A 57,427-nucleotide genomic window follows, 5' to 3' on the forward strand; every position below is an offset into this window, starting at 1 on the left:
TCATTTAAGTAATTTTTAATGTTCCTAACATTTGGGTCAAAGCTTGGTCTTGTCGACATCGCTAAGATCTCACCCGTTTTTGGATTTGCTACAACACCAATGATTTTTTCAGGCTCATATTCCTTAATAGTCATGTTCATGGCGTCTTCTAAAAACGTTTGAATCGTTTGATCAATTGTTAAATACACATTACTTCCATTGTCAGGAGCGACAATCTGTTCCTTTGCATCTGGTAATTTATAGCCTTTCGTATCACTTTGGAACTTCATGTAGCCATCTTTTTCTCGAAGGTACTTATCAAGACTTTGTTCAATTCCCATCTTCCCGACCGTTTCCGTCTCTTTCGTTTCCTTATCGGTTTCCTTCTGAGCATACCCAACAACATGCGAAGCGAAGGTCCCATTCGGATAGTAGCGTTTTAATTCTCTCCTAAATGCAATGCCGGGCAATTCTAAGCTTTCAATTTCCTGTTTGAGTGAAGTACTAATATCTCGGCCATAATTTCCAAACTCAACTTGTTTCTTATCCCTCGTTAAAACTTTATACATCTCGTCCTCGTTCATCTCTAAAAGTGGCGAAAGCTTGCGAGCCGTTTCTTCAGGATCAATGACATGTTGTGGGTTATCTTCGTCTACGGTCAAATCTTCATCGAGGATCGCGACAACTGTGTAAGTAGAAGTGTCCTCAGCAATCGGTTTTCCATTGCGATCGTAAATCGTTCCTCGATGTGCCTCAATTGCTCTTTGTTTCGTATATTTTTCTTCAGCTAAAGCAGCTAATACGACACCATCAACCTTACCTGTACCTTGGATATACACAAATCTTGCCATTAATGTAAAAAAGAGCAAAGCAAATATTATACTAATAAATGCTGCTCCTCTATTTATATTGTTATTTTTAACCTTCATTTTCATAATTTAGTTCCCTTGAACAACTTTCACATTGTTTTGATTTAAATTAAGACCAAGTTCTCTCGCTTTTTCCCAAAGACGTTCGTATTCACTTAATTCCTGAACTTGTACATAAAGGTCACTATTAGTTTTCGTTTGTTGACTGATTGATGCCTCGACTTGTTGTATTTCGATATTTGTATGATAGATTGATACTTGGTTAGATATGATATGAATTGCACAGAGTATTACAGCTGAGGAGAATAAAATCCCTAATACCTTTTCCCCTAACGTAAATCGAAATTTCTTTCTAATAGTTGTTTGTGTCTTTGGTGTCTGATTTGGTTGGTAGTCTTCTGTTTGCCTTACTTTGTATGCTAAATTACCCATCATATCCCTCCTTAAGTATCCATTGTATATTTGGTTTAAAGTTTTTCTGCGATTCTTAGCTTAGCAGACCGCGCTCTTTTGTTTATTTCTATTTCTTCTTCTGTAGGTAATATCGGTTTTCTTGTAATAAGTTTTAATTTTGGTTTGTATTCATCAGGAATGATTGGAATCCCCGGTGGTAAGGGTGGGCCTTCACTTGCCTTTTTGAAGGAAACTTTACAAATTCTATCCTCAAGTGAGTGAAAGGTTATGACACTCACCCTTCCTCCTGTTGCAAGAAGCTCGATTGACTGATGAATCGCATCTTCAAAAACTTTTAGTTCATCGTTTACTGCAATTCGAATTGCTTGAAAAATCCTTTTTGCCGGATGTCCACCAGTTCTTCTTGCTGCAGCTGGAATTCCCACTTTTATTAATTCCACCAATTCTCCAGTTGTTTCAATTGATTTCTTTTCCCTGGCAGCTTCTATTTTTCTAGCAATTTGCTTTGAAAACTTTTCTTCACCGTATTGAAAAAAGATTCTTACCATTTGTGCATATGACCAATGATTTACAATGTCATAGGCAGATAATGATGCGCCCCTATCCATTCGCATATCAAGTGGGGCATCGTGGTGATAACTAAAGCCTCTTTCCGGGGTGTCCAATTGTGGAGATGAAACACCTAAATCAAACAAAATGCCATCGACGGCTGTTACACCTTGTTCATGTAATTTTTCAGTTATGCTTGCAAAATTACTTTTTATGATTGTGACAATATCACCATATATAGCAAGCTTGTCCTTTGCATTTTCGATTGCGATATCATCCTGGTCAAATGCATATAGCTTACCCTTGTTTGAAAGCTTTGAAGCTATGTATGAACTATGTCCTGCTCCGCCTAGCGTGCAGTCTACATAAATGCCATCTGGGTCTATCTTCAATCCATCTACAGCCTCTTCTAATAGAACGGTTTTGTGTTCGAACATGCTAGCACCTCTTATAATCATCTTTGTTGTACTCTTATTATCTTTAACACAATAGATAATTATATATCAAAACCGATCATATTTTCAGCTATATCAGAAAAAGATTCTTCAGAAGCTGCGAAATATTCTTCCCACTTATCCTTACTCCAAATTTCTATGCGGTTTGATACTCCAAGCACCACACATTCCTTTTCAAGCTCTGCATATGAGAGGAGAGGTGATGCAATATTCACTCTTCCTTGTTTATCAAGTTCACATTCTATAGCTCCAGAAAAGAAAAATCGTGTGAAAGCGCGAGCGTCTTTTTTAGTTAATGGGAGTGTTTTTAATTTTTCTTCAAGTATTTTCCATTCTGATTGTGGGTAACCGAACAAGCACTGATCAAGACCCCTTGTTAAAACAAATGTTTCACCAAGGTTATCTCTAAACTTAGCAGGTATTATCATTCGGCCTTTCGTATCAACAGTATGATGGTATTCTCCCATAAACATATCCATTGTCCCCACTTTCTGTTTTTATCTTACCACAATCCCCCACTTTCCACCACCGGTTTTTATATTTTTTTACCAAATAAAAAAAATCCCCGGAAATTCCGAGGATTTTCAAAAAGAACTATATCTTAATTACCTTATGTTTTCCGTTAAATTCAAACGGAAGGGCTAATAAATCGTTGATAAAATCGTCTCCAAATTTATTTATATAGTAAAAGACATTCCATAATCTCTCTTGTGGGGAGCCAAGTGGGAGTATTGATTTTTCAATTCGATTAAAACGATTCAATTCAATTTCATTACGCTTCAAGATACTGCGGTTTAATGTATTGTTTAGAAAATCAAATTGTGATTGAATATTTTCGGCATTCTTTAATAAAAGATCCGCTAGCCCTGGATCCACTTCAAGCCCCATATGTCGGACTTTTCTATGAATTTGCTCCACTTCTTTCTTTGCTGCTGAGATCATCCCATCCACATCAGCCGTTTGTTTTTCCAACCATGTTTCCTTTGTTTTTGTAAGTTCGCCTGATAACACAGCTTGAATCGTTAATCCGATTTCTTCTATATTCGACTCAATCGATCTATCCACAATTGTCATCATTAACCGGGGTACGACAGGTGGCATCTTAATTTCCATTACTGAAAAGACCTTTTTAAGCTCCGCCCAGTATGAAACCTCACCAGGTCCAGAAATAAAAGCAAGTGTTGGAAATAAGAACTCCTGCATAACTGGTCGAGTTACTACATTATTACTTAGTAATTCCGGTTTTTCTTTCGCAACTTCAAGCAATTCGTCACCACAAAGAATGCATTCATTATTTTTCCCGCTAAAAATATCATGCTCCACATTGTACTCAAGCAATATACGTTCACCATTTTGCGCATAAAAAAGGTTAGCACTTGATTCATTCATATCAATTGTTTTAGGGTATTGATAGGAAGATAATACTTCCTGCTGTAATAAAAGTGAATCATGAATCTCTCTATTTTTTTCAATCATTTTTTTAAAATAGGATGATTGAAGTGTTCTAATTTCTTTTGAACCAGAATCTACAAGAACAAGCCCGGCTTCTCCAAAAAGTTCATTGATAATCTGTATAAAGAAATCCACATATGTTTTTGATTTTTCCACATATCCTTTCAGAAGTTCCAGAAGACCATTCGTATAATTGGTTTCGCCGTATGTCTCAAACACTTCTTCAATCCATTCCATGAGGCCGTCCTGTTCAATTTCTATTGATGATACCATCGTTTTACGATTGTGGTATTGTGGGACAGCCCTTTTTCGGATGCCAGTTTGAAGATTCACAAAGAGATGATTGATTTCAGCAAAATCATGGTCCTCCCCAGCAATCCAAAATATCGGTATAACTGGTACCGATAATTTTTCCTCTTGCTCTTTTGCAAGCTTAATAATAGAAACGATTTTATGTATGGTATATAACGGTCCAGTCAATACGCCTGCTTGCTGTCCACCAATTACCACAACACTCCTCGGATCTATTAATTTGTTGATATTCTCAACCGTATTTTGATGAAAATTTAAACGTTTATTAAAAGAAAGCAAATGCTCTACAAGTTTTTCACGTTCAAAATGTCTTTTTTCTAGATCTTTTTTTCTCACCTCATACACAAGGGGAGATTTTATATCATAATCGAAAAATTTCTCGATATCAATTTTTTTTGAAAGATAATCGTTTACTAATCGATTTGAAGATGGCAGAGAGAGATCCAAAACCTCCATAAATTCTTGTTCTTCCTTTCATATCCAGTTTATATCTTAGTTGAGTATAGCACGGTTTTTTGAGAAACCAAAAATTACTGCTCAATGTAAATTAATTTAGTGTAGTAATAAAAATTCGTTGAACGAGTCCGATTAGTAGTAATAGAAAATAAGCAATCGTGGAAGCAAGGAAAACGAAACGCCAAGATTTTCTTAATACCTTCACAGTTTCAATTTCATTGCTTTTCCTCCAAGCTATATAGCCAATAATCAAAATGGTCATAAGGAGGATCAGGATGATTATCCAAAGCATGCTTTTACCAACAATCAGAAGTAGTAAGTAATGCACTGCAACGAGAAAAAATACGGTTGTTACATCAACCGAAAGAAAAAAAGATTTTCGGGTGTTTTTCAAAATAAATCTACTAATCAAATAGACTAGTATGAATCCTAGTAATGGAATTGTTACAAATGTCGCAGCTACTCCGGCAAAAAATTCAATCATTCCTTATCCCCCTTTAGTTTCAAGACCTTTTATGGAATCATATAGAAATTGTGTAATAACTACTTCCTTGTTCCTCTTTCTGTCTTGCGTTATTACATAACCTAAAATGGCATCAATTTCTGTTTTTCTTCCTTCTTCAATATCACGCAGCATTGATGATTTATTTTGAGCTGTATCTTTACATATGGTTGTCACAAGTTCCCACATATTTTCTCTATTAGTTGGTATGACAGAGGTGATTTCATGGAATAATGCCTTCATTTGGTTATGAAAAAAAGGATTGTCGAGCAATTCTCCATTCTTAACCCTATAAAGGGTAGTTAATGGGTTGATGATAGCATTAGCGATCAATTTCGATGTTACGATTTCATACCAATTGTCAGAGTATTCAATTACAAAATCAGAGAGTGTAATATCGAACACCTCATTTTTCCCTTTAAATACTCCTATTTTCGTCCGGCCGACTCCCGTATGGAAGACGGTGGTTTCATCTATTTTTAGTGCGCCATGCTCAACAACACCCACAAGGATAGTAGGATTTTTTAGTTTTTCAATAATCTTGATATGACTCATTCCGTTTTGTAGGAAGCAGACCGTTTGGACCTTCTCAAGGTCTAGAGTTTGTGATAAAACATCTGCTAATATGTATTGTTTTACTGCAAAGATAACGATGTCTTCTCCTTTTACAGATGCTGAACTTGTTACTGCTTGTACTCTATATGTTTTTGACGTATTTTGATTATTGATTGTTACACCTTTTTTATTTAATTCATTCGCCTGGTGTTCAGTTCTTGTATAGATGGTTACATCATGTTGTTCTGCAAGATAGCCTGCAAAAAGCAACCCAATGGAACCACCGCCAATTATTCCAATTTTCATAGCTCCAACTCCATAGTTTGTCCTACCTTTATTTTACCAAAAAGTCCGACAATATGCCTAGTGTATCGACTAAGAAAAGAGGTTGAAATATTATTCGCATGACAAAACCCCAAAGTTCTTTCCTTGGGGTCCATTTTCTCTTATCTATACCGGATAGACAGGGTGTTTCTTATTTCCGAATTCGAGTTCTTTTGTTTCGTAAACGCTCAGCCGTTTGATAAGGACATCCCTTAATTCAGCCGCCGGGACGATATCATCAATGATTAGGTCAGAAGCAAGCTTGTATATATCAATTGACTCTTTATACTCCTGCTGCTTTTGTTGTACATAAGTAATTCTTTCTTTCGGATCCTCAATTTCATTGATTTTATTTGAATAAACAGCATTTACCGCCGCCTCAGGACCCATTACTGCAATTTGAGCAGTTGGAAGTGCCACACAATAATCGGGTTCAAACGCAGGACCTGCCATTGCATAAAGACCTGCACCATAGGCTTTTCGGACGATAACTGAGATCTTCGGTACAGTTGCGGAGCTCATTGCTGCAATTAACTTTGCTCCATGTCTAATGATTCCAGCTCTTTCCACCTTTGTACCAATCATAAATCCTGGGACATCTGCCAAAAATACTAATGGAATATGGAAAGCATCACATAAAGTGATAAATTTAGCAGCTTTGTCCGCTGAATCAACAAACAAAACGCCACCCTTCACTTTAGGTTGATTCGCAATAATCCCGACTGCTCTTCCGTCAATACGGGCAAGGCCTGTAATAATTTCAGGTGCAAATAGTTTTTTAATCTCATAGAAACTTCCTTCATCGATGAGCGCATCGATACCTTCATACATATTAAAAGGGGCATTCTGATTAACAGGTATGATTTCTTGTAGACCTTTTCCTTCCTTAGGCAATACGGAATCTGTTAGCGCCGGTTTGTTCAAATAATTGGCTGGGAAAAATTTCAGGTAATCTCGTGCACTTTGTATTGCCTGCTCTTCATTTGCGGCAAGCACGTCACCACAGCCACTAACGGTACAGTGCATTCTTGCACCACCCATTTCCTCTAATGTAACCTTTTCACCAATAACCTTCTCGGCCATCCGTGGTGACCCTAGATACATGGATGCATTCTTATCGACCATGATGACAATATCGCAAAAAGCAGGAATGTATGCCCCACCCGCTGCTGATGGACCAAATAAAATACATACTTGTGGAATCATTCCTGATAACCTTACCTGATTATGAAAAATTCGCCCTGCACCGCGTCGATTTGGGAACATCTCAAGCTGATCTGTAATACGTGCTCCAGCCGAATCTACTAAATATAAAAGTGGCACTCGTAGCTTTTCTGCTGTTTCTTGAATACGAATAATTTTCTCAACGGTACGCGCCCCCCATGATCCCGCCTTTACTGTAGAATCATTCGCCATTACACATACTTTTTGTCCATTTATTTCTCCTATTGCGGTAACGACACCATCGGCCGGAAGGTTCCCTGCTGTATTGTTAGCAAATTTTCCATCCTCATGGTAAATCCCACTATCAAATAAAAGTGCAAGTCGATCACGAACAAATAATTTATGTTGCTCCTTTTGCTTTTGATGATATTTTTCATGTCCACCTGCTTCGATTTCCTTGCTTCTTTCTAAGAGCCTTTGGTCTAAATCCTTTGTAGTATGTAGCATGATTACCCTCCTTTGCTTATTCTAGAACAAGTAATACATCATCCTCATTTACAAAATCACCAATATCTACCTTAATGTTTGCAATCTTGCCATCTAGCCCACTTTCAATCGGGATTTCCATTTTCATTGATTCCAGCATGATAACAACTTGACCTTCAGTAATCTCTTCACCATCTGAAACCAATACTTGTAAAACGGTCCCTGCCATGCTTGCTGTGATCTCCTTCATCTTAATTCCCCCTAGTGATTAGATAATTGGTTGTATATTCTCCTTTAAGATAAGAATCTTCATTAATAATTTCTTGGAATAAAGGGATATTCGTTTTTATTCCTTTTATCACAATTTGATTAAAATAAGCCTTAGCTGTTTGAATAGCTTCAGGACGATTATTTGCTTTTACAATTATTTTGGCAATCATCGGGTCGTAAAATGGTGTAACAGTCGTCCCTGTTTCGTATCCATTGTCAACTCGGACACCCTTATCATTATGCGGCAATGTAAACTCCTCAATTTTACCTGGAGATGGGAAAAACTTTATTGGGTCTTCTGCATACACGCGAAATTCAATTGAATGGCCCTCATGGCTTATTTCTTTCTGGGACAAGGGTAGTTTTTCTCCGTTAGCAACAAGCAACTGCCATTTTACGAGATCAAGATTCGTAATCATCTCTGTAATGGCATGTTCAACCTGGAGCCTTGTATTCATCTCTAAAAAATAGAAATTTTCCTGTTCATCAACAATGAATTCGATTGTTCCAGCATTTGTATAGTCCACAAATTTTGCAGCCTTTATTGCTGCATTACAAATTTCTTCACGTGTCTCATCCGATAGAAAAGGAGAGGGTGTCTCCTCAATCACCTTCTGATTCCGACGCTGGATTGAACAATCTCTTTCAAAAAGATGGACCATATTTCCGTGATGATCGCCAAAAATTTGCACCTCAATATGTCTTGCGTTTGGTATGAATTTTTCAATGAACATTTCATCATTTCCAAAATACGATTTGGCTCTAGTCTTTGTTGTTTGAAATGCTTTTTGTAATTCTTGTTCAGAATGGCAGCATACCATTCCAATCCCGCCCCCGCCACCACTCGCCTTTAACATGACTGGATAGCCGTATTCTGCAGCAAGTTTCATGGCTTCTTCTATTGCTTGGATGCTCCTATCACTCCCTGGAACAACGGGTACACCAGCCTCGATCATGGTTTGCCTTGCTTTCACCTTATCCCCCATTAATGAGATAACCTGGGGGGTTGGTCCTATAAAAATAATACCCCTCTTAGCTACTGCTTTCGCAAAGATTGTATTTTCCGATAAAAATCCATACCCAGGATGGATGGCATCAACCTTCTCCTGCTCGGCAATTTCTAAGATTTTGTCCATTTGAAGATAAGATTTCATAACAGGTGGCTCACCGATTCGATGAGCTACTGTTGCATTTTTCACAAATGGTAGTTCTTGATCCGCATCAGAATAGACAGCGACTGTTTCAATCCCCATCTCATGACATGTTTTAATAATCCTAGATGCAATCTCTCCCCTGTTTGCAATTAACACTTTTTTCAAGCTCTTTTCCCCTTTCGCCAAAAGATAGAAGATGCAATATATAATTTCTACATCCATCTACATATTCCTGCACCGAACTGAAAGCGTTTTCTATATTTTTCTACAGAATTTTTTGTAATTTTGTTATATAATGAATGTAATACAAATTAATACAGTTTTTCATAGTAGAATCGCAAGGGGGATATCAAATGTATACGGCAAAGGTTGAGAAATTATTAGTAAACTATAAAACTCTTGAAGAATTTAAAGCATTTAAGGAATATGGTCTACAAGAGCTATCCATGCTTGAAGATCTTGAATCAAATATTATTGAAAATGATAGCGTTTCACCCTTTTATGGAATATTCTTTGGTGACAAATTAGTGGCACGAATGAGCCTTTATCGTGTTGATAAAAAATTCAACAAATACTTTGAACCTGCCGAGGATTACTTAGAGCTTTGGAAGCTTGAAGTACTTCCAAATTATCAGAAAAAAGGCTATGGAAAAGCATTAGTGGATTATGCCAAAGCCTATAATCTACCGATTAAAACAAATCCGCGTGTAAAATCATCAGAGTTTTGGGAGAAAATGTGCTTCACACCTGTAGCTTATAATATGGAACGTGACCTTGGTGAAAACCCGTTACTTTGGTTCCCAGAAGGTGTCCAAGAAATAAATTAAACAATACATGAAGAAAACAGCTGAACATGATGTCAGCTGTTTTCCTTTTTATTTTTCAACTCGTTCAAGGTTTCCATTTCGGTCCATTTGAAATTTCACCTTTTTACTTCGTTCATCTTCTTGAAGAACCACCATTTTGCGTGCGCGTTCCATAATTTCAATCAATGCCTTATAATCTTCCTCAATTAATTGAATATTGTTTTCTAATGTATTATTTTGTGTTTTTAAATCTTTAACTTGATCTTGGAGCTTGCTTATTTGTGTGTTCAAGCTCTTATTTTCCTTAATTACCTTTTGGAGTTCATTTTCCGTTTTTTCATATTCTTCAAGGAATTGGATTATATCCCTTAATTGTAGCTCAGATGACTGGCTATTCGTGATTTCAGTAGTTTCAGGTTCTTCTTGTTTTTGCTGAAGCTGTTCACCGTTATTTTGTTTTTTTAATTCTTTGCGCTGTTTTTTCGCAAGTTCAATTCCGGATTTATATTGTTTGCGTACATATGAATTCCATCTAAAACCACAAGCAGCTGCGGTACGCGATAGTGTACGACCTACCTCTTCAAATGCACCTAATTGCGTTCCTCCCTCACGGATGTGGCGCAATACCACTTCAGCAAGTAATAAATCCTCATCTTGAGTCCATGCATCTTGACGTGTCGAAGTCATATCTTTCCCTCCTATACTTTTTTACTTATACATATGCATGTAGTAGAAAAGATAGACTACTCACACTCTAGCAAGAAAATAATTATTCTTTTCGCATGATTTTTCGAACGGCCTCAAAATGTTCATCCGTCACCCACAAAGCCGAGCACTCCGCTATTTCTTCAATCATTCTCTCCTTCAAGCCAGTCGCAAACCATTTTCTATTCACTACCTTTTTATATGATTTTACAACTTTAGTAGTAATTAAGAATGCTTTAGCTATAAATTCTGAACAATCCTTCATTGCATTGTCCTCTGACAGGACATGTTGAATAAAACCAAGCTCCTTGCCGTCTTCGGCAGTAAAAATTTCTCCACTCAAAAGAAGGTGATATGCTTTATCAATAGATACTCTTTCTAGTAGTATTGTCGCACCACCCCAACCTGTTGTGATTCCTTGTTTTCCTTGAACAAATCCAAATCTACTACCACGAGATGCTAGTCTATAATCACAGGCGATCGCTAGCTCACATCCACCACCAATTGCTAGTCCATTCAATAGAGCGATAGTGGGCTTCGCTAAAGTGGCTAGCTTGTATAAAATCATACCCATCCTGTTAAGCATTTGATATGCTTCTTCTACCGTTTGAAGGTTTTGAAAAACAGATAAATCACCGCCAGAACAAAATGCTTTATGTCCAGCACCTGTAATTACTAAAACCTGATCACTGTCATTTTTTTCTACCTCTGTGATGGTATGTAAAAGTCCATCCATTACATCATAATCAATAGCATTCCATTTTTCAGGTCGATTAATGGTAAACCATACAATCCCACGTTCATCTCGTTTAACTATGTATTTTGACATATTTTTCTCCTTAGCCCTTTTACTCTTATTGTACTGGAAGTAGGAGAATTTTAGGCAAATTAAAAAGCGTATCGATAACAAAGTTATCAATACGCTTTTAACTTGTTAACAAAATTATTTGCTAACAACTTCTTTTCCTTTGTAAGAACCGCATTCTTTACATACGCGGTGTGCTAATTTCATTTCACCACAGTTTGGGCATGCCACCATACCTGGCACTTGTAATTTGAAATGTGTACGACGTAATCTCTTTCTTGTCTTAGACGTTCTTCTAAAAGGTACAGCCATTATTCCCACCTCCTTAAAAAAATAAATAGATAAAGATGGATTTTATTCGTCTTCAAAGAATTTTGCTAGTCCTGCCAATCGGGGGTCAATCTTGTTCTTTTTGTCATCTTCAGTGATAACTTCCCAGTCTTGTCCTGATTGTGGTGCTCCATCTTCAGAGTTCGAATCATCACAAAAAATCTGCATTGGTATTTCAAGTAAAATATTTTCCTTGATTAGCGGAAGTAAATCAATTACTTCCCCTCGAGCTTGATGAATATCCACATCCGATTCTAGATCATAATCAGATGTCTCTCTTAGTAGAAAGTTTTCCGTTGTTTTGATCTCGAATGGAAATTTCACATCAACCAAGGTTCGAGAGCAAGGCAGAATCATTGAACCAGTAATTGTTATATGAAAGCTCGCTTTTGTAGAAGAGCTGAGATCAGCACGACCGGTTACTTGCACAGGCGAGATATTCCGTATCGATTTATCGAGCTCCATTAAGTCTTTTACATCAACAGTTTCATCAATCATTAGGCCTTTTCGAGCCAACTGATTTAATTGATTAATTGTCCATTTCAATTGAAATCACCTCGAAGCGCAACAAAGGTAATTATAGCTTTGCCGATTACATTTGTCAATATTTTTTCTTTACACTATACTTGGTCTATAAATACTTATCTACTATATCAGCTTTTCCATAAAAATGATATTTAAAAATAAAGTTTAAAGAATAAAGGGTGAAGTGATGAAGGCTGTTGGAGTAATTGTTGAATATAATCCATTTCATAATGGACATAGGTACCATCTGGATGAAACGAAAAAGAAGACAAACGCCGACTGTATGATAGCAGTAATGAGCGGAAATTTTCTACAGCGGGGAGAACCTGCCTTAGTATCGAAATGGGCAAGAACGAAAATGGCATTGGAAGCAGGCGTTGATATCGTCATTGAATTACCATATGCTTTTGCGACTCAAAAAGCTCAAAACTTTGCCAACGGTGCAATTTCACTTCTTAGTGCACTACATTGTGAAAAAGTTTGCTTCGGTAGTGAAAATGGAACAATCAATGACTTTGAAGCTACTGTAGAATTTTTGAAAAACAATCAACAAACCTATGATCAAACCACCCGGCAGTATTTGAAAGAAGGATATAGCTATCCAAAAGCAGCATCACTTGCTTATTCTTCACTTTCAAATCATGATACATACGTAGATTTATCAAAACCAAATAATATTTTGGGCTATCATTATGTCAAAGCCATCTATGATCAAAATAGTTCAATGAACGCAGAAACCATCATGAGGACGTCGGCTGGTTATCATGACGAAACATTTTCGCATGAATCTATCGCTAGTGCAACAAGTATTCGAAAAACATTATTTTCTACAGAAAAAAATATCGAAGAAATTAAAGATTATCTCCCCACTTCATCTGCAAAATGGCTGACATCTTATTATGAGGAGAATCAGCTATTTCATCGATGGGAGGAATATTTTACATTATTAAAATACAAACTGCTAACTTCTACAAGTTCTGAATTAGCAAATATATATGAAGCAGAAGAAGGTATTGAAAATAGGTTACTTGCTAATATTTCGGAAGCAACATCTTTTCAAGACTTTATGGAAAAAATTAAAACAAAACGTTACACATGGACGAGATTGCAAAGATTATGCGTACATATCTTAACTAACACAACAAAGAAACAGCTAAAACCAATAAATGATAACCCTGTTGCAACCTATATCCGCTTACTAGGAATGTCCCAAAAAGGGCAGAAGTATTTAAATCATGTAAAAAAGAATGTTGAGCTTCCTATTCTCTCAAAGGCGACAGGATTTTCTGATGAACTCTTTACACTCGATTGGAAGGCTGTCCAAACCTATTTAGCTATTTTTCCTGAACCTCTTCGCACTCAACTTCTACGACAGGAATATGCCAATCCACCAATTCGTTATAATGAAGAACAACGAGTATTCCTTTAAACAAAAACAGCCGCACCTATTTGGTAGCGACTGTTTTTTCATTATTATTTCATTTCAAGATTCTCTAAATAATGGAGAGCATCTTCAAATGTATCGACAGGTACGATTGTCATATCACTCTTGATATCCTTCGCTGTTGCTAATGCTTGTTGATAATCAGAATCTGTTGCGCCATTTTGATTTGGGGCAAAGAAAATATCAACATCTGAGTTATCGGCAGCGACAATTTTCTGACCGATTCCACCGATTGGTCCAACCTGTCCATCGATATTAATCGTTCCAGTACCAGCAATCCGCAATCCATGTGTTATGTCTTTTTCTGTTAACTGATTATAGATTTCAAGTGTAAACATTAGTCCTGCAGAAGGTCCTCCGATTTTTTTTGTATCAATTTCAATTTTCGGATCGGTCACCACTTCAATATCAGTTATTAATTCAATTCCAATTCCAATTTTGTCTGGATTTTTTGGAAAAGGAGCAAGTGGAACAGAAACTGTTTTTTCTTCACCATTTCGTTCGACTGAGATATTGATGACCTCATTTTCTTTTTTATCAGCAACATACTTCATAAATTCTGTATGTTCTTGAATTTGTTTTCCATCAACTTCAAAAATCCGATCACCTGCTTTTAGCTCTTTTTCTGCAGGCATTCCTTCAACGATACCCATTATGTAAATTCCATGGTTTTTGACGGTTACAGATTTGTTCGCATGCTGATAAGCAACGCTAATGGCGGATTCCTGTGAATCCTCCATATAAAACAGTTGCCGATTGGTATATTCTTCATCACTTTCATTGTCACGTCTTACATGTTTAATCGGTAAAATTTCATGATACTTTTGGATCTTTGCCAAGAAATAGCTAAAGATATTTGCTTGCCCCATGCGAATAGTCGTTAACATGAATTCTCCTTCTTCTTCATAGCCGTTCTCGACTTTAATAATTGGAGCAAGCTCTGTCGCCATTCCAGGCTTTGTCACGTAATAAGGAAGCTGGATAAAGGTGCCTAGAATTGCAAGCACAACCCCAACTGCTAGAGCTTTTAAATAGGCCTTACTTCTCTTTTTCTTCATTCAATAAAGACTCCTTCCACTTTGCGATTGCCTCTTGAATTGCCGGAAGTTGTTTTCTTGTTTCTTCTTCCCCAATTCGGATAATGTCCTCAATATTTGTGAAAGCACGTGCACTATACTGTCCTACATGTGGTCGGATCATTATATCAGATGAAAACTCACCATACTTCACAAGTTCTTTTTGCATAATATCAATACTCTGTAAAATCACATCAAATATTGAAGTAACCTCTTCATTTATTTTAACATGTGAGACATCTACCGCAATAACTATATCAGCTCCCATTTCTTTTGCAACTGAAATGGGGACCCGATCAATAACACCACCGTCCACAAGAATTCGACCATCTATTTTTTCAGGAACAAAAATTCCGGGGATGGCAATGCTTGCTCTGACTGCATCTGCGACAGGCCCATTTCGAAACACCACTTTCTCACCTGTTAATAAATCTGTTGCTACAATACCAATGGGTATATCAAGCTGATCGATATTTTTACCATGGGTAAAGACACGGATTAATTCCTTCACTCTTTTTCCTGCAATAAAGCCCATTTTCGGAACGGTAAAATCCAAATAATATTTCCGCTTAAAAGCAAGTGCAAGCTTATACATTCGATCGATATCTAGACCCGCCCCATAAAAGCTTGCGACTAATGAACCCATGCTTGTTCCTGCAATAAGATTGATCGGTATTTTATTTTCTAAAAGTACTTTAATAACACCCAAATGTGCAAACCCTCTTGCTCCACCAGATCCAAGTGCCAATCCAATTATAGGTTCGTTGATAAGAATCATCCCCTAACTATATTTCTTCTGAGATTTATTTTACCTGTATTTTTATATACATTATATGAAAAAAGAATTGAAAACTTGTACATTCTTTTGGTCTAAACTTGCCACCCATCTACGTATATTTAAATAGATGTACAAACCATAATTTGGTTCAAAATAAATGAAGGAAGATTATGAAAATTATGGACTCTCTTATTCTATCACTTAAATAATCACACTGTATAGAAAAGAAGATTTCTGTAGGAGGAGTACCATTGATACGTTCTAGATTTAAAACAGTAACAATTGCAGCAGGAATTTCATTACTAACGATTGCACTTATTTATTTTCCAAAGGAATCACTGGATGCTTCAAGGGTTGGCTTGGAAATGTGGTGGAAGATTGTATTTCCTTCCTTACTCCCTTTCTTAATCATATCGGAGTTATTAATTGGTTTTGGTATTGTTAAATTTATCGGTGTCTTATTTGAACCATTAATGAGACCTCTGTTTCGAGTACCAGGTGTGGGTGGCTTTGCTTGGGCTATGGGTATGGCTTCGGGGTTTCCAGCAGGGGCAAAATTGGCTGCACGGCTTAGACAGGAGAAACAGATTACGAGGATTGAAGCGGAAAGGCTTGTTTCCTTCGCAAATGCTTCAAACCCCCTTTTTATATTCGCCGCCATTTCTGTCGGCTTTTTTGAAAATCCCGGGTTAGGGATCTTACTTGCAGTCAGCCATTATGTCGGAAACTTTTGTGTAGGATTAATCATGAGATTCCATGGAAAAAAAGACGATGAGCAAACTCCTAAAGATGAAGATAAGAAAAGTATCGTTGTAAAAGCCTTACAGGAACTTCACCGCACAAGACTAAGGGAACAAAGACCGTTTGGACAATTATTAGGGGATGCGGTTACTACCTCGATTCATACATTGTTAATGATTGGCGGATTTATCATTTTATTTTCTGTTTTCAATAAGCTTCTTTCATTAATTAATGTGATCGCATTAGTTGGGGCAGGATTTTCCATATTATTAAAACTATTTCAGCTTCCAGCAGAACTCAGTATCCCACTTATTTCTGGAATATTTGAAATTACGACTGGTTCTATGATGACAAGTGAATTAGAACATATTGAACTTCTTCCTAAGGTGATTACCGTAAGTTTTATTCTAGGGTTTTGTGGACTTTCAGTACAAGCGCAGGTTGCAAGCATTTTAGCAGAAACCGATGTAAGGTTTAAGCCCTTTTTTATCGCGCGAATTATGCATGGGTTTTTAGCAGGGATCATTACATTTCTCTTATGGAATCCACTTTATGTAAAAAATGCTGGGTCTGAGGAAACATTCGGTGTCTTCTCTCCAATTATTCCTGAACAGACCTCTGTTTGGGTCGAAACCTTATGGAACGGTTTATTAACATATGGACCACTCGTTACGATTTTTTCGTTATTATGTTATATTGTCGTATACTCTGGTAAAATGAAAAGCCCTCGCATTTAATTTGCGGGGCTTTTGAATTTGTCCTTAAGTGCTAATTCAACTGGCTTTGGTACAAGCTCAGAAATCTCTCCATGATATTTGGCAGCTTCCTTCACAATGCTTGAGCTTAAAAAGGAATATTGATTATTTGTCATCATAAAAAAGGTTTCGATTTCTTCATTTAAAATACGATTCATTGAAGTAATTTGCATTTCGTACTCGAAATCTGAAACAGCACGAAGACCACGTAAAATCGTATTCGCATTTTTTTGGCTTGCATAATCCATCAATAGACCTTGAAATGATTCAACTTCAATATTATCTAAATCCTGAGTGCTTTCCTGTAAAAGTGTAATACGTTCTTCTACTGTGAACAAAGGCTGTTTCGAAGAATTGTTTAAAACACACACATAAATTTTATCAAATACTTTTGCTCCTCTTTTGATAATATCTAGGTGCCCATTTGTTACTGGATCAAAGCTTCCTGGGCAGACGGCAATTCTTGTCATTTCGTTTCCCCTTTCTATCCCTCTTCATGTTTAAATATTGATACCCCTATGATTCCATACATTTCATGACGAACTAAACAAAGGTTACCGATGGATTTTTCTAACAAAACTTCCGATCCATGTTCCGCAACAATATATCCGTTGTTCGTTAACAATTGATGTTTACTTATTTCTTCAATTAACTCTGTTAATTTTTGTTGTTTATATGGCGGATCTAAAAGGATTAAATCGAATTGAATATCCCGTTTTACGATAGCCTTTAAAGCTCGGAAGGCTTCGTTACGAAAAACTTCAGCATGTTCGACAAGTCTACATGTTTCTAAATTTCCTTTAATCGTTTGAATTGCTTTTTGATCACGGTCAACAAAGATGACCTTATCAATTCCACGGCTTAACGCCTCGATCCCAAGTCCCCCACTTCCACCAAATAAATCAAGTCCACTCCCGCCATCAAAATATGGACCGATAATATTAAAGATGGCTTCCTTCACTTTGTCAGTTGTTGGTCTAGTAGACACCCCTGGCACCGCTTTCAAGTGAAGACCTTTCTTCGACCCGGATACGACTCTCACTGCTATCACCACTGTCTATAAAAATTGAATATCATTATCCTACCATAAACACTATCTTTTGTTAATGAATTACGAAAAATTCTAGGACTTCAGTTTGGAAAAAAATTTTCTAAGATAATAAAAATACAAAACATGATGTATACACAATTTTCAATTGGTCATAATTAGTAATAACAACATCATTCGAGGATGTTGTTGCCAACCGCGGAGAAGACTTACGTTTCCCCATAAGTTCTTCCTCCGGTTTCTCCTCTCCCTTTGCCTTCTTCCATGTGAACGGTAACGAAAAACATGGAATAGAAGGACCCTGCAGGTAGACTTGCAGGGTTTTTTTGTTTTCGTTTGTTAATTCAAATCTTTTCATGATAAAGTAGACATGGAAAATATGAATTTGAGGGGATTTAAGGATGATACAACGTTTTATTGAGCTAGGCGAGGGATATTCAGATATTTATGAACTTCTTGAGCTTACAAGAGGAAATAGACACAGAGTTTCAAAGCTATTTGCGTTTCACACAACAATCCAGGATAAACAGGTTACCTCCTTGGCTGTAGCATTTCAGCCGACAAAGCCTGGTGGTTTTCAAGCCATCTATATTTGTAGAGAAGGAATACCTAATCCTGATGTAAAACCAAATCAACGCTACACTCTTTTTGATGAGGTAGCAAATGAACTTGAATTACAAATCACCACACTGGATGTAAAGCCTTCTACGATGTTTCATGAAAAAGAACTTTATTACCAGCATTTAATCGGGATTTTACGAATGAACCGCTATATACCTCCGATGCAATAAAAAAAGCTTATCAAAAGCAAAATGCTTTTGATAAGCTTTTTTATAAACCAATCTTATAATCATATTCCTTGGCACGATCTGGTTTTTTGTTTTCAAATTCAATCTTTAAAAAAGGTTTATATGATGGCTCTACCTTTTTGACAAAAGCAAGAGAATTTAATTTTTCTACGATTGAATCTGTATTTTCCATATCGTTATAAAGTACTACGTATTTTAGACGTTTAGACACAAAATGAATATTTCCAAATTTACGCAGCATTTTTGAATGCTTTAGCGAATGTAGCCAAACAATAATTCCTTGGCGTTGTCCAATCATAGTGTTTTCTCCTTATTTCAAATAGAAATCAAATGCGCCTTGGCGTATTTGCGCCCGATTTTTTTCGAGCAAGCTCGAAAAATTTCCTTTGAAAAATCGTGGCATCCGCCGGAGGCTTAACTTTATTCAGTCTGAATTTGAACCCAGAATGCATTGTATACTCTTTTTGCATTCATCCACCACTGTTAGAAGTAGGACTTCTACTGAATAAAGTTAAATGTTTAATAATCACTCAATGAGACAATTTAAGAAGGAGAAATATTTTTATATGCAAACGGTAAAAGAAGTGCTATAATTCATTTGTTTTATGCAGAAAAAAAGACATCTTGAAACGAATGGATAAATCAATTAAATAAAGAGGTGTGGTTTACAATTGTCCCAAAATGAAACACCATTATTTACTGGTCTTGTTGAACACGCAAAAAAGAATCCGACCCAATTCCATATTCCTGGACATAAAAAAGGAGCTGGGATTGATCCAGAATTTCGAAACTTTATCGGTGATAATGCCTTATCTATCGATTTAATCAATATTGGTCCTTTAGATGATCTACATCAGCCTAAAGGTATAATTAAGCAAGCTCAAGACCTTGCCGCTGAAGCCTTTGGCGCTGATCATACGTTTTTTTCAGTTCAGGGCACAAGTGGAGCTATTATGACAATGGTAATGGCTGTGTGTGGCCCTGGAGACAAAATCATTGTACCTAGAAACGTGCATAAATCTGTGATGTCAGCCATTGTATTTTCCGGAGCAGTTCCCATTTTCATTCATCCTGAAATCGATAATCATTTAGGAATTTCTCATGGAATCACAACTGACTCTGTTGAAAAGGCACTTGATCAGCATCCTGATGCAAAAGGCTTACTTGTGATAAACCCAACTTATTTCGGAATAGCTGCAGACTTAAAAAAAATTGTGGATATTGCTCATTCCTATGATGTTCCGGTTCTTGTTGACGAAGCACACGGTGTTCATATTCATTTCCATGACGGACTTCCTTTATCAGCCATGCAGGCTGGTGCAGACATGGCCGCTACAAGCGTCCATAAGCTTGGAGGATCAATGACACAAAGCTCTATTTTAAATGTAAAAGAAGGTTTAGTATCAGCTAACAGGGTACAATCGATTTTAAGTATGCTCACAACAACGTCTACCTCTTATTTGTTATTGGCTTCCTTAGACGTTGCTAGGAAACGTTTAGTGACAGAAGGCTATGACCTAATTGAAAAAACGATTTTCTTAGCCAATTATATTCGAGATAAAGTCAATGAAATAGACAAACTATATTGTGTCGGTCGAGAAATTTTAGGCTCGAAGGCTACATTTGATTTTGACCCAACTAAGTTAATTATTTCTGTAAAAGACCTCGGCATTACAGGATCTGATGCGGAAGTTTGGCTCCGTGAAAAATACAATATTGAAGTAGAGATGTCCGATCTCTATAACATCCTATGTATTGTGACACCTGGGGATTCTAAAAAAGAGGCTGATTTATTGATTGATGCACTTGCAAATCTTTCTGATGAAGTATTCCATCTTTCAGAAACAAAAACTGTACCAGAAGTATTACTTCCGGATATTCCAGTTCTTGCATTATCACCAAGGGATGCATTTTATTCTGAATCAGAAGTGGTTCCTTATGAAGAATCTGCAGGACGTGTAATTGCAGAATTCGTGATGGTATACCCACCTGGAATACCGATCTTTATCCCCGGAGAAATCATTACAGAAGAGAACTTAGCCTATATTCAAACGAATATTGAAGCAGGGCTCCCAGTCCAAGGACCTGAGGATTATGAGTTAAAATTTCTTCGTGTCATTAAAGAACACAGAGCGATTCGGTAAGAAGCCAAAAAAAAGCATGCAATTTCTGCATGCTTTTTTAAGGTTAATAAAGTTATTTTTCTTCGTGATGGCAATCGCAGTGGTCGCATGTTGAATAAAGTGTTGTAACCTTCTCATATTCAAAGTGCTCAATTGTCTCGCTGCAAGTTTGACAGATGATTGTACCCATTATTCAAAGCCCCTTTCGAAAAATAGATTCACGAACTTAATTTGAAAACGTTTTATGTTATGTTATTTATATAATAGTATGTCACATTTGATTCGTCAATGGTTAATTGTATAACATTTTATTATTTTTTTGATTATTTTTATCATAAATTTAAAATTCTTGTATTTCCACACCCTCTAACATTCTAAAGTTGTATGTATTACCAATTAAATGCTAGAATAAAAGTGAATTCACATAGAATGTAAGTTATATAATGAATACAATTTGGAGTAGGAGTGAAAAGTTTGGAAAACGCATACATAAAGCTTGTCACTGCATCTAATGTACAACATATTTCACTTGATGATGTAAAAGACCTCTTTAGCTATTACAAAGAAATTACTGGTAAAACTGGAAGGCAGCTTGATTGGCATTACGATACCGCTGCATTTCCTTACCAAATAAAAGAAACTAATCAAGAAAATAGCTGGTTTTACTTAAAGTCAGATCAGCAAAAATACAATGCAATCGTCGTTGGAGTGGGCCAAGAGGAAAAGAAAGATAAAATTGGGGAGAATTTAGAGCAAAGCTATATCCAAGTTACTCTTCCTCAAAGTTCAACTGCAGGAGATAAGGGAAAAGCAAATGAATTTTGCAAGTTTTTAGCAAAAAAACTAGAAGGCGAATTACACCTATTTAATGGACGAATTATGTATTTTTATAAAAGAAAATAAGCAAAATAAAAATAGACCATATCCTCAAGATGTGGTCTATTTATGTCATGGCCCAAAACACTCTTTCAAACGAAAAAAAACAAATAAACGAGATAAAAGTGATAAGAAAAGATCCTTTTCGTGTCAAACCGATTTTGTTAGCGATTAAGAATGCGACATAACAAAAGATAATCAATAATATTACTTTTGAAAGTAGGCTGTCGGAGCCTGATAGCCATGTTACCATTGAAAAAGCACTCCATATTAAAACTTGAATCAAACCAATTACATATACCTTCATGAAGAAACTCCCCTTTACCTCCAGGTCATAATTTACCTCCAGGTCATATGCTTGTCTTCTATAAATTTTTTTTACTATATTAATTAATATGCACAGAAAGATGGTAGTATTTTTCATTTTTGTAACAAATCGATGACATTGGAAAGAATTTTTAGAATACATGATAAAATGAATTGAAATGAAAAAATAGGTGTTTTGTATTATTTAAATTAGATGTAAAGACCTATACATTTGACTATAATATGGAAGAGTGATTATAAAATGAAAGCATATATGCTAATCATACTTTCTTTTTTAATTCTTTCCTCGTGTTCTTTGTACAATGCACAGCCACTAATACCGGAATCCGATGAAAAACAAATTATCTTTTTTTCAGATGAGGATAATCTTCGTAATGAAAGCAGCTACTACGACGCTTTATTAGAGCTAAAAAATAAATTTCCAGATGAAATTGCAAATATGAAGGTCGTTTCTTCTGAAGATAATAGACTTTATACGAAATATCAAATAGAGGAATATCCATCTTTATTAATCGTTCAGCAAGATAAAGTCCTTGAGAAAATAGAAGGAAATATGGACAAAGACGAAATCATCACTCCTCTGGAAAATGTATTATCATCTTCAAGTTCAAAAAAATATTAACAAAAAATCGCCCCAAAGGAGCGATTTTTTTGTATCTATTATTTTACAATATGAATTGGAGTTCCAAGAGCAACTTCTGCTGCTTCCATTGTAATTTCACCAAGTGTTGGGTGAGCGTGAATGGTCATTGCAATATCTTCTGCTGTCATTCCAGCTTCAACAGCAAGACCTAATTCAGAAATAATATCTGATGCACTTTCACCAGCTACTTGAGCACCAATTAGAAGTCCATCTTCTTTACGAGTAATGAGCTTCACAAAACCATCAGTAGCTTCAAGAGCAAGCGCACGACCGTTTGCTGCATATGGGAACTTAGAAGCTACGATTTCAATTCCTTCGTCTTTAGCTTGTTGCTCAGTATAACCAACAGTAGCAAGCTCAGGCTCAGTGAACACTACAGCAGGAATTCCTAAGTAGTCAATTTCGGAAGGCTCTCCAGCAATAGCTTCTGCTGCAATTTTACCTTCATACGATGCTTTGTGTGCTAATTGAGGACCAGGAACAATATCGCCGATTGCATAAATATTGCTTACACTCGTACGGCATTGCTTATCAATTTCAATAACGCCTCTATCACTCATTTTAACACCTGCAAGGTCTAAACCAAGCTCATCAGTATTAGGGCGACGTCCAACCATTACGAATACATAATCTGCATCGATTGATTGTTCTTCACCTTTCACTTCATACTTCACTGTTACACCATTTTCAGTTTCTTCAACACCTTTAGCTAATGCCTTAGTGATGATTTCTGCACCTTTTTTCTTTAGGTTCTTCTTCACAAGTGCAGTCATTTGCTTTTCAAAACCAAGAAGAATGTCATCTGCTCCTTCAAGGATTGTTACTTGTGTTCCAAAGTTAGCATAAGCACCACCAAGCTCAAGACCGATAACACCGCCGCCGATAACAACGATTTTTTCTGGTACTTCTTGAAGTCCTAATGCACCTGTTGAATCAAGTACACGTTTTGAATATTTAAAGGATGGTATCTCAATTGGACGAGATCCAGTAGCAATAATTGCATTTTTGAAATTGTAAGTTTGTGCTGAGTTTTCGCTCATTACACGTAAAGAGTTTGCATCAACAAAGTATGCTTCCCCTTGAACATAGTCAACTTTATTACCTTTTAAAAGTCCAGATACTCCACCAGTTAATTTCTTTACAACACCATCTTTAAATGCTTGAACCTTAGAAAAATCAAGAGTAACATTTTCAACTTTGATTCCCATTGATTCAGAATTTTTAGCTGTGTCATAACGGTGTCCTGCGGAGATTAATGCCTTTGATGGAATACATCCAACGTTAAGACAAACACCGCCAACAGTAGCTTTCTCTACGATGGTAACCTTTTGTCCTAGTTGCGCTGCACGGATAGCCGCAACATAACCACCAGGGCCGGAACCAATTACTATTGTGTCTGTTTCGATTGGGAAATCTCCTACTACCATTTTTTATTACGCCTCCATTAATAATAATTGTGGGTCATTTAACAAGCGTTTAATTTGGTTGAGTGCGTTTTGAGCGGTAGCACCATCAATCATACGGTGATCAAAGCTTAATGATACAGCAAGTACTGGAGCTACAACAATTTCACCGTTTTTCACAACCGGTTTTTCAGCAATACGACCAATTCCTAAGATTGCAACCTCAGGATGGTTAATAACAGGAGTGAACCATTGTCCGCCTGCTGACCCAATATTGCTTATTGTACATGATGCACCTTTCATTTCATCAGGAGCAAGCTTACCGTCACGAGCCTTACCTGCTAGTTCATTAATTTCATTTGAAATTGTGAAAATTGATTTACGATCTGCATCCTTAACAACTGGTACGAGAAGACCTCTATCTGTATCAGCTGCGATACCGATATTGTAGTAATGCTTATGAATAATCTCATCAGTTGCATCATCAAGTGATGTATTTAATGCAGGGAATTCACGTAATGCCGATGTTAACGCCTTAACCACATATGGAAGGTATGTTAATTTAACACCTTTTTCAGCTGCAACTGCTTTAAATTTCTTACGGTGTGCAACCAATTCTGTAACATCAACTTCGTCCATTAATGTAACATGTGGCGCTGTATGTTTTGAGTTCACCATTGCTTTAGCAATTGCTTTACGGATTCCACTCATCTTTTCACGAGTCTCTGGATACTGACCAGCAGGAATTGGTTGTTTCGCAGGAGCTTTTGCTGCCTCTTGGGTAGCTGCTTGTGGAGCTTCAGTTGCTTGAGCCTCTGGAACAGCAGTTGCACCACCAGAAAGGAATGCATCAATATCCGACTTCATTATTCTACCATTATCACCACTGCCTGCAACCTTTTTGATATCAATGCCTTTTTCACGTGCATATTTACGAACTGAAGGCATTGCAATGATGCGACGATTTTCATCAACATCTGCTGCTGGTGCAGTTGCTTCTGGTGCAGCCGCAGTTGGTTGTTCTGCCACGGCTTCTTGTTTAGGAGCTTCGTCAGACTCATCACCTTTAAATTGAATGTCCTCATATCCAGGAGCATCAAATTTAATTAGTGTATCACCTACAATTGCAACAGTTCCTTCCTCTACAAGTACATCTAGTACTTTACCTTTAACAGGAGAAGGGATTTCTACTACTGCTTTATCATTTTGAACCTCACAAAGCACATCGTCCTCATTAACTTCATCGCCTGGTTTTACAAACCATTTTACGATTTCACCTTCATGGATACCTTCACCGATATCTGGCAGCTTAAATTCAAATGCCACGGTTTTCGCCTCCTAAATAATTAGTTTCATAATCCCCCACTTATAAGGAGAGGGACTTCATCTGAATAAAATTAAATATGCCTTGGCGTACGACTCTACATATGATGATGTAACTCTTATCTCGTACACCAAAGGCTTTTTCGTCTTCACAAGGGATTTTAGTTCCCTTTCAATGTGTATATAAGTTATATAATTAGAAGTTCAATACTTTCTTAGCTGTTTCGATTACATCCTTAAAGTTTGGTAACCAAACTGATTCTGCTTGTGAGAATGGATATACTGTATCAGGTGCAGTTACACGTAATACAGGAGCTTCTAAACTTAAGATTGCGCGGTCATTGATTTCAGCAACTACGTTCGCTGCAATACCAGCTTGTTTTTGTGCCTCTTGAACAACGATTGCTCTTCCAGTTTTTTCAACAGAAGCAATGATTGTTGGAATATCTATCGGGCTTACAGTACGAAGGTCAATAACCTCTGCAGATACGCCTTCTTTTTCTAATTCTGTAGCAGCTTTTAAGCATTCATGTACCATCGCACCATAAGAAATCATAGTAAGATCTGTACCTTCACGCTTCACTTCTGCTTTTCCTAGCTCAATTGTGTATTCACCCTCAGGTACTTCCTGACGGAAAGAACGATAAAGCTTCATGTGCTCAAGGAAGATAACCGGGTCATTGTCACGGATTGCAGAAATTAAAAGTCCTTTTGCATCATATGGAGTTGATGGAATAACAACCTTTAATCCTGGTTGTTGTGCCATTAGCCCCTCTAAGCTATCAGCATGAAGTTCTGGTGTATGTACACCACCACCAAATGGTGAGCGAATTGTCACAGGAGCAGTATAGCGTCCTCCTGAACGATATCGCATACGTGCTAATTGACCGCTTATGGAATCAATAACCTCATAGACAAATCCAAAGAACTGAATTTCTGGAACTGGACGGTAGCCTTCTAAGCTCAGACCAACTGCAAGCCCACCAATACCTGATTCAGCAAGTGGCGTATCAAATACACGATCTTCACCGAATTCAGCCTGCAGACCTTCAGTAGCACGGAACACACCGCCGTTAACACCAACGTCTTCTCCAAAAACTAAGACATTTGGGTCATTTTTTAATTCTGTGCGTAACGCATCAGTGATTGCTTGAATCATTGTCATTTGCGCCATGGCTTACTTCGACTCCTTCGCTTTATAGATTTCCATTTGCTCCTCTAAATTTTGAGGAAGCTCTTCGAACATATGTGAAATAAGGTCAGTAACCTTTTGTTTTGGTTGTTCATCTGCTTTTTTGATTGCGTTCTTGATATCTTCTTTCGCTTCTTCAATCACTTGGTTTTCTAATTCTTCATTCCAAATACCTTTACCTTCAAGGTACTTACGGAAACGAACGAGTGGATCTTTCTTTTCCCATTCATTGTCAAGCTCAGACGTACGGTATCTAGTTGGGTCATCCCCAGCCATTGTATGTGGACCATAACGATAAGTCATAGTCTCAATAAGTGTTGGACCATCACCATTAACTGCGCGATCACGAGCTTCTTTAGTAGCAACATAAACAGCAAGTGGATCCATTCCATCAACTTGAATTCCAGGAATACCAGCTGCTACAGCTTTTTGAGCTAAAGTATGAGCTGCTGATTGTTTTTCAACTGGTGTAGAAATGGCAAAACGGTTGTTTTGAACAATAAAAATTGCCGGTGCTTTAAATGCTCCTGCAAAGTTAATTCCTTCATAGAAATCACCTTGTGAAGTACCACCGTCACCAGTATAAGTAATAGCAACTGATTTTTTGCCACGTTTCTTCATACCTAATGCAACACCAGCACACTGTATGTATTGTGCTCCAATGATAATTTGTGGAGAAATTACATTTACTCCTTCAGGCATTTGGTTTCCATGGAAGTGTCCACGTGAAAATAAGAATGCTTGATATAATGGTAATCCATGCCACACGATTTGAGGTACATCACGGTAACCTGGTAAAATAAAATCTTCTTTTTCTAAAGCAAATTGAGATGCAAGTTGCGATGCTTCTTGACCAGCAGTAGGTGCATAGAAACCTAAACGCCCTTGACGGTTTAATGAAATAGAACGTTGGTCAAGGATTCGTGTATAGACCATTCTTCTCATTAATTCTTTTAATTGATCATCACTTAAATCAGGAACAGCAGCTTTATTTACTACTTCTCCTTCTTCATTTAAGATCTGAAACATAGGAAAGTTTTCCGCAACCTTATTCAGTTGCCCTTGTAAATCAAAGACATTTGCTTTTACAGCCATCTTCTTCTCGCTTCCTTTCTTACCCTATTTTCTTTAATCAATGCGCCTTAGTGCTTTTCACGAAAGGTGCTTTAACTTCATTGTGGCAAAATAGCCATTTATAAAGTTAAGAATGATACAAAACATACAGCATTAGGTTACCCAAAAATATATCTTTTCAAAGACATTTTTTATCCATATGGATATGGTCTTTAGATGTAATGACTTTAATTAATGCTCGAAAAGGATATTCTGATTCCTAAATGAAGCTGTATTAATTATTTTGGTAAAGCAATTAATACAACTGCTCTCTATCCATTTCCAAGTTTACAACAATGAAAGTAAGTCGTCAAATTGTTTGTTTACTGTTTTATTTCTTGTCCACAATTTTTTTAAACTTTACACTTTTACCCATTTTAAAAAACTGTACCAGTACACATTTGTCATCTGTATTATAAAAAATAAATTCGCATAAACTTTTTTCAGTAGAAACCTTAAAAAAGCCGTTAGAAAAGGACTACCAGCATTGGCAGCCCTTTCATCACGTGTATTATTGTTCCTCTTTAAAAACAACTTCTAGTCCAGCATTTTTATAAAATGAAACCTTTGCATTGTTGTATTGGTCTGTCAATTTATTAAAAGTATCATTTGCTGAAGTAACTTTCGTATATGTCTCATTTATTTTTTTGATTTGTGCATCAAGTTCATCTCTTTTTAAATCCTTGTTTTTAAACATCTCATATAACTCTCGATCATATAGGATAGATTCATTATATGAATTATATAACTCTTCATAGCTGTCATAGCGCTGATTCATCAACGATATTAAAGCATTTGCCTCTTCCTTAACACTTTCTTCTTTAATCTCGGAAATATAGGAATCAATTTTTTGAAATTCCTTTTTCGAGGCTTTGATACTTTCGTGTTCATTGTTAATTCTTTTTTCGCGATCAGCAACAATAGTTAGAGCATCATTAGACAACGAAACGATTTGATCAAATTCTTTCATTCCTAAAGTTAAAATTTTATCGTAAAGCTCTTTTTCTTTCTTCTCTAGCTCCACTAATGGATCTTGTTGTTCTTCAAAGTCCTTTTCAACTGAAACCACTTTTTCTAATGTCTCATAAATTTGTTCTTCAGGTGACGGTCCACCCGTACATCCAATTAAGAGAAAAACCAAACAAGTTAAAACAAATGATAGTTTAAACATTTTATTTTTCACGATCTGCTCCCCCTTAGCTACTTACAATATACTATATAATAAGTTGTTTTCATAACATAAATTTATGGTTTATTTTATTTTTAATTTATGCGTTTGTCCATGCTTTAGAACAACGCTGAAACTCTACTTTTGTATTTCAAATTGATGTGACCTTTGTTAAACTTAAACTACAAAAAGCATCAAGATCAGGAAGTGATAATTATGATTACAATGGATGATATAATCCGTGAAGGTCACCCTACATTACAGCAGGTTGCAAAAGAAGTTGCTTTACCTGCATCAGCTGAAGACCGAAAAACTTTGGAAGAGCTTATTGAATATGTAAAAAACAGCCAGGACCCAGAAATTGCTGAAAAATATGGACTAAGACCTGGAATTGGGCTTGCTGCGCCACAGATTAATGTGTCAAAACGAATGATTGCTGTGCACCTTAGTGAAGATGATGTGCTCTATAGCTATGCTCTTTTCAATCCAAGGATCATTAGTCATTCAGTTAAGAAGAGTTATTTAACAGCCGGTGAAGGATGCTTATCTGTTGACCGAGCAGTTCTAGGCTATGTACCTCGTTATGCAAAAATCAAGGTAAAAGGAATCAATTTAGATGGAGAGGAAGTCATTGTAGAGCTTAAAGGTCTTCCAGCTATTTGTTTTCAGCACGAGATCGACCATTTAAATGGGGTTATGTTTTATGACCATATTAATAGTGAAGATCCGTTTGCTGAACCAGAAAATGCAATTCCAATTGAACGCTAACTTGTGAGTATCGATGTGCAAGCATGTCGGTGCTTTTTTAATAGCTTCCATTAATTTGCCATGATAATCATGGCCTTTTATTCGCATACTAAAGACAAACTTATAACAAACGCATCGTTTATTAAATGTTTAAAGTCTAAGGAATAAGGAGATGATAGTCATGCTAAAAAAGTTACGGAAAAAATTATTAAAGCAGTGGCAGGATTTATTAAAAAGGAAGACGATTGCATAGTCCAATAGACAGCAATATAGAGCCCTTCGTTTTTTCGGAGGGCTCGTTATGTACTAACATTTATATTAATGCTATAATTCATTTTTAGGCGTACGGTGCATTGGACTCCATTTCCAAACGGTATTATCCGAAAAGTCATAGTCTTTGCCTCTACTTCACCCTCTCTTTTTACCTATTAAGAATACATTCGATAAGAATTATTTAGGAAAAGAAAGAAAAAACATGAAAATCATGTTATATTTTTATATAATAGAAAAAGTTACTCTAACTTTCGGAAATTAAGGAGAGATTTGGCAATGATTTTTAAAGTTTACTATCAAGAAGAAGCTTATGAAGTTCCTGTAAGAGAAAATACAAAAACGATTTATCTTGAAGCAGAATCTCAAGTTGAGGTGCGCCAAAAATTAAAGGAACGGAAAATTAATATTGAATATATTCAAAAGGTGGAAGGTGCCTATCTTGAATATGAAAAACTAAATGAAGATTATAAAGTATTGGAGATTTGATGAATTATGAAATTTGTTAAGAACGATCAAACAGCTGTTTTCGCCTTAGGTGGACTTGGGGAAATCGGTAAAAACACTTATGGCGTACAGTTTCAGGATGAAATCATCCTGATCGATGCTGGAATTAAGTTTCCAGAGGACGAGCTGTTGGGAATCGACTATGTTATTCCTGATTACAGCTATCTTGTTAAGAACGAAGAAAAAATTAAGGGGTTATTTATCACCCATGGCCATGAGGACCATATTGGTGGAATTCCCTATTTACTTCGCGAAATTAATGTACCGATTTACGGAGGAAAGCTTGCCCTAGGTTTAATTCGAAACAAGTTAGAAGAGCATGGGCTACTCCGTCAGGCAAAGCTAATCGAAATAAAAGAAGAAGACATCATTAAGTTCCGTAAGACATCGGTTACTTTTTTCAGAACAACACATAGTATCCCTGATTCATATGGAATTGTCGTTAAGACTCCTCCAGGGCAAATCGTACATACAGGAGATTTCAAGTTTGATTTCACACCTGTTGGGGAGCCTGCTAACCTACAAAAAATGGCGGAAATCGGCAAAGATGGGGTATTATGTTTACTTTCCGATAGTACAAATGCTGAAATACCTCATTTCACAATGTCCGAAAGACGCGTAGGCGAAAGTATACAGGATATTTTCCGTACGGTAGATGGTCGAATCATTTTCGCTACTTTCGCATCCAATATTCATCGTCTACAACAAGTGGTTGAAGCCGCTGTTCAAAACGATCGAAAAATTGCAGTTTTCGGAAGAAGTATGGAATCCGCGATCACAATTGGATATGATCTCGGTTATATTCAATGTCCGAAAGACACTTTTGTGGATGCCAATCAAATCAACCGCCTTCCTGCTAATAAAGTGGTTATTCTATGTACAGGAAGCCAAGGTGAATCAATGGCAGCCCTTTCAAGAATCGCGAATGGTACACATCGACAAGTTCAAATCATCCCTGGGGATACAGTCGTATTTTCATCGTCTCCTATTCCAGGGAATACACTGAGTGTTAGTCGAATTATTAATATGCTTTATCGTGCAGGTGCCGATGTAATCCACGGACCATTAAGTAATATTCATACATCTGGTCATGGTGGTCAAGAGGAGCAAAAATTAATGCTTCGCCTTATGCAACCAAAATACTTTATGCCAATTCACGGGGAATATCGGATGCAAGTCATGCATTCTAAATCTGCTGTAGATTGTGGTGTATATGAGGAAAATTGCTTTATTATGGATAATGGCGAGGTTCTTGCGTTAAGTGAGAATGAAGCCTCTGTAGCTGGTAAGATTCCGTCAGGTAATGTGTACATCGATGGTAGTGGTATTGGTGATATTGGAAATATCGTATTACGCGACCGCCGCATTCTTTCAGAAGAAGGACTTGTCATTGTTGTGGTAAGTATTAATATGAAGGACTTTAAAATTGCTGCAGGACCTGATTTGATTTCCCGTGGATTCGTGTATATGCGTGAGTCTGGAGATTTAATCAATGATGCGCAAAGTCTGATTTCGAAGCATTTAAATAAAGTAATGGAGCGTCGTACTACGCAATGGTCTGAGATTAAAAATGAAATCACAGATACGCTTGCTCCTTTCCTATATGAGAAGACAAAACGCCGTCCGATGATTTTACCAATTATTATGGAGGTATAATTCGGTCTCATTTAACCTTATATTCAATGTTGATCTCCCACTGAGGCTTCCTCAGTGGGTTTTTGATGTGACAAAGCACGGCGCCCGCCTCGAACTAGACTTAGGAAACAATTAAAAAAACGCCTCAAATGAGACGTTTATTCTTCGATTAGGTTTTTTTCGAAACGGCTGATGTCTGTATCAGCTCCGATAATGATTAGAATATCTCCCTTATGGATTTGCTCGGTTGCTTGTGGAGATACAATAATATTCTTTCCTCTTTTCATTGCTACAATATTTACCCCATATTTGGCACGGACATCTAATTCAATTAAAGATTTCCCATCAATTTTCCGCCCTGCCACAATTTCAATAATACTATGCTCATCTGATAGCTCCAAATAATCTAATACATTATTCGAAATGATATTATGGGCAATTCGTTTTCCCATATCACGTTCTGGGTGAACAATGCGATCTGCTCCAATTTTACTTAGGATTTTCTCATGGTAATCGTTTTGAGCTTTTACCCAAATTTGTTTAACCCCTAATTCCTTCACAATAATCGTTGTTAATATACTTGCCTTCAGGTTATCCCCGATGGCTACAATGACAAGGTCGAAATTACGAATCCCAATACTTTTGAGAACGGATTCATCCGTAGAATCACCCACAACCGCATGAGAGGCTATTGCGTGATATTCATTCACTCTATCTTCATCTATGTCCATGGCCATGACTCTCATGCCTTCCTCACTCAATGCCCGGCATATACTACCTCCGAAACGACCAAGGCCAATGACCGCAAATTCCTTTTTTTTCACTATTATTCCCCCATCAATTTGATGATACCATTGATTGTAACACAACTAATTACCAATGTGGAACACCTAAAAAGCCTTACATAGACATAAAAAATGAAAGGACAAATTTAATCGTCCTTTCATTCTTTACCTTATATTGCTTCAAGCATTTTAAATTGTGCCTTTACTAAACCAAAATACACTCCTTGCTGTTTCATTAGTTCATCATGATTACCTTGCTCAATTATTTCACCATGATCTAATACGAAAATTTTCTCAGCTTCACGAATTGTTGAAAGTCTATGGGCGATGATGATTGCTGTCCGACCTTTTAATAACTGTTTTAATGCCTGTTGAATTTTCACTTCTGTTTCAGTATCAATACTTGCAGTTGCTTCATCTAGTATTAAAATTTTCGGGTCTGCCAGAAGTGCTCGGGCAAAGGATAACAATTGTCGTTCACCCACTGAGAGGATATTTCCTCTCTCCTCAACCTCTGTATCATATCCGTTAATAAGCTTCTCAATAAACTGATGAGCACCAACTGCTTTAGCAGCTGCCACTACGTCTTCATCAGATGCATCAGGTCGGCCAAAACGAATATTGTCTTTGATAGTACCTGAGAAAATGAAGGTATCCTGAAGTACTACACTAATCTGGGAACGCACACTTTGTAGCGATAATTCCTTAATATCAATTCCATCTATGCGAACTTCCCCACTCGTTGCATCGTAAAAACGACTTATTAGGTTTGCTATCGTTGTTTTACCTGAGCCGGTATGACCGACAAGCGCAACTGTTTGACCCGCTTCCATGGTTAAGGAAATACCTTTTAATGCTTTACGGCTATCGTCATATGAAAATTCAACCTTATTAAATTCAACCTTCCCTTTCATATCGGTTAAGTGAATCGCGTTTTCTTTTTCACCAACAATTGGCTTTTCATCGATAAATTCAAAAATCCGCTCAGAAGATGCCATACCTACTAATAGTTGATTATAAACCTGACCTAGGCGTGAAATTGGCTCCCAGAACATCCCTAGGTAAAAGGCAAAGGAAACAAATACCCCAACAGTTAATCCATTGTCCTGAATTAACATCGCCCCAAACCAAATTAGAATCGCAGTTCCAACCGCATTTGTCAGTTCAACAAACGGACGGAACATGGCATTTTTCTGGGTTGCAACTCTCCAGCTTTCAAAGTTTTCATTGTTAATACCATCAAAGAACTCGATATTTTCTTTTTCCTGGGTAAAGCCCTGCGTCACTCGTATCCCCTGAATACTTTCATTCAAATGTGAGTTAAGCATGGATTGTTTGATTCGTACTGTTTGCCATGATCTTCTGATATTTCTTCTTAATTTCGTCGTGATTAAAACCATCAGTGGCAGGATTATTAGAATTGCCAATGTTAGCTTTGGACTTAATCCAAAGAGAATAAAAATAACCCCAAATAAAAGAACAAAGTCCATTAATAGATTAATAACCCCATTTGTGAATAATTCCTGAAGAGAGTTTACATCATTAAGGATTCGAACTAATATGGAACCCGCTGATCGCTTATCAAAGAAGCGGTGTGAAAGCCCCTGAACATGTGTAAAAAGATGCTTTCGTAAATCGTATATAATATTTTGGCCTAGCATATTCGTCCATTTGATTCTAAAAATATTTGCCACATAATTGATTCCATATAACCCAGCAATCGTTAACACTAAAATAATCAATAAATTCGTATCTTTATTCGCAATTGCATGGTCAATCGTATACTTACCGATCAAAATAGGTGCGATTAACCTTACCGCAGTTGTAAGTAATACCATAATAATCGCCAGTGGTAATAGATTCTTAGTATATGGCTTCATGTACGTTAGCAATCTGAGCATTTGCTTCCAGTTAAACGGTTTTTCAATTACTTGATCACTTGAATAATGAAAACGATGTTTGATATCTTGTTTTTCTTCCTGGGACATTTAATTTCACCTACCTATCCGACTTGTGTCTGCAAGACCACTTTTTGATCCTTGTATTGAATTTCATAAATTCGTTGATATGGTCCCTCATTTTTCAATAATTTCTCATGAGTTCCACGTTCCACGATGACCCCATTTTCTAATACTAAAATTTCATCGGCATGTTTCAAGGAAGAGATTCGGTGGGCAATGATAAATGTTGTGCGCCCTTTCATGACTTCCTTTAAGTCCTTTTGAATCTGAAATTCTGTTTCCATATCCACCGCACTAGTGGCATCATCTAGAATTAAAATACTCGGGTCAATGCAAATGGACCTAGCAATTGCTATCCGTTGCTTTTGACCTCCTGATAATCCCATACCACGTTCGCCTAGCATCGTATCATAGCCATCTGGAAGCTCCATGATGAAATCATGTGCTTGTGCGCGTTTTGCTGCATCCATAATTTCTTCCATTGATGCATTTGGTCTACCATAGGCAATATTTGCACGAATTGTTGATGAGAATAAGAAAGATTCCTGCATTACAAAGCCAATATTGCTTCGTAATGTTTGAATGGAATAATCATTGACATCCTTACCATCAATGAATACTTCCCCTTTTACAGGCTCATAAAATCTCGTCATAAGCTGAGTAATACTTGTTTTTCCAGAGCCAGTTGCTCCAATTAAACCAATTACCTTGCCCGGTTCAGCTATAAATGAAATCGATTCAAGGGCTGCCTCATCATCCTCGGTATATTTTAAGGTGACATCTTTAAACTCAACATGCCCTTGTAACTTTTCTCTAGTTAGACAATCATGTCGGTCGGCAATTTTTTCATCTGTCTCAAGAATCTCTAAAAGTCTTTCTCCTGATGCTTTTGCTTGTGAAAACATATTGATAATAAATCCAAGGTTCATGATTGGATTAAGTAGGTACCATACTAAACTAAAAAAGGCGACAAGTTCACCGTGTGAAACCGCACCATCGATAACTAAATATCCCCCATACGATAGAAGTGCAACGACACAGACATTACCGATAAACTCCATTAACGGGAAGAACTTTGCCCAAATTTCTGAAGTAGCAAGGGTAACATCACGATAACCTTCATTGGAGCGATTAAACTTATGGATTTGATATTCCTCACGTGATAGTGATTTAACTGTATTTATTCCACTAATATTTTCCTGTACATTTGTATTCAAGCGGCCAAAGGTTTTTCGAACCTTTCGAAAGGCCGGGTGGACACGTTTGTCAAATCGATAGACAACAATTGCTAAAAAGGGCAATGCCATAATTGTCACTAAAGTAAGTGGAACTGAGTAAGAAAACATGACCACTAAACTAAAGATGATTAAAAGTGCAAAGCGAAGCAATTCCGCAAATCCAAAGGATAAAAAGAATCGTACCCCTTCAACATCAGCTGTAAGTCGTGACATGAGATCCCCTGTTTTCGCATTGTCATAGTAGCTAAATGATAAGCGTTGAAGCTTTTCATATAATGCATTTCTGACCTTATATACAGCTGTTATCCCAAATAAATCGCCTAGATACTGGTTGAAATATGTAGCTATCCCCTTAATAATCATGACCGCAATGAAACCTAGGGCAAGATATGGTACAAGCTGATAATTACCCGCTCGGAAAACCTCATCAATTGTTAACTGAAGCACAATTGGGTAAATAACTGTGATTCCTGTCACAAAAAACATTGCAAATAATGACCAGAAAAAATACTTACGATTCGGCCAATAAAACCCCTTTAATTTCTTAAAGGTCTCCATTAAATTCCCCCCTTGGTGTTTCCAAAAAACGTAATCCAATCAAATGCGCCTTGGCGTATTTGCGCCCAGATTTTTTCGAGCATGCTCGAAAACTTTCCATTGAAAATCTGTGGCATCCGCCGGAGGCTTAACCATTATTCAGCTCTTAAGCTGAATAATGGTTATACGTAACATATAATATATCGGTTTTCGAAATAAATTACTAGTGCATTTTTCTGAAAATGTTAAATTTTTTTAAAAGAGATAAAAACAAGACCAAGTCAAAAAAATGACCTGGTCTTGTTTGGATTGGAAAAAAACCCCTCAATCAAATGCGCGTATTTGCGCCCAATTTTTAGGCTCACAGGAANNTGCCACAGGAAGTGGCGTATTTAGTCTTTGATCTTACTGCGAGATACAGTGAAACTTCAATCGGTGGAATCTTTATCCCACAGATTGTTATTTGAACCAATCAGGCTTTTACTGGCAGTTGCCCTCCATGAGGGCTTAGTGCCAGTTAATGCTGGAAAGTTTCCACTGAAAAATCGTGCATCCGCCGGAGGCCTTAACTTTATTCAGTCGGGGTTCAACCCCCACTGAATAAAGTTAAAAAGACTAGGTGGTGACCTAGTCTCGTTTTTTCTTCTATCATTATCTTTTACGCTTGTCCTAAACGACTTTCTACTTCTTGACAAACCTCGTCAGCAGATAGTCCACTTGCTTCAATAACAGGACCTTTCATGACAGTATCAGCAATACCCATCACATTTGAATCTATGCCTGTAACAACGCAGCAGTCACAGTTTTGTGCATCACTTTCCTGTTTTAACTGAACAACTTCATAGCCTTTTTCTTGAAGAGCCTGCTGAACATTTGTTAGAGAGCCTTCAACTCCAATTTTCGCCATTAATCATCCACCTCCTCATATATGTAATTTGTCACAATCAGACTGTGATTATTCTACACATATTTGAAGATAGAATTTATTGGAAGTAGAAATTTATAAAGTATCCAGGTTTTCCTTTATCATTTCAACAAACGCTTGTACTTGCTTAAGTTCAAATGCATAATCATAGCCAACTAGCCATGTATCACGTTTCATTGGTTCATTGTTTTCATTCATTAACGGAATTTTATAGATGTTTTTCGTCTCTTCATCATTTAATGTGACTGAGGGCAAAATCGCATATCCTATTCCATTTAAAGTCATTTGTTTACATGTTTCAATTTGGTCAACCACAATTGTTCGGCGTGGTGTTGACTGAAAGGTGCGATGCCACCATTCCTGGATTTCTTGATAATAAGTTGAGTCACTTTTAAATTGAATAAACGGTCGATCGGTTTCCCATACCTGTTCAATTTTTTGGATTTCTTTATCAACCATATACATCGTATCCGTTAATAAATGGTGTTTTACACCCTTCCAGTCAGGCTTTCCACGAATGATACCAATATGTACAGTGTCATCATAGAGATTTTTTAAGATTTCACTACTCCAACCGGTAATTAATGAAATTTTTGCATGGGGGTATTTATTCACATATTTCTTTAAAACTTTCGGAAGCCAATTTTGTCCGATAATGGATGCACATGCAATTTTAAGAGTCCCATGCACTTCTTGATTAAGTCCCTGAAGCTGCTCTCTTATTTTCTCCTCTTTCTCTACAACCTCTTTTGCAAAATCAATAATCTTTTCTCCCGCCGGTGTTGGGGTTAGCCCTTTTTGGGATCGTATAAAAATTTTAGTATTCCATGCTTTTTCAATCGTTTGAAGACGTTGAGATAGTGCTGGCTGTGTCACAAATAAACGTTCTGAAGCTTTTCGCATATTTAATTCAGATGCAAGCACAACTAATAGTTGAAATTCGGAAAATTGCACACTCGTTCCTCCCTGACCTCGAGGTTAGTTTTACCTATAGTATAATTTATACAATACTTAATTACATTCTTTACAGAAAAATACCTCCACGTTAACTATGGAGGTATTTGAAACCTTATTTAATTTTAAGCTGTTTATTCAATTGTTTTAAAATTGCGCGACGGGTAAAAATACCCTCAAATACTAATTCATCATTTTCCACACAAACAAATGGGTTATCAATGACTAAATGAAGGCCTTTTAAGATATTGTCATTAAAGTTCAGCCGTGGGATCTCCCTGTTCATTACTTCTTCAACCTTCATTTTCTCTAGACGTTCAAATTCAATTCTTTCTAATCCGAGGATTGAGTCCAGGATATGGGTTGAGCTAATTAATCCGTGCAGCTTATACTTTGGGTCTAATACTGGAACGGCTGTATAACCGGTTTTCGTAAGAACTAAAAGTGCGTGCTCTAGACTATTTCCGATTTGAACATGAGCAACTTTATCTGCTGGAATAATCATGTCTTTAATTGTTGTTTCAAATAAATTTTCACTCTGAAGACCAAACATGTAAGCCTCACAACCTCACATCGTAATTATTTTTCATATATTACCAGTTTGCTATTATTAATGCTCCTCTTTTATCTTACCATAATTTTATGTGGATAACTTGTATTATTTAGCGTAGATTGTTTTGGAAGGATGCAGTAATAAGAAAAAGGTCCGGCAATGAACCGAACCTAAAAGAAAATGATTAACTAATTAAATCAAAAATTTCAATTGCAATCATATCAATATTATCGAATTGATATGTTTTAGGCTTTTCCCCTTGCTGGTATACTTCGAGTTCAAAAGTACTTGTTTTATTAAAATATTTTACACTGCACTTTCTTTCACCATTTACTTCAAAAAAACGTTGAGGGGGCTCCCCACCATTTGCATTTTCCTGAAGGCTTATAAGACGAGATATGATTCCTTGCAACTGTGACATAAGTGCCTCTCCTTTCATATGCATAAAGCCTATTTCATTTTAGGATTGAGCAATATCCATTCTTCTATCCACATTTTTCGAACGGAGCAATATTATCAGAATATTGTATTCAATACCTTTACATAACTACTATGTAACAATACAATAAAATTAGCCATGAAACAATAAAAAATTGGGAGGAAAGCATGTCAAATCTCACAAAACTAAATGAGCGAATATTTTTAATTGATGCACATGATTTGGGAAGAAAAGCACGAACTGGTTCTTACATAATTTTAGAAGAAAAAATTACGATTGTCGAAACAAGTGCAAGTCCGTCCATTCCATACATTTTAGAAGGATTAAAAGAACTTGAGATTCATCCAAATGATGTTGAGTATATAATCGTAACTCATATACATTTAGACCATGCTGGAGGTGCTGGACTCTTGCTTCAGCATTGTCCAAATGCAAAGGTGGTTGTTCATCCGAAAGGAGCTAGGCATTTAGCTGACCCAAGCCGCTTAATCGCAGGTGCAAGAGCAGTCTATGGTGAGGACTTTGATTCATTATTTGATCCGATTTTACCCATCCCAGAGGAAAAACTAATTATTAAAGAAGATCAATCAGAGCTTACGATTGGTCCAACTTGTACACTTGTTTTTTATGATTCACCAGGGCACGCTAATCATCACTTTAGTATTTATGATCCTGTCAGCAACGGTATTTTTACTGGTGACTCAATCGGTGTTTATTATCACGAGCTCGTAAAAGATCAAATTGATCTCTTTTTGCCTTCAACCTCACCCAATCAATTCCGGCCTGATGCAATGCTTGAAACTGCCGAAAAAATAATAAAGATACAAGTTTCAACTATTTATTTTGGTCATTATGGGATGACATCGAATGTGAATGAGGTATATAAGCAGCTCTCATTTTGGTTACCTATCTTTGTGAATGCGGGGAAACAGTCGTTTGCAGAACATCCGACATCAAGTCCAGATGAGCACAAAGATATGATCAAGGAACTGATTTTAAAAGAGGTTGAATCCTACCTTGATGAACGCGATGTGCCAAGGAATCATGATGTTTACGAAATAATTGAAATTGACCTTGATATATGTGCGATGGGAATTGTTGATTCGATGCTTAAAGTAAAATAGAAATCCCATTGGGATTTCTATTTTCATGTATTAAAAGATCTTGTTAAAGAAGCCCGCTTGTAACGGGGTGCGATTATCCATTTCAAGCAATGAATAAATTGTCGTTTTAAACAGGTTCCATGTTAAAAATGCAAGATCCGTTTTAGATATTTCCTTTTGCCCGGTATCCTCTTTTACAGAAGGAGGCTCATCTTCCATGGCTAAATCAGTGATCATCCAATTTGAGTTTATTTTTTCAAGTGTGATTATTTCATAATGATCTTTATAAGAAACTGGTCCTGATTCGGGAGTTTTAAATAATTCATAGACAAAAATTTTATTTTCTCCCTGATCAAATAAAATCTTCGTTTTATCTGTATAGGAATAAAACGGAACAAAGTATAGGGCAAAATCCGAACCATATACAATATACCCCTCTTCTTCCTTCATCAAATTCTCCTCTAAAAAGGTTGCTGCATAGTCCTCATAAAAATAAGGGGCGAGGATTTGCTGAACCTCATCATAGGTACGAAATTCTAATGTCAGTGAAGATTGTGCCTGAAAGGCTTCTTGCAGAAGTGTAAACACTTCCTCCTTTGTTAGTGGTTGATTAGATGATGCTATAGCCGTAGGAACTGAAACAAGTCCGATAAAACAAATGACAATGAGTAGTAGTACGATTCGCTTGCTCAAAATATCATCCTCTCCTTGCTAGACTGGCATTGTACAAGTACCCTCATTTTAACAATATCTAAGTTTCAGATGGACATGAATCGTTCGTTAAATAATTGCAGATTTTGACACAATATACGTTATACAAACAATTAATTCAAAAATCCACCGAAAAAAAGAAAGAATTTTGGCAAGGATTATTCCCATAATTAAAGAAAGACCACAATTAGTGGACCTTCTCTTGATTATTAAACTATTAAAATGGATGCTGATTAAGCCATTGACCTCCATCCATTGTAATGCATTCCCCATTCACGTAGGCTGCACGGTCAGATAACAGAAAATAGGCGAGTTCTGCGATTTCTTCAGGTGTTCCTAATCGTCCTAACGGCACACTACCAAGAGTTCGTTTTGCGGCTTCTTCGGATTCCCAAAGTTTTTCCGCTCCTCCTGTACGCTCGATCGGGCCTGGTGCAATCGCATTGACGCGAATTCCATATTTACTTCCCCATTCAACAGCAAGCGTACGAGTCATGGATAACACACCCGCTTTTGCTGCGGCTGAATGAATGACCCCAGCACCAGCACCCCAAGCATATGTAGCAACCATATTAATGATACTGCCTTTGATTTTCTTTTCAATCCAATATTTTCCTACTGCGGAACTGCAATAAAATGTTCCATTTAACACAATGTTGATGACGGCATTCCAACCATTTACAGATAATTTCTCGGCTGGACAAATAAAGTTCCCTGCAGCATTGTTAACAAGATAATCAATGCGACCAAATGCTTCATCGGTCATTTTAACCATATGTAGAGCATGCTCTGGCTCTCTCACATCCATTTGAACAATAAGAACTTGGTCTGGAAAGGTTTCAATTTTCTTTTTCGTCTCTTCCAATTTTTCAAGAGTCCGGCCAGTGATGACAACATGCGCCCCAGCACTTGCAAACCTCTTTGCCATATACTTCCCCATACCACTTGATGCCCCTGTGACAATTACAACTTTCCCCTTCATCTAATCTCCCCCTTATCAAATGCGCCTTGGCGTATTTGCGCCCGATTTTTTTCGAGCAAGCTCGAAAAGTTTCCTTTGAAAAATCGAGGCATCCGCCGGAGGCTTTAACTTTATTCAGACGAGGTTTGAACTCCACACTTAATTAGATTCTCATTTCATTTATCCAACTCATAAAAATAGGTGAATACTGAATAAAGTTAAAATGAATGATCATTCACTTTTATTATATCATAATCAAATACGCCAAGGCGTATTTGCGTCCAGATTTTTCGAGCATGCTCGAAACATTTCCTTTAAAAATCGCATGTCTCCGCCGGAGGCTTAAATTTATTCAGTAGAAGTCTATTACTACTACTGAATAAATTTAACAACTGTAATACATATTTAAAAATTATTTGAATATGAATATGCTACACTAGTACATGACTTCAAATGATTTAATAGATAGGTTGGCGGTTAAGATGTCTAAAAAATATACAAGACGAACATTTATAAAACGGGCATTTGCTACTACTTCAACAGCTATTATCGCGGCTTCTTTCGGGTATTGGTATGCCCGTTATTTGGAGCCAAAACAGCTTGAAGTTTCAAGGCACGAAATTCGGCATCCTATCATTCCCAAAAAATTCAACAATGTAAAGATTGTCCAATTTAGTGATACACATGTTGGACATCATTTTACATTGGAACAGCTGGAAAAAATTGTCGATAAAATAAATACTCTAAAACCCGACCTTCTGTTTTTTACAGGTGATTTAATGGATGAGCCTAATAAATACGCAGGAACAAACCACCTTATTCCAATTCTTGAAAGATTAGAAGCACCACTAGGGAAATTCGCAATTTATGGAAACCATGACCATGGAGGCTATGGTTCGGAAATATATAAAAAGCTGATGAATCAAACTGGGTTTACACTTTTAATGAATACCTCGAAGGAAATTTACGTAGAGGATTCTAAAATCACAATTGTCGGACTCGATGATGTCATGCTTGGCCGCCCTAATTTTGAACAAGCTTTTAAAGAGGTTGATACCACTAGTTTTAATATACTGCTTGCACATGAGCCAGATATTGCCGACCGTGCAGAAGAAGTAGGAGCGCATGTGCAATTATCGGGACATAGTCATGGTGGACAAATACAGCTTCCATTTTTCGGCCCACTAATTACCCCTCCGCTTGGCAGCATTTACTATGAGGGAGCTCATCATATTGGTCCTAATAAAATGTTCCTATATGTCAATCGTGGCCTCGGAACAACAAGATTGCCTCTACGTTTTTTAGCAAAACCAGAAGTATCAATTTTTACATTAATTTCCACATAAAAAAGAGGATGTCGCACTGGCATCCTCTTTTATCATCTACATATTTTTTAAATAATGTTCAATCATTTCACTTTCCGGAATTGGCTTACTAAAGAAATAGCCTTGTACCTTGTGACAACCCATAATCTTGAAAAATTCTACCTGTTGTTCCTCTTCAACACCCTCTGCAATAACAGATAGACCAAGGCTTTGTGCTAAGTGAATTATCGTTGTTGTAATTGCAGCATCCTTCTCATCACGCAGCACATCCTTTACAAAGGACTGGTCAATTTTCAGTGTATCTATCGGAAGTTTTTTAATATAGCTTAAGGAGGAATAACCTGTCCCAAAGTCGTCAACGGATATACGAACGCCGATCTCCTTTAATTTTGAGAGAGTTTGTAACGTGCTCTTCGGGTCCTGCATAGCCCCTTCTGTAAGCTCAAATTCAAGACTTCCTGGATATATTTGGTTTTGTTCGATATTTTGTTGAATAATTTTCACTAATTCAGGCTGCTGGAATTGCTTCGGTGACAAATTGATCGAAATAGAAACAGGTCCATACCCGTCCTCTTTCCACTGCTTTAGTTTTCGGCATACGGTCTGAATAATCCATTCTCCAATCGCTAGAATAAGCCCGGTATCCTCCGCAATTGGGATAAATTCAGCAGGTGACACGAACCCGAGAACCGGATGCTTCCACCTTAAGAGCGCCTCAAAGCTTGTGACTTTATCTGTACTTAGGTCCAACTGTGGTTGGTAATAGATTTCGAGTTCATTTTTCTCGATCGCTTTTCTAAGACCTGTCTCTAGATTCATCAAGTGTGAAGTATGTTTTTGTAAATCAGTACTATAATATTGATAAAGCGATCTACCTAATTCCTTTGCACGATAAAGGGCAGTATCAGCATTCTTTATTAACGTATTGCCATCACTTCCATCTGTTGGAAAAATACTAATTCCGATGCTAGCTGAAATAAAAAATTCTTTTTTTTCTAATAGGAAAGGCTTTTCAAAAGCCCGGTTCACGCTTTGTGCGAATTCCTCAGAAAGCTCTCTTGACGTGTTTGGTAGGATCACAATGAATTCGTCCCCACCTTGCCGGAACACTTTAAAGCTCTTTTGACTTATTGATGCTAACCTATATCCAACTTCTTTTAAAAGATGATCTCCAGCAACATGCCCCATAGAATCATTAAAAAATTTAAAACGGTCAAGATCAATAAACATTAATGCTAGATTTTGGTTATTAATTTCTGCTTCTTCTACTGCGGTATCTAAGTCCTTTTTTAGCGAACTGCGATTCGGCAGCCCTGTAAGCTGATCATGATAAGCCATATAGGTTATCATTTCTTTATCAGCAACTCTCGCAGATATATCACGCGTAACACTTACGATAAAAGTAATATTGCCCTTATCATCAAAAATTGGTGTTAAAATGGATTCTCCGTGAACGACTCTCTTGTTAGCTAAAATGACAACATCCTGAAATGAGACCGGTTCTTTTTTCTCCATGACAGACTTGTATTGTTCGTCCAAATGGGTTGCTGTATCAAAAGGCAATACTTCATAAAGTGTTTTCCCAAGACTAGCACTAGTCAATTTCGCATGCCCCTTGGCTACTTCATTTAAGAAAACATAAGAAAAGCTTCCATTCTCTTTTACTTTCATGACGTATATTAAATCCTTAATGTGCTTAAGGATAATTTCAAAAATGATTCCTTCAATTTTATCATCAAAACGGCTAAATTTATCATCTTTTAGGATGACATTGTTCATTCTGTTCATGATACCATTCCCTATTACTAGTAATATCTAAATCTTTCTACATTTAACGACAAAAAACCTTTTTTTCTTTAGAATTTTTTCAATATATCTATTGCGAATTTCTATGAATCGGATACATGCTAGATGAATTTGTAAAAATTCACTACTAACAGTATAATAAAAGATAGAAAGGAGAGAAAGTATGAAAAAACAGGTAAATCAAACCCCGCTTGAACCAAATGTGGACAACCTAGCTCGTGCCATCTTTGTTGTGAACCGACATGCTAAAACAGCGACAAACCCTAAATTTTTATATTTGCTTAAACGAAAAGCATTAGAAAAGCTTATCTCAGAAGGAAAAGCTAAAAAAGAAGGACTTCATTTTTCCAGAAATCCGAAAAATAGTCAACAGCAATCCGATGTCTTAATTTCAGCCGGAGATTATTATTTTCACATGCCTCCTACAAAAGAAGACTTCTCTCGCCTACCACACCTTGGAAAGTTGAATCAGACATATCGCAATCCAAAAACCTATCTATCACTTTCTCTAGCTAAAAGCCTTCTACAGCAATACGTTGGAATTGAAGAACAAACGGAGAATACTCATCGTCCAAACAAACGAACCTACCAAAAACCCGTATTCAAAAAACTAGGAGAAAGTTATCGTTGATTCAATAAAAAAAACCAGGTGTATGCACCTGGTTTTTTAATATAAGTAATTTAAGGTGCGTTGGTCGGCTAAGTTTGTATCAATATGATAGTCTTTCGAATCTCTTCCATATTGCCATACCCACACATTTGCTTTACTTTTAGGTGAATGCGGTCGAAAGATAGGTGCATTTCGTTCCCTCGTCACCCCAGGTTCTGGCTCTGCACTCCATAATAATGTTTGTATCGCCACCTGGTTATTTTTTCGAACAGCCTCACTATAAGCATTGGAAAAATCACCTTCGATTGGGTCAGAGTAAATTCCAGGACGATAACCAGTTGGGGAAATTGTCTCCACCCACCCGCGAATCCACGCTTCATCTACAGCAAAAAAGCGTTCGATATTTGCAAATAAGGCTACATTATTTGGAATACCTAGACGTCTTGCATTAAATACAGCATTTCGTGCAGCAAGCTGCCCTTTTTCATAGCCAGTCTCATCAGAAAAAACATAATAAATGGGCAAAACCTTTATACCTCGATTTCGTAAAAATGAAATTTCTACTTTAGTTAGGCCCTGTGATACATTTGGAACTTCACTTAAATATCTGCCCCAGAATTTTGGGTTTCCTAATTTACTTTTCACGGATGTATATAATTCCTCATCGACGGTTGCCGCCGAATCCACTCCCCACACATATCTTGGCATATTTACAACTCCTTACTGTATGGCAAATTACGCTAACCATTTATGGATTAATTGATTGTCTTCTCCTCTAGCAAATACATCAATTCGATTGCGACTCCAAGAGGCTGAGGATGGCTCTGAGGATAATGTACCACCAAGATCCTCCCATTCACTCCAACTACTTCCGTCCCAATTTTTTAAATACAGATGATTATCTGTTCCTTTTACGAAAACATCTAGATTATTAGATTCTCTTGAAGATGCAGTTGGACTTGAGGTTAGTTGGCCGCCAAGGTCCTCCCAATTACTCCAGTTCGAGCCATTCCAATATTTATGATAAAGAGCCCGATTTTCTCCACGAGTAAAGACATCAATTCGGTTGGGCCCCCATGAAACTGCCCCAGGTGCTGACGTAAGAACACCGCCTAAGTCTTCCCAAACACTCCAGCGTTCCCCATCCCAATATTTATGATAAAGATGGCGATCCGTACCTCTTCCAAATACATCTAGTCGATTCTCCGACCATGTTGCAACTGCAGGGGATGACGAGAGCATTCCGCCTAAATCCTCCCAATCACTCCAAACTGAGCCGTTCCAATATTTATGGATTAAATGATTATTGTCACCGCGTGCAAAAACATCTACTCTTCCGGGCCCCCATGATACGGCAGCAGGTGATGACGTTAGAGATCCACCGAGATTCTCCCAATCTGTCCATTTTGATCCATCCCACATCCGGTGGGAGAGGACCCGATTTCTTCCTCGAACATAGACATCTAATTGGTTTATTCCAGGCACTATAACAGATGGTCCCGATGTTAGATAGCCGCCAAGGTCCTCCCGCTCGCTCCAATTCTTTTCAGGCGAGTAACCTATATTTTCATAGGTTAGTCGAATTATCGCCTTAAATATCCTTTCAATTACCCGATCTGGAATCCGATAAGGGGACAGTACGGCAAAAATCCAATTTGCTTGATTTCGAAAAGCCCGATAGGTCTGATTAACCTTTTGATCTAGAGAACCTGAAAATTGATTTTGTGTCATAAGTGTAAACATGACAAGCTGCATCGCAATATATTGCGATATTCTTCGGTTGACATTAAACTCTGCTAATTCATCACAGTGGGGTTTTAGATTTTTCCGTACTTCTTTCCACACATTTTGAAATTCCTCTGTTTGTCTCATTTGATTTTCATATGAGTAAGGATTTATATAATAAGCTTGTTGGTAGCCATTACCGGGATAATATGGGTAATAATATTGTGGAACTGCTCGGTTATATGGAATCATTTGATAACCACCATATGGTTGATTCATAGCAGGTACCTCCCTTTTGTAAAAAGTCCTCATATCATACTATGATGTTAGATAGGAAAGTAACCCATTTTTTCATATTCACACCATCTTATCTCAACGTTTACCAATCCTTCTAAGTTCTGACATATCTAAATTTTCTAAAAAATACTTTACTTTTTACTGTTTTCCCTTCATAATAGAAAGACAACTAGACGATGCAATTATTTTCCTAAAATAGCATGTTTCTAGTGGCGCTTATAAGGTAAAAGAAGTTTTATTTACAAATAAGCGAAAAATTAAAAGGAGTGATTAAGTAATGGACCATTTTAACAAGGAGCAAAAAAATGAAGTAGTTGTTATTCCTCAAACGCCTGATGAAGAAATGTATGAGAAGGTAGCAGAAATGGTTCTCATCCAATCACAGGCCTCCTTTAAAAAAGAACAATTACTAAAACAAATTGACCAATCACTAATTGCCCGAGATGAAACATTATTTATGGAGCTTTCAAAACAATATAATATGTTACTGTCCCAACATAATTTTTTACAATAACCAATTGGCTAGTGCAAGATGCACTAGCCTTTTCATTTAAAAAACGATGCAGCCCTTAAGTGCTACACCGTTTCGTTTATCCGTGGAAGTATTATTTCGAAGGTTGTACCCTCATTTTCCTTGCTATCCACCCTAATTTCTCCGTTATGGTTTTCGATAATATTATAGCTTACCATCAGCCCAAGTCCTGTTCCCTTTTCCTTTGTTGTATAAAAAGGTTCCCCTATTCGGTCAAGGATAGATTCGGGAATTCCACAACCCTCATCAATAAATAAAATATAGATGGAATCGTTTGTAACCATTGTGCGAATAATGAGTGTTCCACCATTTTCCATCGCATCTATAGAATTCTTGATGAGATTAATGAAGACTTGCTTAATCTGATTTTCATCACAAGTAATGATCGAATCTTCGTTCACAAAATCAATATTAATTTGAATATTTTGGAGGATTGCCTGTGTTTCAAGTAATGTCACAACATCGCGTAAAATAATCCTGATATCCTTATTTTTGAAATTAATTTCTGACGGCTTTGCCAGTAATAAAAGCTCACTTAATATTAATTCAATTCGATTTAATTCAGAAAAAATAATGTCAAAATAATTCTGTTTCCCTTGGAATTCATCATTAAATAATTGTAAAAACCCTTTTATAGCGGTTAACGGATTTCTAATTTCATGGGCAATTCCTGCCGCAAGCTGTCCAGCAATGGATAGTTTTTCAGACTTAATCATTAATTCCTCTGCTTTTATTCGGTCAGAAATGTCACGAATGATGACTTGAACCGCTGCTTCACCGAAATAGGTTGTCGGTATTCCGATTAATTCTGTGAAAATTTGCTTTCCTTGGAATGTATACCATGATTGTTTACTGAAATTAACTTCCTTCTTTTTTTCATTTACAATTTCGATGAAGTCCCTTACTTGATCATGATTTTCTGGATGAAGAAAGGTATAAACATTTTTCCCTAACATCTCTGTATAGCTGTTAGCCCCAAACATTTTTACACCTGAGTCATTGATAAACACCCAATTATTTTGATAAATCACAGCAATGGTATCAATGGAATTTTGGATAATTCGTTGATAACGTTCACGACTTCTATGGATGATATCGTGGAATGACTTTCTTGAAGAGATATCATGCAAGACTATATACTCATATATCTCATCGTGGATATAAATTGGAACTTCCTTCACTTCAACATAGATTTTTTCGTTGTTCTGTTTCTTCCATTTTTGTTCGATAATGCCTAATCGAAATCCACTTTGGAGCTGTTCAATTCGTTTAGCTACCACCTCGTGGAATTCTTCGTCTATAAAAGAATAAATAGCATTCCCGATTACCTCATTTGGATGTTGAATTTCTAATAAGGAAGCTGCTTCCCTATTCAAATAAACAATTTGACCTAACTTTGCGATGACAATTGGAAATGGAGCTTCGTCTATTAGAATCGGTGCCTCTACTAACCTAGTATATGTGAGATTCTCATCCGGAATAAGCGACGATATTAAAGTATTAGGGCTATTTTCCTCAGTAATGCGGTAATTTGTGGGCTCCACTAGCACCCTCATTTTTAATAGGATTTCTTCATATTCACAAGACGAGGAGTTATAGATAGGTTCAACAATTGTTTCGAACCAGATGATATCATGATTTGTTTTCAACAGTCTTAATGCACATGCAGATTGTTGTTCTTTATTGAAAAAATAACTTTCAAGCATGAAACGGTCATCTTTATGTATGATATTTTTAATCGAAGTATCCATCAACATGTCTTGTGTGTAGCCTAAGATGTCTTTACAGTTACTTGAAATATAAAGAATTTGACCATTTTTAGTCACTGTTAATACGAGGTTAACAGATGATGCTATTGCTGATACATGTTCCTGAGCACTTTGCTGATTTCCTGTTTTCATATATTGAACCCCCCCTCCCACTAATCGCTTGTTTTGAACGTTATGGTCGATTTTTATATGATTTTCGATATATTTTATATATAAATGGTTGTTGTAACCATTTTTTTACTATACTATTACATTAATTTAGGGGCCAACTCATATCCATAGGTAGAAAGACCTGTTTTATTGCAATTATAAAGAAAATTCGGCAAAATTTCGAGTAATTTTCGACAAATAACGAAAATAAAAATCCAGGTCATCGGGAACCTGGATTTTATCGTTTGTTCGTTATAGTCCGCCTTCATACTTCCCATCGTTTTTAGAGGCTTTTTCTTTTTTGGCTTTTTTCTTATGTGCTTTGTTAGCTGCAGCACTGCCAAACTCTTTCCCGAATTCAGTATCCGTTACAGCCGAATCAAAGCCTTTTTTGTTTTTTTGTTCAGGATCATTCTTTTTATTACGTTTTGCCATTCTTGAGTGCACCCCCTTAGAGAATATCATCATTAATTTTCTTCTCTAAGGGGATTTCTATACAAAAATAGGCAAGTGGGTGAAACGATTTATGGAGTCCAAATTTATTTATGGCCAATATATGAAAAATACGGTCATAAATGAATTTTATGGCTAATTGCGAATTGGTGGACGTGGGACCCACCCACCTCTTTATTCCCAGAGCTTGTAGATGGCTTGTGTGCCGCTGTTTTCTTCGCCTTTTTCGGCTAGTTCTTCGTACATTTTTTTTGCAAGTTCAAGGCCAGGTGTTTCCATTCCCATGGCATTTGCTTCTTCTAGTGCAATTCCCATATCTTTAATGAAGTGTTTGATGAAGAAACCAGGTTCGAAATTGCCCGCAATCATTCGGGGAGCAAGATTGCTTAACGACCAACTTCCGGCAGCACCTGTTGAAATACTTTTTAATACGGTTTCAGGATTAAGCCCTGATTTTTTCGCGTAAACCATTGCTTCAGCAACACCAATCATATTTGATGCAATTGCAATTTGATTACACATTTTTGTGTGTTGTCCAGAACCAGCTTGACCTTGGTATACGATGTTTTGTCCCATTATCTCGAGGAGTGGCTTGCATGCATCAAACACCTCTTGATCGCCACCAACCATGATGGCTAATCGCGCTTCTTTTGCACCAACATCTCCACCAGAAACGGGCGCATCTAAGGAATACATCCCATGGAGTTTTGCCTCTTGATAAATGTTAATTGCTAAAGAAGGTGTTGATGTTGTCATATCTATAAAACAAGTTCCTTCTTTTGCATGTGCTAAAAGCCCATTATCACTGAGGTAAATATCCTTTACATCATGTGGATATCCCACCATCGTAATGATGACATTCGCTTCTTCAGCGACTTCACCTACAGATTTTTTCCAAACTGCACCTTGTGCGACAAGGTCTGCCGCTTTTTCTTTCGTACGTGTATAAACAAGAACCTTATATCCTTTTGAAAGAATATGGCCTGCCATGCTTTTTCCCATGACACCTGTTCCAATAAAGCCTACTACGGTGTTTTCATTTAAGATATTTGTATGTAACATTACTGATTCCCCCTCGTTTTTTAGTTTAATCATATCATATTTTAAAGTCTGCAAGCCTTTTCAAAAAAAATTAGGAAAATTGGGGATTTGTACCTTACGAAACCTGTGTGTTTGCCATAGGATATAACAAATAGATATGGAGGTGTTCTAGATGAGTGGAGTAAAAGACGGAGGACATGGAGCAGGCTTTGCTTTGATTGTCGTATTGTTCATTCTATTGATCATTGTTGGAGCTGCTTTTGTTTGTTGCTAATTCTTAAAATCAGTTAAAGATTAATTATAAAAAAGAAAGGGAGATGTATGATGGGTTACTGCGGATGCGGTGGAGGATTTGGTTACGGAGGCTACGGTTACGGTGGCTTTGGATATCGCGGAAGCTTCGTGTTGATTGTTGTATTATTCATTCTTCTAATCATCGTTGGAGCTTCTTGGTTCTAAAAAACAAATGCACAAACGCCTTGATATGGAATATCGACTAACTACTGCCACGTCCTGTGGCAAACGTCGATGTCAGCACTTCCTCGAAAATGCTATGCATTTTCTTCGTGCGATGAATATGCTCCCGAAGCCTTTCTTGTCCTGTGCAAGTCCGACCAGCACAAGACTTTCCGACTAGAAGGTTGCTCTTTGACCTTCTTGACAGAACGGCTTGTGACCTCGAGGGGCTAGGCGCTTTTGCTAGACGTAATAACCATTTAAACGATGAAAAGCCAGCAACTTAACGGTTGTTGGCTTTTTCATGTTATTCTCCATCAAACATATTCTGAAACTTCTTCATTTCCTCATCAACCTTGGGCTTCATATTATAAGGATTTTTCGGCTGTACCATGTTTTCGGGATTTACATCAGACCTTATCCCGATTTTATCCCCTGTCATATTTGCATTGATAATTCCTTCATATCTTCCATCGAAATGTGGGTCTCTTTCATGATGATCGCGATCATTATCTGGCATCGTTAATACCTCCTCATCATTAAATTGGCGTGTTTTAAGAAATATATGTACATTTTCCCCAACAAAAAGGAACAATAAAAACAACATATTTGAAGGAGAGATTAAAATGGGTGCGATTGACCGAGAAGGCTATCGGTTTGAGACAGAGTATAGCGTGATTAATCAAAACGGAGCAATCCATGTTTATCATGATGGTGATTTTATCAAGGAACTCCCCTTCTCTTTTACGGGAGAACAGCCCGAACCAGCATTAATTGAAGAGATTGTCGATTCATTTTTTGAAAACAACCAAAAATATGAATAATTTTCCTTTTCACCCACAAAAATGTAGCGTAAAATGTGGATGGGAGGTGAGTGGCTTGTTTCGAAAAGAAATCTATGTGTTCGAAGAAAATAAACCTAAAAAATGCGTGATTCGAAATTATCAAGAAACTGATTTTGATGCCTTAATTCAAGTTCAAAAGGAGAGCTTTCCCCCACCATTCCCTTCTGATTTATGGTGGAATCAAGAACAATTACATAATCATGTGCGCGTTTTTCCTGAAGGTGCCCTTTGCGTTGAAATCGATGGAAAAATATGTGGGTCAATGACCGGGTTAATTGTTCAATTTGACCCAAGTCATCCCGAGCATACATGGGAGGAAATCACAGACAGTGGCTATATCCGAAATCATGATGCTGACGGAAATACACTTTATATTGTTGATATTTGTATTAGCCCAGCATTTCGAAAATATGGTCTTGGCAAATGGTTGATGCAGTCAATGTATGAGGTTGTCGTTCAGTTAAATCTGGAGCGATTATTAGGAGGAGGACGAATGTCTGGGTATTCAAAGCACGCAGCAGACATGAGTGCCGTGAGCTATTTTGAAAAAGTCATGGCGGGTGAACTTAAGGACCCAGTGATTACCTTTCTTCTCCGATGTGGACGTACACCGGTCCAGTTGATTGAAAACTACCTTGAAGATGAAGAATCCTGTAATTATGGATTATTAATGGAATGGAAAAACCCATTTAAAAAACGAGTCTAGCTTTTTAGCCAGACTCGTTATTTCATTTAGTTCATATAGTTAGCTTTAATAAACTCAACAACTTCTTCAGTTGTGCTCATAGATAGAATCTTTTCTTTATTTTTTGCAATTTCTGCTTTTGAAAGTTTTTTAATTTGAGTACGTGCTGGTAAAATAGATGTCGCACTCATGCTGAATTCGTCTAGTCCAAGTCCTAGGAGAATTGGAATCGCAATCGTGTCACCGGCCATTTCTCCACACATTCCTGCCCACTTGCCTTCTTTATGTGCTGCTTCAATAACCATTGAAACAAGGCGCAGGATAGAAGGTGAATATGGCTGATAAAGATAAGACACACGCTCATTCATACGGTCAGCAGCCATTGTATACTGAATTAAATCATTAGTTCCAATACTGAAGAAGTCGACTTCTTTAGCAAATTGATCAGCTAATACAGCAGTTGATGGAATTTCAACCATGATTCCAATCTCAATGGATTCTGAGACCACAGTTCCATTTGCCACAAGCTTTTCTTTTTCTTCGAGTAAAATCGCTTTTGCTTGTCTAAACTCATCAAGTGTAGCAATCATAGGGAACATAATCTTTAAGTTTCCAAATGTGCTTGCACGAAGTAAAGCGCGTAGCTGTGTACGGAAAATATCCTGTTCCTCTAAGCAAAGACGAATCGCTCTAAAGCCAAGGAACGGATTTAGTTCTTTCGGTAGATTTAAGTATGGAAGCTCTTTATCTCCACCAATGTCTAGTGTACGTACGACAACGGGTTTGCCTTCCATTTTTTCAAGAACTGTTTTATAGGCTTCAAATTGCTCATCTTCAGTTGGAAGCTGGTCGCGACCCATGTATAAGAATTCTGTACGGTATAGTCCGATTGCTTCTCCGCCATTTTCAAGAACACCCTTTACATCTTCTGGAGTTCCAATATTAGCTGCGAGCTCAACATGCTCTCCGTCACTTGTAACAGTTTTTTCATTTTTCAATTTAGCCCATTCGGTTTTTTGTGCCTCATATTGCTCTTTCTTTTGACGGTACTGAGCTAACACCTCTTCAGAAGGATCAACAATGACATCGCCATCAAGTCCATCAACAATCACCATAATACCATTTTGAATATTTGAGGTAACAGCCTTTGTTCCAACGACAGCTGGAATTTCCATTGATCTTGCCATGATTGCTGAGTGAGATGTACGTCCACCAATATCAGTGGTGAAGCCTTTTACATATTTACGATTTAACTGAGCTGTGTCTGAAGGAGTTAAGTCTTCCGCGATAATAATCACTTCTTCAGAAATCAAACTCGGATTTGAGATCGTAACTCCTAGTAAATGAGAAAGAACTCGCTTTGTAACATCACGAATATCAGCAGCACGTTCTGCCATATATTCATTGTCCATTCCTTCAAACATTGTAATGAACATGCTTGCAACTTCATGCAACGCAAATTCAGCATTTATACCTTCAGAGTTGATTTTATCTTTAATCGGATTAAGAAGCTCTGGATCACTTAGCACGAGAAGATGAGCGGAAAAGATTGCTGCTTTGTCTTCACCAAGCTCTTCATTAGCACGATTTTTAATTACTTCTAATTCATCTTTTGACTGATTAACTGCATCTTCAAAACGCTTAATTTCAGCATCTTTATCACTGATTGTTTGTTTCTCAACCGTTAAATCAGGATGCTCTAAGCGATAGCTTTTTGCAATTGCAATACCTGCAGAAGCAGCAATACCTTTAATCATATTAGACATTATTCACCAAGTCCTTCATTAGCCATAATTTCCGTTAGGCTTGCGATTGCTTCTGCTTCGTCAGAGCCTTGGGCAACGATTTTCACTTCTGCACCTTGTCCAATTCCTAAAGACATAACGCCCATAATGGATTTAAGGTTAACAGACTTCCCGTTGAATTCTATTTGAATATCTGAATTAAATTTACTAGCAGCCTGTACTAATACGGTAGCCGGACGCGCATGAATTCCTGATTCACTTGTAACTTTAAATGTTTTTTCAGCCATGATTATTTCCCCTTTTCAATTATTTGAATCAAAATGATTACTTTTAGTATTTGTTCGTTTTCGATAGATATGTAAAGAAAGAGCTACATGTTCCATATCTAAATCGCAAAAATAAAAAGGCATGAGAAAGACAATAAAACACTATGGAGAGGATACTAAACCTTTCCTCATAGCTTTTACTATTTCTTTACTCATGCCTGATCGAATCAGTAACACGTAATGCGAAATATATGTAAAATTAATAACAAATCTATTATTATGCTCTTGACTTTACAATCTAACCACTAACAAATGTGAGTATAGCATAGGGATTAGACATTTTTCAACAAAAAGGCCTAAAATCCGAACGAAATGAAAATTGAGAATCTTTTTCATTTACAAAATTTATTATTTGAATGTATTATTATTTACAAAATCAAAACCTTATAGATACCAGTCCTAAACGATTTTCATGTATAATAAACGAATATTGTATTTAATTTACATACTAAATTTGGAGGTGTTTTCATTGATAAAACTGATTGTAAGTGATTTAGATGGAACACTATTACAGGAAAATAATACAGTAAGACCCGAGGACGCCAATGCCTTAAATCAGGCGCTACAGGAAGGACTTCAAATCAGCATTGCTACGGGTAGAATGGATACTGAAATTAAAGAGGTATTAAAATCAATTGGACAAAAGTTTCATCGAATTAGCCAAAATGGCGCTTTTGCTTCAACCATTGATGAGAGGTTTATTTTTTCTCGTACCTTCACTACAGAAATAGCGGATCTCATTTATAAAAAAGTATTAGACCCGAAATTCGTAACGATTGTTAGCAGTTTTGATACCAATTTCACACACGAAAACAATCAGTACGTGGAAGAAATTCAAAAAAGATTGTTCCATCCAATCATTATTGACTCAGAAATCGGTTCGAAATTTAGCGAAGTCAAACCATCAAAGATTTCATTGATGGGCTTTGAAAATGATATTTTCGATACTCATGAAAAACTGTCAAATGAATTTAAGGATGAGATTGATCTATACATCTCTGAAAAACACGTCTTAGACATTATGCCAAAGCAAATCAGTAAGGGAAATGCGATTAAAAAGCTTCTGGATGAACTTTCTTTAACACACGAGGAAATTGCGTGCATAGGGGACTCTTTTAACGATATCCCCATGTTCCAATTAACTCCGTATAGCTTTGTGATGTCAACAGCACACGAAGATGTAAAAGAGGAAGCGAATTACGTCGTTGAATCTGTTGCTGAAGCAGTTGAATTGATTCTAAAAGAAAATAGTAAACAATTCGTTTGATTAAAATAATAAGAAGAACCTGAAAATTGCCAGGTTCTTCTTTTATTTCTGCTTTTTTAAGCTTTTCACTTTTGCTTTTATTTGCCTCACCATTTCCTCACAAGCAACGTTTTCATCAGAGCTTAATTCTTCTTCCCC

64 protein-coding genes (2 of these 64 cut by a window edge) are annotated in these 57,427 nt (G+C 37.0%); 19 read left to right on the forward strand and 45 right to left on the reverse strand.

Annotation, left to right across the window (positions count from 1 at the left end):
- The 10 genes from V7097_RS01760 to V7097_RS01805 all read right to left on the reverse strand — a co-directional run.
- On the reverse strand, nt 1-914 hold the beginning of the coding sequence (locus V7097_RS01760; protein WP_335701863.1) for a penicillin-binding protein. 1,306 nt of this gene lie to the left of the window's left edge; 914 of the gene's 2,220 nt are visible here — the first part of the coding sequence; it begins with the start codon at nt 912-914; the stop codon falls past the left edge of the window.
- 3 nt (nt 915-917) lie between these two features.
- The gene (gene ftsL, locus V7097_RS01765) at nt 918-1,280 is read right to left on the reverse strand and encodes a cell division protein FtsL (protein WP_335701864.1); all 363 of its coding nucleotides are present in this window, start codon (nt 1,278-1,280) and stop codon (nt 918-920) included.
- A gap of 35 nt (nt 1,281-1,315) precedes the next feature.
- Nucleotides 1,316-2,248 carry a 16S rRNA (cytosine(1402)-N(4))-methyltransferase RsmH gene (rsmH, locus tag V7097_RS01770; protein WP_335701865.1) on the reverse strand — a complete coding sequence of 311 codons (933 nt, stop codon included), beginning with the start codon at nt 2,246-2,248 and terminating at the stop codon, nt 1,316-1,318.
- A 59-nt stretch (nt 2,249-2,307) separates the two neighbouring features.
- Nucleotides 2,308-2,739, reverse strand: a complete 432-nt coding sequence (gene mraZ / locus V7097_RS01775; protein WP_335701866.1) for a division/cell wall cluster transcriptional repressor MraZ — start codon at nt 2,737-2,739, stop codon at nt 2,308-2,310.
- 121 nt (nt 2,740-2,860) lie between these two features.
- The gene (gene bshC, locus V7097_RS01780; RefSeq protein ID WP_335701867.1) at nt 2,861-4,486 is read right to left on the reverse strand and encodes a bacillithiol biosynthesis cysteine-adding enzyme BshC; all 1,626 of its coding nucleotides are present in this window, start codon (nt 4,484-4,486) and stop codon (nt 2,861-2,863) included.
- A gap of 91 nt (nt 4,487-4,577) precedes the next feature.
- Nucleotides 4,578-4,970 carry a DUF3397 domain-containing protein gene (locus tag V7097_RS01785; protein ID WP_335701868.1) on the reverse strand — a complete coding sequence of 131 codons (393 nt, stop codon included), beginning with the start codon at nt 4,968-4,970 and terminating at the stop codon, nt 4,578-4,580.
- A gap of 3 nt (nt 4,971-4,973) precedes the next feature.
- The gene (locus V7097_RS01790; protein WP_335701869.1) at nt 4,974-5,849 is read right to left on the reverse strand and encodes a 2-dehydropantoate 2-reductase; all 876 of its coding nucleotides are present in this window, start codon (nt 5,847-5,849) and stop codon (nt 4,974-4,976) included.
- Between the two features lie 144 nt (nt 5,850-5,993).
- Entirely contained in the window at nt 5,994-7,538 is a 1,545-nt protein-coding gene (locus V7097_RS01795; protein WP_335701870.1) for an acyl-CoA carboxylase subunit beta, read from the reverse strand.
- A gap of 16 nt (nt 7,539-7,554) precedes the next feature.
- Nucleotides 7,555-7,767, reverse strand: a complete 213-nt coding sequence (locus tag V7097_RS01800; RefSeq protein WP_335701871.1) for an acetyl-CoA carboxylase biotin carboxyl carrier protein subunit — start codon at nt 7,765-7,767, stop codon at nt 7,555-7,557.
- Between the two features lies 1 nt (nt 7,768).
- The gene (locus V7097_RS01805; protein ID WP_335701872.1) at nt 7,769-9,106 is read right to left on the reverse strand and encodes an acetyl-CoA carboxylase biotin carboxylase subunit; all 1,338 of its coding nucleotides are present in this window, start codon (nt 9,104-9,106) and stop codon (nt 7,769-7,771) included.
- A gap of 188 nt (nt 9,107-9,294) precedes the next feature.
- Here V7097_RS01805 and V7097_RS01810 point away from each other — a divergent pair, with 188 nt between their 5' ends.
- Complete coding sequence (locus V7097_RS01810) at nt 9,295-9,768, forward strand: N-acetyltransferase (protein WP_335701873.1); 474 nt, start codon at nt 9,295-9,297, stop codon at nt 9,766-9,768.
- Nucleotides 9,769-9,816: 48 nt separating this feature from the next.
- On the opposite strand, the gene gerR is transcribed toward V7097_RS01810, so the two are convergent.
- The 4 genes from gerR to V7097_RS01830 form a co-directional block, all read right to left on the reverse strand.
- Entirely contained in the window at nt 9,817-10,434 is a 618-nt protein-coding gene (gerR, locus tag V7097_RS01815) for a sporulation-specific transcriptional regulator GerR (protein ID WP_335701874.1), read from the reverse strand.
- Nucleotides 10,435-10,516: 82 nt separating this feature from the next.
- Entirely contained in the window at nt 10,517-11,281 is a 765-nt protein-coding gene (locus V7097_RS01820) for an enoyl-CoA hydratase/isomerase family protein (protein WP_335701875.1), read from the reverse strand.
- A gap of 114 nt (nt 11,282-11,395) precedes the next feature.
- Entirely contained in the window at nt 11,396-11,569 is a 174-nt protein-coding gene (rpmF, locus tag V7097_RS01825; protein ID WP_057996812.1) for a 50S ribosomal protein L32, read from the reverse strand.
- A 42-nt stretch (nt 11,570-11,611) separates the two neighbouring features.
- Nucleotides 11,612-12,133: a YceD family protein gene (locus V7097_RS01830; RefSeq protein WP_335701876.1), complete on the reverse strand. Its 522-nt coding sequence runs from the start codon at nt 12,131-12,133 to the stop codon at nt 11,612-11,614.
- 166 nt (nt 12,134-12,299) lie between these two features.
- On the opposite strand from V7097_RS01830, the gene V7097_RS01835 reads away from it, so the two are divergent.
- Entirely contained in the window at nt 12,300-13,541 is a 1,242-nt protein-coding gene (locus V7097_RS01835) for a nucleotidyltransferase (RefSeq protein WP_335701877.1), read from the forward strand.
- 44 nt (nt 13,542-13,585) lie between these two features.
- Here the strand turns inward: V7097_RS01835 and V7097_RS01840 are convergent, their stop codons facing one another.
- On the reverse strand, nt 13,586-14,614 hold the full coding sequence (locus V7097_RS01840) for a SepM family pheromone-processing serine protease (protein WP_335701878.1): 1,029 nt from the start codon (nt 14,612-14,614) through the stop codon (nt 13,586-13,588).
- Nucleotides 14,595-15,401, reverse strand: a complete 807-nt coding sequence (locus V7097_RS01845; RefSeq protein WP_335702046.1) for a patatin-like phospholipase family protein — start codon at nt 15,399-15,401, stop codon at nt 14,595-14,597. The genes V7097_RS01840 and V7097_RS01845 overlap by 20 nt, the downstream gene beginning before the upstream one ends.
- Before the next feature lie 260 nt (nt 15,402-15,661).
- Here V7097_RS01845 and ylbJ point away from each other — a divergent pair, with 260 nt between their 5' ends.
- Nucleotides 15,662-16,888, forward strand: coding sequence for a sporulation integral membrane protein YlbJ (gene ylbJ, locus V7097_RS01850; protein ID WP_335701879.1), 1,227 nt, complete (start codon nt 15,662-15,664; stop codon nt 16,886-16,888).
- Here the strand turns inward: ylbJ and coaD are convergent.
- Nucleotides 16,885-17,376, reverse strand: coding sequence for a pantetheine-phosphate adenylyltransferase (gene coaD, locus V7097_RS01855; protein ID WP_335701880.1), 492 nt, complete (start codon nt 17,374-17,376; stop codon nt 16,885-16,887). The genes ylbJ and coaD overlap by 4 nt on opposite strands.
- 14 nt (nt 17,377-17,390) lie before the next feature.
- Nucleotides 17,391-17,948, reverse strand: a complete 558-nt coding sequence (gene rsmD, locus V7097_RS01860) for a 16S rRNA (guanine(966)-N(2))-methyltransferase RsmD (protein ID WP_335701881.1) — start codon at nt 17,946-17,948, stop codon at nt 17,391-17,393.
- A 407-nt stretch (nt 17,949-18,355) separates the two neighbouring features.
- Here rsmD and V7097_RS01865 point away from each other — a divergent pair, with 407 nt between their 5' ends.
- Nucleotides 18,356-18,745: a DUF7147 family protein gene (locus tag V7097_RS01865; RefSeq protein WP_335701882.1), complete on the forward strand. Its 390-nt coding sequence runs from the start codon at nt 18,356-18,358 to the stop codon at nt 18,743-18,745.
- A gap of 40 nt (nt 18,746-18,785) precedes the next feature.
- Here the strand turns inward: V7097_RS01865 and V7097_RS01870 are convergent, their stop codons facing one another.
- Nucleotides 18,786-19,061 carry a YlbG family protein gene (locus V7097_RS01870; protein WP_335701883.1) on the reverse strand — a complete coding sequence of 92 codons (276 nt, stop codon included), beginning with the start codon at nt 19,059-19,061 and terminating at the stop codon, nt 18,786-18,788.
- Nucleotides 19,062-19,434: 373 nt separating this feature from the next.
- Here V7097_RS01870 and V7097_RS01875 point away from each other — a divergent pair, with 373 nt between their 5' ends.
- Entirely contained in the window at nt 19,435-20,907 is a 1,473-nt protein-coding gene (locus V7097_RS01875) for an aminotransferase class I/II-fold pyridoxal phosphate-dependent enzyme (RefSeq protein ID WP_335701884.1), read from the forward strand.
- A gap of 52 nt (nt 20,908-20,959) precedes the next feature.
- Here V7097_RS01875 and V7097_RS01880 read toward each other — a convergent pair whose 3' ends face one another.
- Nucleotides 20,960-21,076: a GapA-binding peptide SR1P gene (locus V7097_RS01880; RefSeq protein WP_077617675.1), complete on the reverse strand. Its 117-nt coding sequence runs from the start codon at nt 21,074-21,076 to the stop codon at nt 20,960-20,962.
- A 284-nt stretch (nt 21,077-21,360) separates the two neighbouring features.
- Here V7097_RS01880 and V7097_RS01885 point away from each other — a divergent pair, with 284 nt between their 5' ends.
- Nucleotides 21,361-21,789 carry a DUF1885 family protein gene (locus tag V7097_RS01885; protein ID WP_335701885.1) on the forward strand — a complete coding sequence of 143 codons (429 nt, stop codon included), beginning with the start codon at nt 21,361-21,363 and terminating at the stop codon, nt 21,787-21,789.
- 40 nt (nt 21,790-21,829) lie between these two features.
- On the opposite strand, the gene V7097_RS01890 is transcribed toward V7097_RS01885, so the two are convergent.
- Nucleotides 21,830-22,069 carry a hypothetical protein gene (locus V7097_RS01890; protein WP_335701886.1) on the reverse strand — a complete coding sequence of 80 codons (240 nt, stop codon included), beginning with the start codon at nt 22,067-22,069 and terminating at the stop codon, nt 21,830-21,832.
- 261 nt (nt 22,070-22,330) lie between these two features.
- Here V7097_RS01890 and V7097_RS01895 point away from each other — a divergent pair, with 261 nt between their 5' ends.
- The gene (locus V7097_RS01895; protein WP_335701887.1) at nt 22,331-22,711 is read left to right on the forward strand and encodes a thioredoxin domain-containing protein; all 381 of its coding nucleotides are present in this window, start codon (nt 22,331-22,333) and stop codon (nt 22,709-22,711) included.
- A 38-nt stretch (nt 22,712-22,749) separates the two neighbouring features.
- On the opposite strand, the gene lpdA is transcribed toward V7097_RS01895, so the two are convergent.
- The 5 genes from lpdA to V7097_RS01920 form a co-directional block, all read right to left on the reverse strand.
- The gene (gene lpdA, locus V7097_RS01900) at nt 22,750-24,159 is read right to left on the reverse strand and encodes a dihydrolipoyl dehydrogenase (protein ID WP_335701888.1); all 1,410 of its coding nucleotides are present in this window, start codon (nt 24,157-24,159) and stop codon (nt 22,750-22,752) included.
- A 6-nt stretch (nt 24,160-24,165) separates the two neighbouring features.
- Complete coding sequence (locus tag V7097_RS01905) at nt 24,166-25,461, reverse strand: dihydrolipoamide acetyltransferase family protein (RefSeq protein ID WP_335701889.1); 1,296 nt, start codon at nt 25,459-25,461, stop codon at nt 24,166-24,168.
- A gap of 193 nt (nt 25,462-25,654) precedes the next feature.
- Nucleotides 25,655-26,632, reverse strand: a complete 978-nt coding sequence (locus tag V7097_RS01910; protein WP_335701890.1) for an alpha-ketoacid dehydrogenase subunit beta — start codon at nt 26,630-26,632, stop codon at nt 25,655-25,657.
- A gap of 3 nt (nt 26,633-26,635) precedes the next feature.
- The gene (gene pdhA / locus V7097_RS01915) at nt 26,636-27,745 is read right to left on the reverse strand and encodes a pyruvate dehydrogenase (acetyl-transferring) E1 component subunit alpha (protein WP_335701891.1); all 1,110 of its coding nucleotides are present in this window, start codon (nt 27,743-27,745) and stop codon (nt 26,636-26,638) included.
- Nucleotides 27,746-28,274: 529 nt separating this feature from the next.
- Nucleotides 28,275-28,946 (reverse strand): YkyA family protein, encoded by a 672-nt coding sequence (locus V7097_RS01920; protein WP_335701892.1) that lies wholly within the window; start codon nt 28,944-28,946, stop codon nt 28,275-28,277.
- A 201-nt stretch (nt 28,947-29,147) separates the two neighbouring features.
- On the opposite strand from V7097_RS01920, the gene def reads away from it, so the two are divergent.
- The 3 genes from def to rnjA all read left to right on the forward strand — a co-directional run bounded on the left by def (nt 29,148) and on the right by rnjA (nt 32,111).
- Nucleotides 29,148-29,699, forward strand: coding sequence for a peptide deformylase (gene def, locus V7097_RS01925; RefSeq protein ID WP_335701893.1), 552 nt, complete (start codon nt 29,148-29,150; stop codon nt 29,697-29,699).
- A 528-nt stretch (nt 29,700-30,227) separates the two neighbouring features.
- Nucleotides 30,228-30,437: a DNA-dependent RNA polymerase subunit epsilon gene (locus tag V7097_RS01930; RefSeq protein WP_335701894.1), complete on the forward strand. Its 210-nt coding sequence runs from the start codon at nt 30,228-30,230 to the stop codon at nt 30,435-30,437.
- Between the two features lie 6 nt (nt 30,438-30,443).
- Nucleotides 30,444-32,111 carry a ribonuclease J1 gene (gene rnjA, locus V7097_RS01935; protein WP_335701895.1) on the forward strand — a complete coding sequence of 556 codons (1,668 nt, stop codon included), beginning with the start codon at nt 30,444-30,446 and terminating at the stop codon, nt 32,109-32,111.
- Between the two features lie 137 nt (nt 32,112-32,248).
- Here rnjA and V7097_RS01940 read toward each other — a convergent pair whose 3' ends face one another.
- The 7 genes from V7097_RS01940 to V7097_RS01970 all read right to left on the reverse strand — a co-directional run bounded on the left by V7097_RS01940 (nt 32,249) and on the right by V7097_RS01970 (nt 39,464).
- Nucleotides 32,249-32,914, reverse strand: coding sequence for a potassium channel family protein (locus V7097_RS01940; protein WP_335701896.1), 666 nt, complete (start codon nt 32,912-32,914; stop codon nt 32,249-32,251).
- Nucleotides 32,915-33,045: 131 nt separating this feature from the next.
- Complete coding sequence (locus tag V7097_RS01945) at nt 33,046-34,863, reverse strand: ABC transporter ATP-binding protein (RefSeq protein WP_335701897.1); 1,818 nt, start codon at nt 34,861-34,863, stop codon at nt 33,046-33,048.
- 14 nt (nt 34,864-34,877) lie between these two features.
- A complete protein-coding gene (locus tag V7097_RS01950) occupies nt 34,878-36,632 on the reverse strand; it encodes an ABC transporter ATP-binding protein (protein WP_335701898.1) in 1,755 nt (584 codons plus the stop codon).
- Between the two features lie 637 nt (nt 36,633-37,269).
- On the reverse strand, nt 37,270-37,518 hold the full coding sequence (locus V7097_RS01955; RefSeq protein WP_335701899.1) for a YkuS family protein: 249 nt from the start codon (nt 37,516-37,518) through the stop codon (nt 37,270-37,272).
- A gap of 93 nt (nt 37,519-37,611) precedes the next feature.
- On the reverse strand, nt 37,612-38,490 hold the full coding sequence (locus V7097_RS01960) for a LysR family transcriptional regulator (RefSeq protein WP_335701900.1): 879 nt from the start codon (nt 38,488-38,490) through the stop codon (nt 37,612-37,614).
- Nucleotides 38,491-38,605: 115 nt separating this feature from the next.
- Nucleotides 38,606-39,043 (reverse strand): cyclic-di-AMP-binding protein CbpB, encoded by a 438-nt coding sequence (cbpB, locus tag V7097_RS01965; protein ID WP_335701901.1) that lies wholly within the window; start codon nt 39,041-39,043, stop codon nt 38,606-38,608.
- 184 nt (nt 39,044-39,227) lie between these two features.
- Nucleotides 39,228-39,464, reverse strand: coding sequence for a YkuJ family protein (locus V7097_RS01970; protein ID WP_121445041.1), 237 nt, complete (start codon nt 39,462-39,464; stop codon nt 39,228-39,230).
- A 185-nt stretch (nt 39,465-39,649) separates the two neighbouring features.
- On the opposite strand from V7097_RS01970, the gene V7097_RS01975 reads away from it, so the two are divergent.
- Complete coding sequence (locus tag V7097_RS01975) at nt 39,650-40,606, forward strand: MBL fold metallo-hydrolase (RefSeq protein ID WP_335701902.1); 957 nt, start codon at nt 39,650-39,652, stop codon at nt 40,604-40,606.
- A 30-nt stretch (nt 40,607-40,636) separates the two neighbouring features.
- Here the strand turns inward: V7097_RS01975 and V7097_RS01980 are convergent, their stop codons facing one another.
- Nucleotides 40,637-41,278, reverse strand: a complete 642-nt coding sequence (locus V7097_RS01980) for a DUF3993 domain-containing protein (RefSeq protein ID WP_335701903.1) — start codon at nt 41,276-41,278, stop codon at nt 40,637-40,639.
- A gap of 235 nt (nt 41,279-41,513) precedes the next feature.
- A complete protein-coding gene (gene fadH / locus V7097_RS01985) occupies nt 41,514-42,278 on the reverse strand; it encodes a 2,4-dienoyl-CoA reductase (RefSeq protein ID WP_335701904.1) in 765 nt (254 codons plus the stop codon).
- Nucleotides 42,279-42,739: 461 nt separating this feature from the next.
- Here fadH and V7097_RS01990 point away from each other — a divergent pair, with 461 nt between their 5' ends.
- On the forward strand, nt 42,740-43,603 hold the full coding sequence (locus V7097_RS01990) for a metallophosphoesterase (protein ID WP_335701905.1): 864 nt from the start codon (nt 42,740-42,742) through the stop codon (nt 43,601-43,603).
- A gap of 36 nt (nt 43,604-43,639) precedes the next feature.
- On the opposite strand, the gene V7097_RS01995 is transcribed toward V7097_RS01990, so the two are convergent.
- A complete protein-coding gene (locus tag V7097_RS01995; protein WP_335701906.1) occupies nt 43,640-45,370 on the reverse strand; it encodes an EAL domain-containing protein in 1,731 nt (576 codons plus the stop codon).
- Between the two features lie 181 nt (nt 45,371-45,551).
- On the opposite strand from V7097_RS01995, the gene V7097_RS02000 reads away from it, so the two are divergent.
- Nucleotides 45,552-46,019: a YkyB family protein gene (locus V7097_RS02000; RefSeq protein ID WP_335701907.1), complete on the forward strand. Its 468-nt coding sequence runs from the start codon at nt 45,552-45,554 to the stop codon at nt 46,017-46,019.
- 36 nt (nt 46,020-46,055) lie between these two features.
- Here the strand turns inward: V7097_RS02000 and V7097_RS02005 are convergent, their stop codons facing one another.
- A complete protein-coding gene (locus V7097_RS02005; protein WP_335701908.1) occupies nt 46,056-46,706 on the reverse strand; it encodes a glycoside hydrolase domain-containing protein in 651 nt (216 codons plus the stop codon).
- Nucleotides 46,707-46,733: 27 nt separating this feature from the next.
- Nucleotides 46,734-48,002, reverse strand: a complete 1,269-nt coding sequence (locus tag V7097_RS02010) for a sialidase (protein WP_335701909.1) — start codon at nt 48,000-48,002, stop codon at nt 46,734-46,736.
- Nucleotides 48,003-48,297: 295 nt separating this feature from the next.
- Here V7097_RS02010 and V7097_RS02015 point away from each other — a divergent pair, with 295 nt between their 5' ends.
- Entirely contained in the window at nt 48,298-48,534 is a 237-nt protein-coding gene (locus V7097_RS02015; RefSeq protein WP_335701910.1) for an IDEAL domain-containing protein, read from the forward strand.
- Between the two features lie 62 nt (nt 48,535-48,596).
- Here the strand turns inward: V7097_RS02015 and V7097_RS02020 are convergent, their stop codons facing one another.
- The 3 genes from V7097_RS02020 to V7097_RS02030 form a co-directional block, all read right to left on the reverse strand.
- On the reverse strand, nt 48,597-50,453 hold the full coding sequence (locus V7097_RS02020) for a PAS domain S-box protein (RefSeq protein ID WP_335701911.1): 1,857 nt from the start codon (nt 50,451-50,453) through the stop codon (nt 48,597-48,599).
- A gap of 270 nt (nt 50,454-50,723) precedes the next feature.
- The gene (locus tag V7097_RS02025) at nt 50,724-50,906 is read right to left on the reverse strand and encodes a hypothetical protein (protein ID WP_010282879.1); all 183 of its coding nucleotides are present in this window, start codon (nt 50,904-50,906) and stop codon (nt 50,724-50,726) included.
- Between the two features lie 192 nt (nt 50,907-51,098).
- Nucleotides 51,099-51,986, reverse strand: a complete 888-nt coding sequence (locus V7097_RS02030; protein WP_335701912.1) for an NAD(P)-dependent oxidoreductase — start codon at nt 51,984-51,986, stop codon at nt 51,099-51,101.
- A 151-nt stretch (nt 51,987-52,137) separates the two neighbouring features.
- Here V7097_RS02030 and V7097_RS02035 point away from each other — a divergent pair, with 151 nt between their 5' ends.
- The gene (locus tag V7097_RS02035) at nt 52,138-52,239 is read left to right on the forward strand and encodes a YjcZ family sporulation protein (protein WP_335701913.1); all 102 of its coding nucleotides are present in this window, start codon (nt 52,138-52,140) and stop codon (nt 52,237-52,239) included.
- 50 nt (nt 52,240-52,289) lie between these two features.
- The gene (locus V7097_RS02040) at nt 52,290-52,424 is read left to right on the forward strand and encodes a YjcZ family sporulation protein (RefSeq protein WP_335701914.1); all 135 of its coding nucleotides are present in this window, start codon (nt 52,290-52,292) and stop codon (nt 52,422-52,424) included.
- Between the two features lie 304 nt (nt 52,425-52,728).
- Here the strand turns inward: V7097_RS02040 and V7097_RS02045 are convergent, their stop codons facing one another.
- The gene (locus tag V7097_RS02045; RefSeq protein ID WP_335701915.1) at nt 52,729-52,941 is read right to left on the reverse strand and encodes a hypothetical protein; all 213 of its coding nucleotides are present in this window, start codon (nt 52,939-52,941) and stop codon (nt 52,729-52,731) included.
- A gap of 106 nt (nt 52,942-53,047) precedes the next feature.
- On the opposite strand from V7097_RS02045, the gene V7097_RS02050 reads away from it, so the two are divergent.
- Together V7097_RS02050 and V7097_RS02055 are read left to right on the forward strand one after the other, a co-directional pair.
- Entirely contained in the window at nt 53,048-53,245 is a 198-nt protein-coding gene (locus V7097_RS02050) for a DUF5370 family protein (RefSeq protein ID WP_335701916.1), read from the forward strand.
- A gap of 55 nt (nt 53,246-53,300) precedes the next feature.
- Nucleotides 53,301-53,972 (forward strand): GNAT family N-acetyltransferase, encoded by a 672-nt coding sequence (locus V7097_RS02055; RefSeq protein WP_335701917.1) that lies wholly within the window; start codon nt 53,301-53,303, stop codon nt 53,970-53,972.
- Nucleotides 53,973-53,998: 26 nt separating this feature from the next.
- Here V7097_RS02055 and ptsP read toward each other — a convergent pair whose 3' ends face one another.
- Entirely contained in the window at nt 53,999-55,717 is a 1,719-nt protein-coding gene (gene ptsP, locus V7097_RS02060; RefSeq protein ID WP_335701918.1) for a phosphoenolpyruvate--protein phosphotransferase, read from the reverse strand.
- Nucleotides 55,717-55,983, reverse strand: coding sequence for a phosphocarrier protein HPr (locus V7097_RS02065; RefSeq protein ID WP_335701919.1), 267 nt, complete (start codon nt 55,981-55,983; stop codon nt 55,717-55,719). Before V7097_RS02065 ends, ptsP begins: the two co-directional genes overlap by 1 nt.
- Before the next feature lie 508 nt (nt 55,984-56,491).
- Here V7097_RS02065 and V7097_RS02070 point away from each other — a divergent pair.
- Nucleotides 56,492-57,289, forward strand: coding sequence for an HAD family hydrolase (locus V7097_RS02070; protein WP_335701920.1), 798 nt, complete (start codon nt 56,492-56,494; stop codon nt 57,287-57,289).
- 42 nt (nt 57,290-57,331) lie between these two features.
- On the opposite strand, the gene V7097_RS02075 is transcribed toward V7097_RS02070, so the two are convergent.
- Nucleotides 57,332-57,427 carry the 3' portion of a DUF4129 domain-containing protein gene (locus V7097_RS02075; protein ID WP_335701921.1) on the reverse strand. The gene runs 1,122 nt beyond the window's last position, so only the last 96 of its 1,218 coding nucleotides appear in the window; its start codon lies off the right edge, out of view; the stop codon is at nt 57,332-57,334.

The organism is Bacillus sp. JJ1562 (assembly GCF_036962705.1).
Lineage (GTDB): Bacteria > Bacillota > Bacilli > Bacillales > Bacillaceae_L > Ferdinandcohnia.

What these genes read in the sequence shown, in the direction of transcription:
- V7097_RS01990 (WP_335701905.1), top strand. Translation starts at nt 42,740, where the DNA reads ATGTCTAAAAAATATACAAGACGAACATTTATAAAACGGGCATTTGCT.
- V7097_RS02005 (WP_335701908.1), bottom strand. Translation starts at nt 46,706, where the DNA reads ATGCCAAGATATGTGTGGGGAGTGGATTCGGCGGCAACCGTCGATGAG.
- coaD (WP_335701880.1), bottom strand. Translation starts at nt 17,376, where the DNA reads ATGACAAGAATTGCCGTCTGCCCAGGAAGCTTTGATCCAGTAACAAAT.
- rpmF (WP_057996812.1), bottom strand. Translation starts at nt 11,569, where the DNA reads ATGGCTGTACCTTTTAGAAGAACGTCTAAGACAAGAAAGAGATTACGT.
- V7097_RS01835 (WP_335701877.1), top strand. Translation starts at nt 12,300, where the DNA reads ATGAAGGCTGTTGGAGTAATTGTTGAATATAATCCATTTCATAATGGA.
- V7097_RS02010 (WP_335701909.1), bottom strand. Translation starts at nt 48,002, where the DNA reads ATGAATCAACCATATGGTGGTTATCAAATGATTCCATATAACCGAGCA.
- V7097_RS01880 (WP_077617675.1), bottom strand. Translation starts at nt 21,076, where the DNA reads ATGGGTACAATCATCTGTCAAACTTGCAGCGAGACAATTGAGCACTTT.
- ptsP (WP_335701918.1), bottom strand. Translation starts at nt 55,717, where the DNA reads ATGTCTAATATGATTAAAGGTATTGCTGCTTCTGCAGGTATTGCAATT.
- V7097_RS01950 (WP_335701898.1), bottom strand. Translation starts at nt 36,632, where the DNA reads ATGGAGACCTTTAAGAAATTAAAGGGGTTTTATTGGCCGAATCGTAAG.
- V7097_RS01795 (WP_335701870.1), bottom strand. Translation starts at nt 7,538, where the DNA reads ATGCTACATACTACAAAGGATTTAGACCAAAGGCTCTTAGAAAGAAGC.
- bshC (WP_335701867.1), bottom strand. Translation starts at nt 4,486, where the DNA reads ATGGAGGTTTTGGATCTCTCTCTGCCATCTTCAAATCGATTAGTAAAC.
- V7097_RS01895 (WP_335701887.1), top strand. Translation starts at nt 22,331, where the DNA reads ATGAAAGCATATATGCTAATCATACTTTCTTTTTTAATTCTTTCCTCG.
- ftsL (WP_335701864.1), bottom strand. Translation starts at nt 1,280, where the DNA reads ATGGGTAATTTAGCATACAAAGTAAGGCAAACAGAAGACTACCAACCA.
- V7097_RS01790 (WP_335701869.1), bottom strand. Translation starts at nt 5,849, where the DNA reads ATGAAAATTGGAATAATTGGCGGTGGTTCCATTGGGTTGCTTTTTGCA.
- fadH (WP_335701904.1), bottom strand. Translation starts at nt 42,278, where the DNA reads ATGAAGGGGAAAGTTGTAATTGTCACAGGGGCATCAAGTGGTATGGGG.
- gerR (WP_335701874.1), bottom strand. Translation starts at nt 10,434, where the DNA reads ATGACTTCGACACGTCAAGATGCATGGACTCAAGATGAGGATTTATTA.
- V7097_RS02000 (WP_335701907.1), top strand. Translation starts at nt 45,552, where the DNA reads ATGAAAAAACAGGTAAATCAAACCCCGCTTGAACCAAATGTGGACAAC.
- V7097_RS01865 (WP_335701882.1), top strand. Translation starts at nt 18,356, where the DNA reads ATGATACAACGTTTTATTGAGCTAGGCGAGGGATATTCAGATATTTAT.
- V7097_RS01785 (WP_335701868.1), bottom strand. Translation starts at nt 4,970, where the DNA reads ATGATTGAATTTTTTGCCGGAGTAGCTGCGACATTTGTAACAATTCCA.
- V7097_RS01910 (WP_335701890.1), bottom strand. Translation starts at nt 26,632, where the DNA reads ATGGCGCAAATGACAATGATTCAAGCAATCACTGATGCGTTACGCACA.
- V7097_RS02025 (WP_010282879.1), bottom strand. Translation starts at nt 50,906, where the DNA reads ATGGCAAAACGTAATAAAAAGAATGATCCTGAACAAAAAAACAAAAAA.
- V7097_RS01800 (WP_335701871.1), bottom strand. Translation starts at nt 7,767, where the DNA reads ATGAAGGAGATCACAGCAAGCATGGCAGGGACCGTTTTACAAGTATTG.
- V7097_RS01930 (WP_335701894.1), top strand. Translation starts at nt 30,228, where the DNA reads ATGATTTTTAAAGTTTACTATCAAGAAGAAGCTTATGAAGTTCCTGTA.
- V7097_RS01890 (WP_335701886.1), bottom strand. Translation starts at nt 22,069, where the DNA reads ATGAAGGTATATGTAATTGGTTTGATTCAAGTTTTAATATGGAGTGCT.
- rnjA (WP_335701895.1), top strand. Translation starts at nt 30,444, where the DNA reads ATGAAATTTGTTAAGAACGATCAAACAGCTGTTTTCGCCTTAGGTGGA.
- V7097_RS01840 (WP_335701878.1), bottom strand. Translation starts at nt 14,614, where the DNA reads ATGAAGAAAAAGAGAAGTAAGGCCTATTTAAAAGCTCTAGCAGTTGGG.
- V7097_RS01945 (WP_335701897.1), bottom strand. Translation starts at nt 34,863, where the DNA reads ATGTCCCAGGAAGAAAAACAAGATATCAAACATCGTTTTCATTATTCA.
- V7097_RS01970 (WP_121445041.1), bottom strand. Translation starts at nt 39,464, where the DNA reads ATGTCACAGTTGCAAGGAATCATATCTCGTCTTATAAGCCTTCAGGAA.
- V7097_RS02035 (WP_335701913.1), top strand. Translation starts at nt 52,138, where the DNA reads ATGAGTGGAGTAAAAGACGGAGGACATGGAGCAGGCTTTGCTTTGATT.
- cbpB (WP_335701901.1), bottom strand. Translation starts at nt 39,043, where the DNA reads ATGTTTGGTCTTCAGAGTGAAAATTTATTTGAAACAACAATTAAAGAC.
- V7097_RS02030 (WP_335701912.1), bottom strand. Translation starts at nt 51,986, where the DNA reads ATGTTACATACAAATATCTTAAATGAAAACACCGTAGTAGGCTTTATT.
- V7097_RS02050 (WP_335701916.1), top strand. Translation starts at nt 53,048, where the DNA reads ATGGGTGCGATTGACCGAGAAGGCTATCGGTTTGAGACAGAGTATAGC.
- V7097_RS01870 (WP_335701883.1), bottom strand. Translation starts at nt 19,061, where the DNA reads ATGATTGGACAACGCCAAGGAATTATTGTTTGGCTACATTCGCTAAAG.
- mraZ (WP_335701866.1), bottom strand. Translation starts at nt 2,739, where the DNA reads ATGTTTATGGGAGAATACCATCATACTGTTGATACGAAAGGCCGAATG.
- V7097_RS02015 (WP_335701910.1), top strand. Translation starts at nt 48,298, where the DNA reads ATGGACCATTTTAACAAGGAGCAAAAAAATGAAGTAGTTGTTATTCCT.
- V7097_RS02065 (WP_335701919.1), bottom strand. Translation starts at nt 55,983, where the DNA reads ATGGCTGAAAAAACATTTAAAGTTACAAGTGAATCAGGAATTCATGCG.
- V7097_RS01995 (WP_335701906.1), bottom strand. Translation starts at nt 45,370, where the DNA reads ATGAACAGAATGAACAATGTCATCCTAAAAGATGATAAATTTAGCCGT.
- V7097_RS02020 (WP_335701911.1), bottom strand. Translation starts at nt 50,453, where the DNA reads ATGAAAACAGGAAATCAGCAAAGTGCTCAGGAACATGTATCAGCAATA.
- V7097_RS02040 (WP_335701914.1), top strand. Translation starts at nt 52,290, where the DNA reads ATGGGTTACTGCGGATGCGGTGGAGGATTTGGTTACGGAGGCTACGGT.
- V7097_RS01975 (WP_335701902.1), top strand. Translation starts at nt 39,650, where the DNA reads ATGTCAAATCTCACAAAACTAAATGAGCGAATATTTTTAATTGATGCA.
- lpdA (WP_335701888.1), bottom strand. Translation starts at nt 24,159, where the DNA reads ATGGTAGTAGGAGATTTCCCAATCGAAACAGACACAATAGTAATTGGT.
- pdhA (WP_335701891.1), bottom strand. Translation starts at nt 27,745, where the DNA reads ATGGCTGTAAAAGCAAATGTCTTTGATTTACAAGGGCAACTGAATAAG.
- V7097_RS01810 (WP_335701873.1), top strand. Translation starts at nt 9,295, where the DNA reads ATGTATACGGCAAAGGTTGAGAAATTATTAGTAAACTATAAAACTCTT.
- V7097_RS02045 (WP_335701915.1), bottom strand. Translation starts at nt 52,941, where the DNA reads ATGCCAGATAATGATCGCGATCATCATGAAAGAGACCCACATTTCGAT.
- V7097_RS01820 (WP_335701875.1), bottom strand. Translation starts at nt 11,281, where the DNA reads ATGTCAAAATACATAGTTAAACGAGATGAACGTGGGATTGTATGGTTT.
- V7097_RS01955 (WP_335701899.1), bottom strand. Translation starts at nt 37,518, where the DNA reads ATGGCGAAAATTGGAGTTGAAGGCTCTCTAACAAATGTTCAGCAGGCT.
- rsmH (WP_335701865.1), bottom strand. Translation starts at nt 2,248, where the DNA reads ATGTTCGAACACAAAACCGTTCTATTAGAAGAGGCTGTAGATGGATTG.
- def (WP_335701893.1), top strand. Translation starts at nt 29,148, where the DNA reads ATGATTACAATGGATGATATAATCCGTGAAGGTCACCCTACATTACAG.